At 71.8% G+C, this 57671-nt stretch carries 46 protein-coding genes (1 of these 46 running past the window's edge); 34 read left to right on the top strand and 12 right to left on the bottom strand.

All coding sequences use genetic code 11. The annotated features are described in order from the left end of the window. Positions 1 to 890, top strand: partial view of a hypothetical protein gene (locus ACZ7LE_RS00230; RefSeq protein WP_470401417.1) — the end only. It extends 1474 nt beyond the left edge of the window; 890 of the gene's 2364 nt are visible here — the last part of the coding sequence; the start codon falls outside the window, past its left edge; it ends in the stop codon at positions 888 to 890. Between the two features lie 202 nt (positions 891 to 1092). Continuing rightward, positions 1093 to 3342 carry a hypothetical protein gene (locus ACZ7LE_RS00225; protein WP_470401416.1) on the top strand — a complete coding sequence of 750 codons (2250 nt, stop codon included), beginning with the start codon at positions 1093 to 1095 and terminating at the stop codon, positions 3340 to 3342. 68 nt (positions 3343 to 3410) lie between these two features. Here the strand turns inward: ACZ7LE_RS00225 and ACZ7LE_RS00220 are convergent, their stop codons facing one another. Together ACZ7LE_RS00220 and ACZ7LE_RS00215 are read right to left on the bottom strand one after the other, a co-directional pair. After that, complete coding sequence (locus ACZ7LE_RS00220) at positions 3411 to 8129, bottom strand: DUF3418 domain-containing protein (protein ID WP_470401415.1); 4719 nt, start codon at positions 8127 to 8129, stop codon at positions 3411 to 3413. A gap of 114 nt (positions 8130 to 8243) precedes the next feature. Further along, positions 8244 to 9827: a glycoside hydrolase family 76 protein gene (locus ACZ7LE_RS00215; protein ID WP_470401414.1), complete on the bottom strand. Its 1584-nt coding sequence runs from the start codon at positions 9825 to 9827 to the stop codon at positions 8244 to 8246. Positions 9828 to 10132: 305 nt separating this feature from the next. On the opposite strand from ACZ7LE_RS00215, the gene ACZ7LE_RS00210 reads away from it, so the two are divergent. After that, complete coding sequence (locus ACZ7LE_RS00210) at positions 10133 to 10579, top strand: hypothetical protein (RefSeq protein ID WP_470401413.1); 447 nt, start codon at positions 10133 to 10135, stop codon at positions 10577 to 10579. Continuing rightward, complete coding sequence (locus ACZ7LE_RS00205) at positions 10576 to 11163, top strand: hypothetical protein (RefSeq protein ID WP_470401412.1); 588 nt, start codon at positions 10576 to 10578, stop codon at positions 11161 to 11163. The genes ACZ7LE_RS00210 and ACZ7LE_RS00205 overlap by 4 nt, the downstream gene beginning before the upstream one ends. A 78-nt stretch (positions 11164 to 11241) precedes the next feature. Here the strand turns inward: ACZ7LE_RS00205 and ACZ7LE_RS00200 are convergent, their stop codons facing one another. The 3 genes from ACZ7LE_RS00200 to ACZ7LE_RS00190 all read right to left on the bottom strand — a co-directional run bounded on the left by ACZ7LE_RS00200 (position 11242) and on the right by ACZ7LE_RS00190 (position 13152). Further along, positions 11242 to 11919: an HNH endonuclease family protein gene (locus ACZ7LE_RS00200; protein ID WP_470401411.1), complete on the bottom strand. Its 678-nt coding sequence runs from the start codon at positions 11917 to 11919 to the stop codon at positions 11242 to 11244. A 236-nt stretch (positions 11920 to 12155) separates the two neighbouring features. After that, positions 12156 to 12683 (bottom strand): hypothetical protein, encoded by a 528-nt coding sequence (locus ACZ7LE_RS00195; RefSeq protein ID WP_470401410.1) that lies wholly within the window; start codon positions 12681 to 12683, stop codon positions 12156 to 12158. A gap of 190 nt (positions 12684 to 12873) precedes the next feature. Continuing rightward, complete coding sequence (locus ACZ7LE_RS00190) at positions 12874 to 13152, bottom strand: hypothetical protein (RefSeq protein WP_397390213.1); 279 nt, start codon at positions 13150 to 13152, stop codon at positions 12874 to 12876. A gap of 317 nt (positions 13153 to 13469) precedes the next feature. Here ACZ7LE_RS00190 and ACZ7LE_RS00185 point away from each other — a divergent pair, with 317 nt between their 5' ends. The 14 genes from ACZ7LE_RS00185 (at position 13470) to ACZ7LE_RS00120 (ending at position 27776) form a co-directional block, all read left to right on the top strand. Continuing rightward, positions 13470 to 15338, top strand: a complete 1869-nt coding sequence (locus tag ACZ7LE_RS00185; protein ID WP_470401409.1) for a M15 family metallopeptidase — start codon at positions 13470 to 13472, stop codon at positions 15336 to 15338. Positions 15339 to 15434: 96 nt separating this feature from the next. Then, on the top strand, positions 15435 to 15662 hold the full coding sequence (locus ACZ7LE_RS00180) for a DUF2087 domain-containing protein (RefSeq protein ID WP_470401408.1): 228 nt from the start codon (positions 15435 to 15437) through the stop codon (positions 15660 to 15662). Positions 15663 to 15736: 74 nt separating this feature from the next. Further along, positions 15737 to 16204 carry an aminoacyl-tRNA deacylase gene (locus tag ACZ7LE_RS00175; protein WP_470401407.1) on the top strand — a complete coding sequence of 156 codons (468 nt, stop codon included), beginning with the start codon at positions 15737 to 15739 and terminating at the stop codon, positions 16202 to 16204. Between the two features lie 353 nt (positions 16205 to 16557). Next, positions 16558 to 16848 carry an STAS domain-containing protein gene (locus tag ACZ7LE_RS00170; RefSeq protein WP_377230302.1) on the top strand — a complete coding sequence of 97 codons (291 nt, stop codon included), beginning with the start codon at positions 16558 to 16560 and terminating at the stop codon, positions 16846 to 16848. 65 nt (positions 16849 to 16913) lie between these two features. After that, the gene (locus tag ACZ7LE_RS00165; protein ID WP_470401406.1) at positions 16914 to 18182 is read left to right on the top strand and encodes an FAD-binding protein; all 1269 of its coding nucleotides are present in this window, start codon (positions 16914 to 16916) and stop codon (positions 18180 to 18182) included. Between the two features lie 125 nt (positions 18183 to 18307). After that, positions 18308 to 19870, top strand: coding sequence for a sodium-dependent transporter (locus ACZ7LE_RS00160; protein ID WP_470401405.1), 1563 nt, complete (start codon positions 18308 to 18310; stop codon positions 19868 to 19870). Beyond that, positions 19867 to 20043: a methionine/alanine import family NSS transporter small subunit gene (locus tag ACZ7LE_RS00155; RefSeq protein ID WP_470401404.1), complete on the top strand. Its 177-nt coding sequence runs from the start codon at positions 19867 to 19869 to the stop codon at positions 20041 to 20043. Before ACZ7LE_RS00160 ends, ACZ7LE_RS00155 begins: the two co-directional genes overlap by 4 nt. Positions 20044 to 20338: 295 nt before the next feature. Then, a complete protein-coding gene (locus tag ACZ7LE_RS00150; RefSeq protein WP_470401403.1) occupies positions 20339 to 21268 on the top strand; it encodes an ABC transporter substrate-binding protein in 930 nt (309 codons plus the stop codon). 90 nt (positions 21269 to 21358) lie between these two features. Then, a complete protein-coding gene (locus ACZ7LE_RS00145; protein ID WP_470401402.1) occupies positions 21359 to 22333 on the top strand; it encodes an amino acid ABC transporter permease in 975 nt (324 codons plus the stop codon). Beyond that, the gene (locus tag ACZ7LE_RS00140) at positions 22330 to 23145 is read left to right on the top strand and encodes an amino acid ABC transporter ATP-binding protein (protein ID WP_470401401.1); all 816 of its coding nucleotides are present in this window, start codon (positions 22330 to 22332) and stop codon (positions 23143 to 23145) included. The genes ACZ7LE_RS00145 and ACZ7LE_RS00140 overlap by 4 nt, the downstream gene beginning before the upstream one ends. A 180-nt stretch (positions 23146 to 23325) precedes the next feature. Then, positions 23326 to 23901, top strand: coding sequence for a SigE family RNA polymerase sigma factor (locus tag ACZ7LE_RS00135; RefSeq protein WP_470401400.1), 576 nt, complete (start codon positions 23326 to 23328; stop codon positions 23899 to 23901). Then, entirely contained in the window at positions 23898 to 25301 is a 1404-nt protein-coding gene (locus tag ACZ7LE_RS00130) for a hypothetical protein (protein ID WP_470401399.1), read from the top strand. The genes ACZ7LE_RS00135 and ACZ7LE_RS00130 overlap by 4 nt, the downstream gene beginning before the upstream one ends. 508 nt (positions 25302 to 25809) lie before the next feature. Further along, on the top strand, positions 25810 to 26427 hold the full coding sequence (locus tag ACZ7LE_RS00125) for a SigE family RNA polymerase sigma factor (protein WP_470403259.1): 618 nt from the start codon (positions 25810 to 25812) through the stop codon (positions 26425 to 26427). A gap of 2 nt (positions 26428 to 26429) precedes the next feature. After that, entirely contained in the window at positions 26430 to 27776 is a 1347-nt protein-coding gene (locus tag ACZ7LE_RS00120) for a hypothetical protein (protein WP_470401398.1), read from the top strand. A gap of 127 nt (positions 27777 to 27903) precedes the next feature. Here the strand turns inward: ACZ7LE_RS00120 and ACZ7LE_RS00115 are convergent, their stop codons facing one another. Then, positions 27904 to 28827, bottom strand: a complete 924-nt coding sequence (locus ACZ7LE_RS00115; RefSeq protein ID WP_470401397.1) for an excalibur calcium-binding domain-containing protein — start codon at positions 28825 to 28827, stop codon at positions 27904 to 27906. A 408-nt stretch (positions 28828 to 29235) separates the two neighbouring features. Between ACZ7LE_RS00115 and ACZ7LE_RS00110 the strand changes: the two genes are divergently transcribed. After that, positions 29236 to 33363, top strand: a complete 4128-nt coding sequence (locus ACZ7LE_RS00110; RefSeq protein WP_470401396.1) for a TM0106 family RecB-like putative nuclease — start codon at positions 29236 to 29238, stop codon at positions 33361 to 33363. 24 nt (positions 33364 to 33387) lie between these two features. Here the strand turns inward: ACZ7LE_RS00110 and ACZ7LE_RS00105 are convergent, their stop codons facing one another. Both ACZ7LE_RS00105 and ACZ7LE_RS00100 read right to left on the bottom strand, forming a co-directional pair. After that, positions 33388 to 34143, bottom strand: coding sequence for a hypothetical protein (locus ACZ7LE_RS00105; RefSeq protein WP_470401395.1), 756 nt, complete (start codon positions 34141 to 34143; stop codon positions 33388 to 33390). Between the two features lie 163 nt (positions 34144 to 34306). Next, on the bottom strand, positions 34307 to 35584 hold the full coding sequence (locus ACZ7LE_RS00100) for an ABC transporter substrate-binding protein (protein WP_470401394.1): 1278 nt from the start codon (positions 35582 to 35584) through the stop codon (positions 34307 to 34309). Positions 35585 to 35921: 337 nt separating this feature from the next. On the opposite strand from ACZ7LE_RS00100, the gene ACZ7LE_RS00095 reads away from it, so the two are divergent. The 3 genes from ACZ7LE_RS00095 (at position 35922) to ACZ7LE_RS00085 (ending at position 38770) form a co-directional block, all read left to right on the top strand. Beyond that, a complete protein-coding gene (locus ACZ7LE_RS00095) occupies positions 35922 to 36125 on the top strand; it encodes a cold-shock protein (protein WP_036971009.1) in 204 nt (67 codons plus the stop codon). A 139-nt stretch (positions 36126 to 36264) separates the two neighbouring features. After that, positions 36265 to 37437 (top strand): threonine aldolase family protein, encoded by a 1173-nt coding sequence (locus ACZ7LE_RS00090; protein ID WP_470401393.1) that lies wholly within the window; start codon positions 36265 to 36267, stop codon positions 37435 to 37437. A gap of 55 nt (positions 37438 to 37492) precedes the next feature. Continuing rightward, on the top strand, positions 37493 to 38770 hold the full coding sequence (locus tag ACZ7LE_RS00085; RefSeq protein WP_470401392.1) for a glycoside hydrolase family 3 N-terminal domain-containing protein: 1278 nt from the start codon (positions 37493 to 37495) through the stop codon (positions 38768 to 38770). A 60-nt stretch (positions 38771 to 38830) separates the two neighbouring features. Here ACZ7LE_RS00085 and ACZ7LE_RS00080 read toward each other — a convergent pair whose 3' ends face one another. After that, positions 38831 to 41047: a S9 family peptidase gene (locus ACZ7LE_RS00080; protein ID WP_470403258.1), complete on the bottom strand. Its 2217-nt coding sequence runs from the start codon at positions 41045 to 41047 to the stop codon at positions 38831 to 38833. 315 nt (positions 41048 to 41362) lie between these two features. Between ACZ7LE_RS00080 and ACZ7LE_RS00075 the strand changes: the two genes are divergently transcribed. From ACZ7LE_RS00075 to ACZ7LE_RS00060, 4 genes are read left to right on the top strand one after another with little or no spacing between them, the layout of a single operon-like run. Then, positions 41363 to 42799 (top strand): branched-chain amino acid ABC transporter permease, encoded by a 1437-nt coding sequence (locus ACZ7LE_RS00075; RefSeq protein ID WP_470401391.1) that lies wholly within the window; start codon positions 41363 to 41365, stop codon positions 42797 to 42799. 13 nt (positions 42800 to 42812) lie between these two features. Then, positions 42813 to 43802 carry a branched-chain amino acid ABC transporter permease gene (locus tag ACZ7LE_RS00070; protein WP_285100480.1) on the top strand — a complete coding sequence of 330 codons (990 nt, stop codon included), beginning with the start codon at positions 42813 to 42815 and terminating at the stop codon, positions 43800 to 43802. Continuing rightward, positions 43792 to 44814, top strand: a complete 1023-nt coding sequence (locus tag ACZ7LE_RS00065; RefSeq protein ID WP_470401390.1) for an ABC transporter ATP-binding protein — start codon at positions 43792 to 43794, stop codon at positions 44812 to 44814. Before ACZ7LE_RS00070 ends, ACZ7LE_RS00065 begins: the two co-directional genes overlap by 11 nt. Then, the gene (locus tag ACZ7LE_RS00060; RefSeq protein ID WP_470401389.1) at positions 44811 to 45575 is read left to right on the top strand and encodes an ABC transporter ATP-binding protein; all 765 of its coding nucleotides are present in this window, start codon (positions 44811 to 44813) and stop codon (positions 45573 to 45575) included. Before ACZ7LE_RS00065 ends, ACZ7LE_RS00060 begins: the two co-directional genes overlap by 4 nt. 106 nt (positions 45576 to 45681) lie before the next feature. Here the strand turns inward: ACZ7LE_RS00060 and ACZ7LE_RS00055 are convergent, their stop codons facing one another. Continuing rightward, positions 45682 to 46995, bottom strand: a complete 1314-nt coding sequence (locus ACZ7LE_RS00055) for an endonuclease/exonuclease/phosphatase family protein (protein WP_470401388.1) — start codon at positions 46993 to 46995, stop codon at positions 45682 to 45684. Positions 46996 to 47257: 262 nt separating this feature from the next. On the opposite strand from ACZ7LE_RS00055, the gene ACZ7LE_RS00050 reads away from it, so the two are divergent. Further along, positions 47258 to 47815, top strand: a complete 558-nt coding sequence (locus tag ACZ7LE_RS00050) for a septum formation family protein (RefSeq protein WP_470401387.1) — start codon at positions 47258 to 47260, stop codon at positions 47813 to 47815. Here ACZ7LE_RS00050 and ACZ7LE_RS00045 read toward each other — a convergent pair. Beyond that, on the bottom strand, positions 47796 to 49043 hold the full coding sequence (locus ACZ7LE_RS00045) for an MFS transporter (RefSeq protein WP_470401386.1): 1248 nt from the start codon (positions 49041 to 49043) through the stop codon (positions 47796 to 47798). The genes ACZ7LE_RS00050 and ACZ7LE_RS00045 overlap by 20 nt on opposite strands. A gap of 257 nt (positions 49044 to 49300) precedes the next feature. Here ACZ7LE_RS00045 and ACZ7LE_RS00040 point away from each other — a divergent pair, with 257 nt between their 5' ends. The 6 genes from ACZ7LE_RS00040 to ACZ7LE_RS00015 all read left to right on the top strand — a co-directional run bounded on the left by ACZ7LE_RS00040 (position 49301) and on the right by ACZ7LE_RS00015 (position 55998). Continuing rightward, positions 49301 to 51607 carry an immune inhibitor A domain-containing protein gene (locus ACZ7LE_RS00040; protein ID WP_470401385.1) on the top strand — a complete coding sequence of 769 codons (2307 nt, stop codon included), beginning with the start codon at positions 49301 to 49303 and terminating at the stop codon, positions 51605 to 51607. Between the two features lie 88 nt (positions 51608 to 51695). Next, a complete protein-coding gene (locus tag ACZ7LE_RS00035) occupies positions 51696 to 52676 on the top strand; it encodes a Gfo/Idh/MocA family protein (RefSeq protein ID WP_377232569.1) in 981 nt (326 codons plus the stop codon). 349 nt (positions 52677 to 53025) lie between these two features. After that, complete coding sequence (locus ACZ7LE_RS00030; protein WP_470401384.1) at positions 53026 to 53319, top strand: thiamine-binding protein; 294 nt, start codon at positions 53026 to 53028, stop codon at positions 53317 to 53319. After that, positions 53316 to 54179, top strand: a complete 864-nt coding sequence (locus tag ACZ7LE_RS00025) for an ABC transporter permease (protein ID WP_470401383.1) — start codon at positions 53316 to 53318, stop codon at positions 54177 to 54179. Before ACZ7LE_RS00030 ends, ACZ7LE_RS00025 begins: the two co-directional genes overlap by 4 nt. Next, a complete protein-coding gene (locus ACZ7LE_RS00020) occupies positions 54176 to 55261 on the top strand; it encodes an ABC transporter substrate-binding protein (RefSeq protein ID WP_470401382.1) in 1086 nt (361 codons plus the stop codon). Before ACZ7LE_RS00025 ends, ACZ7LE_RS00020 begins: the two co-directional genes overlap by 4 nt. After that, positions 55258 to 55998, top strand: coding sequence for an ABC transporter ATP-binding protein (locus tag ACZ7LE_RS00015; RefSeq protein ID WP_470401381.1), 741 nt, complete (start codon positions 55258 to 55260; stop codon positions 55996 to 55998). The genes ACZ7LE_RS00020 and ACZ7LE_RS00015 overlap by 4 nt, the downstream gene beginning before the upstream one ends. A gap of 15 nt (positions 55999 to 56013) precedes the next feature. Here the strand turns inward: ACZ7LE_RS00015 and ACZ7LE_RS00010 are convergent, their stop codons facing one another. After that, positions 56014 to 56319, bottom strand: a complete 306-nt coding sequence (locus tag ACZ7LE_RS00010) for an ArsR/SmtB family transcription factor (RefSeq protein ID WP_470401380.1) — start codon at positions 56317 to 56319, stop codon at positions 56014 to 56016. A gap of 68 nt (positions 56320 to 56387) precedes the next feature. Between ACZ7LE_RS00010 and ACZ7LE_RS00005 the strand changes: the two genes are divergently transcribed. Beyond that, positions 56388 to 57575 (top strand): MFS transporter, encoded by a 1188-nt coding sequence (locus tag ACZ7LE_RS00005; protein WP_470401379.1) that lies wholly within the window; start codon positions 56388 to 56390, stop codon positions 57573 to 57575. Positions 57576 to 57671 lie beyond the last annotated feature (96 nt).

The raw sequence follows: 57671 nt of genomic DNA, 5'->3' as shown, positions 1-57671 counted from the left end.
GCGGCCGGGCGATCGAGATGCTGGTCGCCGCCCCCTGGCTGGCTCCTGGGTACACGTCTTCCGGCCGTGGTGCGACCGATAACCCCCGTGTCGCCTACTGGTTCGACATGGAGGGTTACGTCCAGGGTCGCGGTTGGGAGGGGCTCAAGGCCAAGGACGGCGTCCACTACATCGGCAGTGTCGGGCAGAACCGTCGCCTTGAAGCGTTCCGCATCGACGACGGCGGTCCGATGGCTCCCTATTACGACGTCTGGTACCGCGCCTACGTCCCGAAGTACGGATGGCTGGGCTGGGCCAAGAACGGCGGGGACGCCGGCACCGTGGGCTTCGGCTACCGAATCGAGGCCATCCAGATCAAGCTCATGCCGAAGGGCGAGTCACTGAAGTCCGGGTCGGGCAACGCGGCCTACTACTACGCGCCGATGCAGCAGCAGGTGCACGTCAGGTCTTATCTGAAGACGTCGAACGTGTGGCGCGCACCCGTCATCGGCGGATCGACCGCGGGCCTGACCAGCACGAACCAGCGGTTGAACGCGCTGCGGGTCGACGTCGACGGCACGCAGTACTCGGGGGGCGTCCAGGTAGCGGCCAAGGTCGAGGGCGACGGCTGGCGCGGCTACGTGGCGAATGATCGGGTCGCCGGGACGTACCACAGCACCCACCGGACGTCGGCCTACAAGATGCGGCTCACGGGCCAGATGGCGAGCCAGTACGACATCTACTACCGGACCTACGTTGCCGGGACCGGCTGGCTCGGCTGGGCGAAGAACGGCGCAGGCGCCGGCACCGAGTCGTACAAGTACCGGAACACGGCGGTGCAGGTGGTGCTCGCCAAGAAGGGTGACCCGGCACCGCCCAACGCAAACGGCCGGGCGGCCTACAAGCGCTGAGCCGGCACATCTCGGCAGGGCGCCGCACGTCACTCGTGCGGCGCCTGCACCATTCGTACGACGACCGGAGGTCGCTGTGGTTGCAGTTCCATCTCTGTCCGCGCGGCTTCGGAGCAGAGCGATCCGAGCCGGCGCGGCGCTCGCGGGCGGAGCGCTCGTCGCATCGTTGGTGCTGGTGCCGGCTGCTCCGGCGGTCGCCGACGTGACCGACCTGCCAGCGCCGTCGAGCATCGTGCTCGAGGATCAGGCGTGCGGCGCGGAGCAGATCACGGTCGTCGTCGACCGGAATGCTCCGTGGATGAGGCTGTCCTTCAGTGCGGTGTTCGACGGTTCGGGCATCACGCGTGCCCAGGTCGACGCATACGACGCTACTGGGAAGTTGGCCAGTCAGCTCACGCCGCCGGTGGCTGACGGTTTGCTGAGGTATGCCGTCGAGACCGACAGGCTCACTGACAACGGCGTCAACACCTTGGTGATCCGCGCGCAGACCGAGGACGGCACGCAGGTGGGCCCGGCAGCCAAGTGCTCGTTCCTCCTGAACCGTGCCCCGGGACGTGGGCTCTCCGTTCTTCCGGTCCTGGGCGTCGATGCCGTCTATCCCGAGGGCAACATCAAGCGGGGCGGTGTCGGTGTGGCGGGCGCTTTCGTCATCGACTCCCCGCTGACCGCCGACGCTGTCTCGTTCGCCTACGGCACCTCCACCTCGTATCCCGCCGAGCCCACCGAGTGGACGACGGTGCCTGTAGCCGAGAACGTAGTCGTCCCGTTCGTCCCGACGTCACCCGGGTTCCAATACTTCTGGGTGGCTGAAGTCGACAAGACAGGGCTCTTGGGCCTGGCAACGATCCGGAACGTTGGTGTCGCTGACCCTGGAGCGGCGCTGGAGACACCACCGGCTGTTTCGGTCACGGAGACGGCGGATGCACTGCCCGACGACGGGAAGATTCCGCTCCGACTCACCCTGAGTACGGATCTGAACACGCGGGACTTCGGCTTGGTGACGAGCGGCGAGGCCACGCTGTACGACGGAACGACCGAACTCATCCATGTGGCGTTCGACAAGCGGGTGAAGGACGTCCTCGTGCAGCAGAGCCAGGTCGGGACTGGTTTCCGCGACCTCCGGCTCGAGTACCTGCAGTTCCCGGGTGCCGACACCGCCTCGGAAACCGTGCGGATCTGCGCCGCCGCGTGCTCGTTCACAGGGGGCGCAGGAAAGATCACGACGTGGCACGGGAACCCCACCACGGAACCGCATCTCGACGCACAGGCGTCGGGCTTCTCTCCGGCGCCGCAGTCGTACACCTACCAGTGGTTCCGGGACGGGAAGGCGATCGCCCGGGCCACAGGGGCGCAGTACGTGAGCCCACCCACGGACGAGGGGCACCGCATCAGTGTGCGGGTGACCGCTCACGGACCCCGGATGACGCCGCGCTCGGTGACCTCGCCCGCGGTCCTGATCGGTGATCGGCGACCGCTGCGTGTGGACTACGGCGTCAAGATGACCGAGAGCCGGTGGGTGCCTGACTACACGTACATGCCGGTCTCGGACGGGCAGACCGCTGGGTCCATCGGTCGTGGCGCGTCGGTCGAGGCACTGTTCTCCAGTGTGGGAGGCGTCGGCTATACGGGATCGGTCTTTCCCTCGGCCAATTCAGACATCTGGTTCGAGACGGAAGGGTACGTCCAGGGTCGTGGATGGGTAGGCATCCAGCGGAAGGACTACACCTACTACGTCGGGAGCATCGGCCAGAACCGCCGCCTGGAGGCGTTCCACACCAAGCTGGGTGGCCCGATCGCTCCCTACTACGACGTCTGGTACCGCGCCTACGTGCCGAAGTACGGCTGGCTCGGCTGGGCGAAGAACGGCGAGAACTCGGGAACGACAGGCTTCGGCTATCGCATCGAGGCGGTCGAGATGCGGGTGCTGCCCAAGGGCACGCGGCGGTCGGCGTCCGGCACCGGCAACGCGCCCTTCTACGACAAGGCGACCCAGAACCAGGTGACCGTCCAGCCCTACCTGCGGCCCGCGGGCTGGAAGACGACTGTTCACGGCGGCTCCACCGCCGGGCTCACCGACACCTCGCAGCGCCTGAACGCCGTGCGCGTCGACGTGGACGGCCAGCGGTACTCGGGCGGCGTCCAGGTGTCGGCGAAGGTGGAGGGCGACGGCTGGCGGTCCTACGTGGGTGACACCAAGGTCGCGGGAACGTACCACCGCACCGACCGCACGTCCGCGTACCGGATGCGGCTCACCGGCGAGATGGCCAAGCAGTACGACATCTACTACCGGACCTACCTTGCCGGGACCGGCTGGCTGGGATGGGCCAGGAACGGTGGCGGCGCGGGCACCGAGAGCTACACCAAGCGGGTCACGGCCGTGCAGGTGGTGCTCGTCAAGAAGGGCGAGCGTCCGCTGATGAGCGGTTACGGCCGAACGGCCTACAAGCGCTGAGTGCCGGACGACGGAGGGGCGGGGTGCGGACAGCCGCACCCCGCCCCTCCGTCGTCATCGGCCCGGGCTCACCAACCGCCCGGCGCCAGCACCTTCCGGATCCGCTTCTCGCTGACCGGGCCGTCCGTGCCGAGCTGCTGCGCGAACAACGAGACGCGCAGCTCCTCCAGCATCCAGCGCACCTCGGCGAGCTCGGCGGCGCGCGCGGCGTCGGGGGCGCCCGCGGCGTACGTGGCCTGCGCCTTCTCGTAGGCGGAGGTCACGTCGCCGATCCGCCAGGCGAGGTCCGAGTCGCGCGCGGGGTTCTCCGTCGCCTTGGTCAGCCGGTGCGAGTCCGCCCGCAGGTAGCGCGCCAGGTGCGGCAGCCGCCGCGGCGGCGTCGCCGACACGAACCCGTCGTGGATCAGGCTCGCGCGGTGCTCGCGGATGTCCTGCAGCGTGTTGAGCAGCGCGAGGCTGCCCGACGCGCGGACCTCCGCCTCGAGCGTCCGGCTCGCCGACAGCGCGGCGACGACGTGCCCGACCACGCGGTGCACCTCGTCCTCCAGGTGCTTCCGCACGAACGCGAGCGCGTCCCCGTAAGCCGCCGCCGACCGCACCGAGGCGGCGTTCGGCCCTCCGGCGGGCGTGTCGTATCGCGACTCGTCCGCTCCCGACGTCAGCGAGACGACGGCCGCGAGCTGCAGGTCCGCCACGAGCGCCTCGGTGCTCGGGTACGGCGACGCCGCGAGGGTCAGCGACTGCGTCCCGGTCCACCGCGACGTGATCCGCCCGGTCCCCAGTGCAGCCTCCGACACCAGCAGCCGCCGCACGCCGGCCGCGTGCGCGGCCGCCTGAGCGTTCTCGTCGGCCAGGATCCGCAAGGCGACGCCGACGGTTCGTACCTGCCCCTTCACCTTGGGCGCGACCTCCTCGACGAGCGCCGGGAACCCCCGCACCACGACCCCGGCCCCCACATCGGTCGACACCGACCCGGGCAACACCCCGCCGTCGGGCAACCCACCAGGCCAGGTAGTAAGCCCACTCTGCTCCCCGACGACAACCCCACCACCAACGCCAGCACCAGCAGAACCGCCGACACCGACCCCGTCGACACCCCCGCCACCCACCCCAACACCGGAGCGGCCGCCAACCACAGAAGGCGACGCCCCTACGGAGGGCGCGGAGGGCGAAGACCCCCGCGCGGACGTATTCCTTCCCGAAGTGGAGGGCCCCCTGGGGCCCGTGAACGCGTCCGCGCGGGGGTCTTCGCCTTCCGCGCCCGCCCCGACCGAAGCAGCCCCAGCAACAGCAGCAACCCGAGCCTCAGCCAGAGCACGCCCGACAGCACCCTTCACCGCAGAACGCACAGCCGCTTCAGCACGCCCAGCCAGCTTGCGCTGCAGCAGCACCAGGTCCTTCGACTCGTCCAGCACCACGGCAGACGCCGACCGCCCCCGTCCGCGCTCCTCGACCACACGGAACGTGACCCGGAGGTGCCGCGGCAGCCGCGTGACCCGCTCGTCGTCCCACACCTCGGGCGGCACCACGACGTCGCGCAGCGCGCGCACCGCCCGGGTGAACGCCGCGGTGTACGGCTCGGCCATGTCGCCGGCCCGCGCGATGTCCGCCCAGGCCGGGGTCTCGGCGCGCAGCCAGGCGACGATGTCGCGCGCCACGTCGGGTGCCGGCACCAGCTCGCGGCGCACGGTCTTGGGCAGCGACTTGATCGTGGCGACCGTCAGCTCCTCGAGCAGCCCCGGCACCATCCAGTCGAACCCGTCGGGCACCACGCGGGCGAGCACGGCCACGGGGATGTGCACGGTGACGCCGTCGGCGTCGGACCCGGGCTGGAACTGGTAGGTGAGCGGCAGGGAGAGCTCGCCCTGCGGCCAGGTCTCCGGGAACTCGGCGGTGTCCACGGAGGCGTCGCCGACGAGCTGCTCCATGGTGAAGGTGAGCAGGTCCGGTGTCTCCTTGCGCGCCCGCGACCACCAGCGGTCGAAGTGCGCCGCGGACACGACGGAGTCGGGGACGCGCTCGTCGTAGAAGGCGAAGAGGTCGTCCTCGTCCGCGATCAGGCCGCGTTGCCGGGAGCGAGCCTCCAGCTCGCCGGCCTCCTCCAGGAGGGCGCGGTTGTCGTGGAAGAACCGGTGGTGCGTGGTCCACTCGCCCTGCACGAGCGCGTGCCGCACGAACATCTCGCGTGCCGCCTCGGGGTCCACCTTCGCGTAGAGCACGCGGCGGTCGGACACGATCGGCACCCCGTACAGCAGCACCTTCTCGGTGCACATCGCGGCGCCCTGCTTGCTGGACCAGTGCGGCTCGGAGTAGGTCCGCTTCGCCAGCGGCCCGGCGAGCTCCTCGGCCCACTCCGGCTGGACCCGGGCGACGTCGCGCGCCCACAGGCGGCTGGTCTCCACGAGCTCGCCCGCCATGATCCACACGGGCGGCTTCTTGGACAGCGGCGACCCGGGGAAGATCGCGAACCGCGCCCCCCGGGCGCCGATGTACTCGTTGCGGGCCTGCTTCTTCGCGCGCTTCAGCGCGATCTCGCGCTGGGCCCCACGCAGGTGCGCGACGGCGGACGCCTTGACCTCCCCGGTGTCCTGCATACCGAGCTGCGACAGGAGCCCGGCCAGCAGCGACCGGTGGATCGTGTCGTCGTCCCAGGTCTGCCGGTACGAGATCGCCTCGGGCGCCGTGCCCTCGTCGGGGTTCGACCCGCGGTCGGGGCTCGGCCCGCCGTCCCGGCGGCCGCGCGGCTGGAACGACATCTCGATGCCCAGGGGCTTGGCCATCTCGCGGAGCTGCGCCACCACGTCCTGCCACTCGCGGATACGCAGGAAGTTCAGGTACTCGGCCTTGCACTGCCGGCGGAACGCCGAACCGGAGAGCAGGTGCTGCTGCTCGCGCACGTACTCCCAGAGGTTGAGGTAGGTGAGGAAGTCGGAGCGCGGGTCGGCGAACCGGGCGTGCAGCTGGTCCGCCTGCGCCCGCTGCTCGGCGGGGCGCTCGCGGGGGTCCTGGATCGAGAGCGCGGCCGCGACGATCGCGACCTCGCGGGCGACGCCGTGCTTCGAGCCCTCGATGACCATGCGCGCGAGGCGCGGGTCCATCGGGAGCTGCGCGAGCGTGCGGCCCACCTCGGTGAGCTGTGTGATACCGCTGCCGCCAGGGCCGCCGTCGGCGATCACTTCCAGCGCGCCGAGCTCGGTGAGGAGCTGGACGCCGTCGCGGATCGCGCGCGTGTCCGGCGGCTCGACGAAGGGGAACCGGGCGACGTCGTCGGGCGTGCTGACCACGCCGACCGAGATCATCTGCAGCAGCACCGACGCCAGGGAGGTGCGCAGGATCTCGGGCTCGGTGAACTCGGGCCGCCCGTCGAAGTCCTCCTGCGAGTAGAGGCGGATCGCGATGCCGTCGGCGACACGGCCGGAGCGGCCGCTGCGCTGGTTGGCGGAGGCCTGCGACACCGGCTCGATGGGCAGCCGCTGCACCTTGGTCTGCTTGGAGTAGCGGCTGATGCGCGCGGTGCCGGGATCGACGACGTAGTGGATGCCCGGGACGGTCAGCGACGTCTCGGCGACGTTGGTGGCCAGCACGATGCGCCGCGAGGCGTGCTGCTGGAAGACGCGGTGCTGCTCCGCGCTCGACAGCCGCGCGTACAGCGGCAGGATCTCGACGTGCTGCGGGTGCTTCGGGTCGCGCGCACGTTCCTTGAGGTGGCCGGCGAGGCCGTCGGCGGCGTCGTGGATCTCGCGCTCGCCGGAGAGGAAGACGAGGATGTCCCCGCTGCCCTCCCGCATCAGCTCGTCGCAGGCCTCGATGATGCCGGTGACGAGGTCCTTCTCCTCGTCGCCGCGTGCCTTGCCCTTCTTCGGTCTCGCCGGTCGAGCTTGTCGGGGCCCGCCGGTGGTCTCGACAGGCTCGACCTGTGAGGACCCGTCCTCCGGACCCTCGTCCGGCGAGAGCGGCCGGTACCGGATCTCGACCGGGAACGTGCGGCCGGACACCTCGACGATCGGGGCGAGGTCCGGCAGCACGTCGGTGACGTACTCGGGCGCGCCACCCCGCGCGGCCAGGGCCGCGGGGGAGAAGTGGCCGGCGAACCGCTCGGAGTCGATGGTGGCCGACGTGATGATCAGCTTGAGGTCGGGCCGCTGGGGGAGCAGCCGCGACAGGTAGCCGAGCAGGAAGTCGATGTTGAGGGACCGCTCGTGCGCCTCGTCGATGATGATCGTGTCGTAGGCGAGCAGCTGCGGGTCGCGTTGGATCTGGGCGAGCAGGATGCCGTCGGTCATGACCTTGACCAGCGTCTCGTCGCTGGACTGGTCGGTGAACCGGACCTGATAGCCGACCACGCCGCCGAGCTGGGTGCCGAGCTCCTCGGCGATGCGCTCCGCGACGGTGCGCGCGGCCAGGCGGCGGGGCTGGGTGTGGCCGATCTGGCCCGTCCGGCCGCGCCCCAGCTCCAGCGCGATCTTCGGGATCTGCGTCGTCTTGCCCGAGCCGGTCTCGCCCGCGACGATCACGACCTGGTTGTCCCGGATCGCGGCGGCGATGTCCTCGCGGCGGGCCGAGACGGGCAGCTGCGCCGGGTAGGTGATCGGTGGCATCTCGACGGCGGCGCGCTTGGCGGCCGCCGCCTCGAGCTGCGCGGCGGTGACCCGCTGCGGCCCGGAGCGGCGCGGCCGGCGGCTCTGGTTGTCCGCCCGCCTGCCCGAGCCGCGCCGGCGGTTCCTGCCTCCGCCCGGGCGACCGCTGTCGCCGTCGGACACGGGGGTGGGGGAAGGCTCGGTACTCACAACCCCCCATTCTCCCAGGAACGGCAAGATGATTTGCCGCACGGTCCGTCCTGGGCTGCCGGAGTGTCAGACGCACAGGTCACGGGGGTGGCCTGTGCGTCTGACACGTGCGGACTAGCCGGCCTCCGCCGCGTTGAGCAGGTCCAGCGCGCCCTGCTGGCAGCCGTGCCCGGTCGCGGGCCGCACGAGCGGCCCGGCCCAGTGCGGTCCGTACATGCCGAGCGTGTCGCGGTCGTTGCCGTACGCCGCGTCGGCCTGCCGGTCGAGGTAGGCACCGTACGGGCGGTCGGCGAGGTAGGCGTTGAGCTTGCCCAGGCCGCGCACGTAGGCGCCCTTGAAGGAGGCGCCGTCGCTGTTGCAGTCGTCGCCCTCGTTCACCTCGCGGAGGATCCCGCCGGGGTTGAGGGAGGACGAGCCGGTCGAGGCGTCGGCCAGGTCCCGGGCGGTCTCCAGCAGCGCCGCGTCGCCGGTGGCGCGGTGCAGCTCGGCCAGCGCCCCGAGGATCACGCCCTGGTTGTACGTCCAGGTGGGCTGGCCGTTGTTGGCGCACGAGTCGTTCAGCCCGTCGTTGACCAGGTTGCCCGCGTTGATCATGCCGCTGTCCCGGAACCACTCCCAGCCCTCGACCGCCCGCTGACGGTAGGTGGTGTCGCCGGGGATACGGTTGTGCAGCGCCGCGTTGAGCTGCACGTACAGCTCGTTGGTGATGGCGTTCTTGTACGCGATGCCGGTGTTCCACTGCACTCCGCCGCCGCACTTGCTCGTCCAGTAGGCGCGCATGTGGTCGGCGTCCGCCCGGGCCGTGCTCAGGTAGCGGCTGTCGCCGGTCAGGTCGTAGGCGGCGACCCACGCGAGGCCCCACCAGCCCGTGTCGTCCAGGTACTCGTTGCGGAACTGGCCGTCGCGCGTGTTCACGTTCTTGTCGTAGGTCTGCGCGATCGCGTACCGGTAGCTGTTCATCCCGCTGATCCGGGCGTTGTCGATGACGGCGGTCAGCGCGTTGGCACCCGTCCACCAGCCGTTGGTCTCGAACAGGCCGGTGTTCCGGTCCCAGAGCATCATGAGCGCGGTCGCGGCCTGCGTCGACCGGCTCCACGCGTTGCGGTCGTTGCGGGCCCAGGCCGTGCAGGCGATCTCGGCGCGGTCGCCCGCCTTGCCGCAGGCCCGCAGCGCGCCGACGCCGACGTTGTTCCAGTCGTCGACGTTGTACATCTGCGTGCGCCAGCCCGTGGAGCCGCTCGGCACGGTGGTGGCGCCGAGCCGGCTGCCGGACGCCCAGGTCCTGCCGCCGTCGAACGACCGGTCCAGCCAGACCTCGTCGCCCGGCTGGCCGCCGTCGATCGAGCCCCAGCCCATGACGTCGGCGTCCGAGACGTGCAGCCGGAGGGTCCGGCCGTGGATCGTGGCGGTCACGGGCACCCGGTCGCCGGCTGCGGACGCCGGGTCCCTGGCGTCGCAGTAGAGGTCGCAGATCTCGGCCAGCCGAGCCGCCGGGGCGGCCTGCGCCACGGGCACGGCCGCCGACACCGCCACGGCGTCGGCCTGGGCCGGGGGAGCGGTGGAGAACGGAACGGCCAGGAGGCCGGCGACACCGAGTGCCGCGGCGAGGCCGCGGGCCCGCCGCCCGGCGCGTGCGCCCGGGTGTCTCCAGGTGCGTCGGTGCGTGCGGTGCGAGGGCGTCTCTGACAGCGTTGTCATAGGTTCTCCCTGTGCTCGTACTTCGTCCGTCGATGGAGAGTGGAGCAGTGCGCACGCGGCCCGCGGGCCGGCGGCCCGACCAGACTCACGGCAACGCAGCGATCCGTCAACAGCCCCCGGCCGCCCGACAGCGCCGGCCTGGTGCCGCGCGGCGGCCGGCCGCACGATGGGGATCGCTCCCCATGTTGCCCCGGTCGCCCCGCCGCCTAGGCTGCCGAAAATCCCTGTGACGTGCGGGGACGTCGGAGAGGGAGCTGGATGGCAGAGCAGCGCAGGGCCGACGTCGGCACGGCGGAGGGCGCCCGATGAGCCCGGAGACCATCGCCCGCTCGGTCCAACGGCTGAACGCCGCCGGTGTCGGCTGGCCCACGACGCGGCGCGTCGCCATCACGGTGCGGCTGGCCGGGCTCGCCGACGTCATCGCGCTCGGGGAGGCGGTGGTGCACGGGCCGGCGGCGGTGCGGGCCGCCGTCGGTGACGTGCTGCGCACGGTGGGCCTGGAGGCCGACCCGGCCGCCGCGCTCCGCGAGATCGCCAAGATCCAGCGGGTCCTGTCGGTGATGAGGCCGCTCGCGCCGGTCGCCGTCACGGAGCCTGGGCCCGAGTGGCCCGAGCGGCCCGAGGCCGGAGCCGGTCCCGAGGAGCTGGTCGAGTCCCCCACTCCCGACCGGCCCACGGGGCCGCGTCGCCTGCCGGTCCGCCCGGTGCGCACGACCGACCAGGCGCCGTCCTCCGCCGAAGGGCCGGCGTGAGCCTCAGCGACCTCGTTGACCTGTGCGAGAGCCGGATCGACGAGCTGAGCCGCCGCCGCCAGGGTTTCGAGCACCTCGACGTCCCCGAGTACGTCGAGATCCTGGTCGGCGACCTCCGGGCCGCTGCGTCCGACTGGGAGGTGGCCGCCGGCCACCTGCCCGGCGGGAGCCCCGCGGAGGTCCGGGGCCGTGTGCGGGCCGTCCGGGACGCCGCGACGGGCCTGCGGACCATGGGCACCGCCCTGCGCGGGCGCACGGCCGTGGCCGCCGGGACGCGCGGCCTCGACGTCGTGGCCGACACCTTCGACGGGTACGCGGCGGCCCTGGAGTCCGGCCGGACGCTCCACACCACCGGCGTCGCGCGGCTGCGTGTCGCCCGGCACCTGGCCGCCGGGCTCTCCTCGGTGAGCGGGAGCGCCGGGCCCGACGAGGTCGACGCGCTCTCGCGGTCGGCCATCGCCGTCGTCGACGCCGCCTGCGCCGGGTACGCCGCCTGCCGGGACGCCTACCAGGCCGTGCTCGACGCCGAGGAGGTGCTGCGCCGCGCCCTCGCCCACCTGCCGGGCGCCCAGGTCACGCGGTGACGCGGGCGCCCGACGGTACGGACGCGGTCGAACGGGGCGACGCCGTCGAGCCGGGCAGCGCCGTCAGCCCGGACGGCGTCAGTACGAGCAGGAGTCCAGCAGCGGCTGGAGTGCGGCCTTCTCGGCCGCGTCCACGCTCAGGCCCCACCGCGACTTCGTGTGGATCCACATCTTCGAGTAGGCACAGCGCTTGCTCGCGAGCGGCGGGACCCACTCGGCGGGGTCCTTGTCGCTCTTCGAGCTGTTCACCTCGGCCGTCACCGCGATGAGCTGCGGCCCGGTGAGGTCGTTCGCGAAGTCCTGCCGCCGGGCCGTCGTCCACGTGCTCGCGCCCGAGTACCAGGCCTCGGCCAGCGCCACGACGTGGTCGATCGAGATGTCGGCCGGCGCGGTGCGGGTCTGGCCGTCGTACTCGCTGTACCAGCTGCCTGACGTCGGGTAGCAGTCGCTGCCCACCACGACGCCGTCGCCGTCCCGCTTCAGGACGGTCTCGCGGGTGGTGCACCCGTTCACGGTGATCCAGTGCGGAAAGAGGTCCCGGTCGTACGGGGCGGACGCGCTCTCGGCGCGCACCGTCAGCGCATCGAGCTCCGACTGCGCCACCGCCTTGGACGGGAGGCCGGGCGGGTAGGCGCTCGCGGCCTGGGGCTGCACGGTCACGAGGAGCGCGACGAGTGCCAGGGCCGTGACCGACGCGATCAGGTGGCGGGTGCGAGCCCCGCGGCGGGGTTCCGGGTGGACGACGAGCTGCGACATGGGACAGACCTTCCTCGAGACCGACCTGGGCCCGTTCATGGTCGAGGCGTCCGATGACCCCTAAATGACCACCATGTGTAGGTTAGCGAAATTTCACCCGTTCTGGTCGGTTCCGGGGGCTGGTCCGGTGAACGGCACGAGGTCCGCCCCCGCCGGCCTGCCCGGCGTGGCGTCCGGGGAGAGGCCGTGCGGGGAAGGACTGGGTGGGAGCGGACCTCGGCGGGGCCGCGAGCGGCTCAGACGGCGCCGGCGGTGAGCAGGCCGAAGTAGTAGCCGATGCCGACGAGGATCAGGGCGCCGACCGTCTCGACGATGGCGAGCGCGAGGCCCCAGCGGGCGAGCCACAGGTCGAAGCCCTCCTTGCCGGCACGGGCGACCGCGATGGCGTTCAGGATGACGCCGATGATCGGGAGGGCCGCGAGGAAGAAGGTGACGAGGCTGAAGACGGTGGTCTGCGGGTCCTCCTCCTCCTCGACGACGGCGGGTGCGGGCGCGACGACGGCGGTCGCGGCGGCCGGGGCGACGACCTCGGTCGCGGTGGCGACCGGAGCCTCGGCGGCGGGAGCTGCGGGGGCGGTCTCCGCGACGACGGCCTCGGCGGCGGGCGCCTCGGTGGCCGGCTCGGCGGCGGGGGCCGCGGTGTCTGCCTTCGCCTCGGACGTCGCCGCCGGCTCGGCAGGCTCGGTCTCCACGACCTCCGTGGCAGCCGCGGCCGCGCTCTCTTCGGTCGTGGCCTCGGGGGTCGTGGTGTCGGGCGTGGTCATGGTGGAAGTGCTCCCCTGGTTGCAGGTATTTGGAAATGTCAGGCCATATTGTGGAGTATCCCAATGGTCTTGGATAGACCGATATCAGGCCTCAGAAGCGACAGAGGCTGCCGCCCCCGCGGGAGCGACAGCCTCTGTGCTGCGGACGGTGCTGCCGGGCGCGCACGCGGGCGCCCGAGGCGACCTCAGGTCACATGGACGCGCCGGCCGGGAGCGACAGGGCCGCGACGACGCCGAGGGTGACGAAGATCAGGTACAGCACGGTGAAGATGATCGAGAGGGCCAGACCCCACTTCGCGAGCTTGCTGTCGATACCCGTCTTGCCGGCCTTCGACACGGCGATCGCCGAGAGGATGATCCCGATCGGGGGCGCGACGAACGCGAGGATGAAGCCGACGATCGCGAGGACGTTCGCCTGCGGGTCCTGGACGGTGCCCTCGACTGCGGGTGCGTTGGGAGTCTCGGTCATGGGGGACTTCCTTTCACGGCCACACTTCCGGCCGCTCGGTTGCGGGCGCGAGCGCGCCCGTACGGACCCGGGTCAGTGTGAAGCATCCGGAGATGTACCAGGAAGACTTCATTGCGTTGTACGCCCGAATCGTTACTCTTGTCGATCGTGGGTCGTCATCGGCGTCCGCGTAGGGCGTCTTCCCTCGGAGAGGGTGGTTCACCTGCGCGCCGATAATTACTCCACCTGAGTTCACCAGATCGTGATACTGCTGTGTAAGGATCCGAACGGCATGCACTGTGCACGATGAGGCAGCGCACCGACCGAGGGGGAGACGCGTGAACCCAGCGAAGGCGCTCGTTCCGCACCTACCCCGTGCGGCGCTGCGCAAGTACCTCCGCACCGCGTGGACCGGCGCGGTCGCGACCGTGCTCGCCGCGGGCGTGCTGGTCACGGCAGCGGCGAGCGTCCCTGGTGCGCAGGAGGCACGCGACGGCGGCGACCTGCCGATCCGGCTCTACGGGCTGCTCCAGAGCGTGACCGTCGGCGAGACCGAGACCGCCCCCGAAGGCGTGACGCTCAGCCAGATCGTCGCGGTCCTCGAACGTGCCGAGCAGGAGGCGCGTGACCAGGGCCCGGACTTCAGCCCGACGGTCGCCCAGGCCGCGGCCGAGCTCGGCATGCTCTACACGACCTACCAGATGCAGCAGCTCGCGTTCGGTGAGAACAACGAGGGTCTCCGCGTCGAGGACGCACCGGTCGCGCGCGGCTCGCAGGACGCCGACGTCCCGCCGTCGGGTTCCGGCCAGGACGGTGCGGACGGCGGCGCCGACGGTGCGGACGAGGACGGCGCCGGCAAGAACGGCACCGCAGACCAGGACGGCGACCAGAGCGACGACCCCGGCCGGGACGACACCCGGACGCCGTCCGACGAGGACACCCCACCCGCCCTCCAGGTGTCGAACGACCGCACCTCCGTGATCGAGCCGGACGCCGCCGACCCGCAGGCTGGTTATGTCACCTACGACCAGGTGGTCATCGCCGCGGTCCGGCTCGCGAACATGCTGGACCCGTCGGTGCCTAACGCGCTGGTGGAGGTCGAGGGCATCGGCGAGCGCGCCGGGGTCTCGCTCCGGGAGAGCCTGCTCGACGTCGTGACGATGTTCGGTGGCTCCACCCTGGGCTACGCCAACGGGCGCATCCCGGCCGACGTGCTGTGCCCGCTGGAGTTCGCGCCCGGCCACATGCTGCGCTGCGACGCCGCCGAGCGGTTCACGGCGCTGAATGCCGAGTTCGAGCAGGAGTTCGGCTACCCGATCCCGATCACGGACTCCTACCGGTCCTACGAGCTGCAGGTCGCGGTGGCCCACACCAAGCCGCACCTCGCGGCGATCCCGGGCACGTCGAACCACGGCTGGGGTCTCGCCGTCGACCTGGGCAACCCGATCGCCGGCGGGGGCTCCCCCGAGTACGTCTGGCTCCGCCTGCACGGCCCCGACTACGGCTGGGACAACCCGTCGTGGGCGCAGCTCGGCGGCGCCAAGCCCGAGCCGTGGCACTTCGAGTTCTTCGCGGCGGGCTCCATCCCGAACCGCGCCATCGACGCGTCCGACGTCGGCACCTGGACCCCCACCGACTCCACGAGCCCGCGCTACAAGCCGTCGCTCGACCCGAAGCCGAGCGACGGCAAGGACAAGCCGTCCACGAAGCCGTCGGACGGCCCGAGCGACAACCCGCCGTCGCAGAAGCCGCCCAAGGCGACCCCGAAGCCGTCGCCCGACGAGCCGACGCCCAGGCCGACGAGCCCGACGACGAAGCCCACGCCGAGCCCCGACCCGACGGAGCCGAGCGAGGAGCCGTCGGAGGAGCCGAGCGAGGAACCGTCGCAGGAGCCGACCGAGGAACCGACCCCCGACCCCTCGCCGAGCCCGTCGCCCGACCCGGACCCGTCCGAGGAGTGCCCGGAGGCCGACCCGGAGACGGGCGAGTCGGCCGCACCGAGCTCCGAGGCGACGACGACGGAGGAGACCACCTCCGCCGACGACGGTGCGGACGACGGCGCCACCGACGAGGACCCCTGCGCCACGCCGGACGAGAACCCGGACGAGACGGGCTCGACCACGACGTCGTCCAGCCTGCTCGGGACGCTCTCGAAGTCGACCGTGGTCAGGTCGAGCCGCCGCCCCCGTCGGCCGGAGCTGAGCTGACGGATGGCGGCAGAGCCGACTGAGCGGGGAGCGGCACCGGGCGCTGAGACGGCCGGCGATCCGCGACGGTTCCTGCGCTCGGGGCGACTGGAGACCATGCCGCGCCGCTGGCGGGACAAGGTCGCGGTGACGCGGTACCTGGCGGTCCAGGCGCTGCCGACGCTCCTGGAACCGGTGACGGAACGTGAGCTGACGGACCGGCTGCGGGAGCTCTCCCACGACCCCGCGGGCGTCCGTCGTGCGATGGTTGACCACGGGCTGGTGCAGCGCACGCGGGACGGGGCCGAGTACTGGCGTACGGAGCGCACTGAGTACGACGTCTGAGCAGGCGCCTCGCAGGAGAACCTTGACCATATTGCGAGACAAAGAAGACTCGCGTTTTCAGGATAGGAAATTTCATGAGCGAAGAACGTGCTGTCACCGCACTCGAGGCGGCGGGCATCCCGTTCGAGATCACCCGGCACGGCCAGGTGGCGAGCCTCGCCGAGGCCGCGGCCGCGCGCGGGGTGGATCCCGCGAAGCTGATCAAGACGATCGTCGTGCGCCGTGCCGACGACGACTTCCTGTTCGTGCTCGTCCCGGGCGACCGGCAGATCTCCTGGCCCAAGCTGCGCGCGCTGCTCGGCGTCTCGCGGCTCTCGATGCCGAACAAGGACGTGGCTTTCGAGGTCACGGGCTATGAGCGGGGAACCATCACCCCGTTCGGGTCGTTCCACAGGTGGCCCGTCGTCGCGGACTCCCGGCTCGCAGAGCCGGGACCCGTGTCGATCGGCGGAGGTGCCCACGGTGTGGGTGCCACGGTCGATGCCGTCGACCTCACGTCGGCGCTCGACGCCACGGTCGCGGACGTGACCGACCCCGCCTGAGGCACGTCTCGGGCGGTGCCGAACGGGCCCGCACCACGGGAAGCACGGTAATTCTCCTCCGTGCAACGTGACCGTAACGCCTGGGGGGTGGACGTAAGCCGGGTGTCGGGTGAACACTCGCCCTAGGTAATTCTTGCCCTGCTGGGGCAAGTACCGGTCAGACAGCACCAAGAAGTGTCCAAGTTGACGTCCGCGTCAGTAGTACCGAAGCAAGTGTCAACGAAGTCGAGGCCCGACCAATGCAGGACGGAGCGAATGACCCCATGGACCCTCTCCCGTCAGACTCAGCGCAGGACGTGGTTCCCGGACGGCTGGGATCCGGTATCGCCTGCCGGAACACCTACGAGGGCACGGTGCTGACCCTCTGGGGTGACATCGACGCGCTGCTGCGCGAGAACGCGAGCGAGGCCATGGCCATGCTCGCCGCACGACCCGATCCCGATCCCGTCATCGTCGACGCCCGGGATGTCACGTTCATCGACTCCTCCGGGGTCGCCTTCATCCTCCAGGTGTTCGTGCTCGGCGAGGAGACGGGTTCGCCCGTCCAGCTCCGCGAGCCGTCGTCGGTCGTGATGGAGGTCCTGGACATGGTCGGTATCAGCCAGCGGATCCCGGTGGTCCGCAACGCCGGCGCCAGCGCCTGAGTCCTGTACCGAACGCCATGTGAACGACCGCGTCCGATCGGACGCGGGGGTGGCACCCTGGTCCGGTGAAGAACTGGGCAGCGAACCTCACGTACTCCTCCGCGCGCACCGAGCGCCCCCGGACTCTCGCGGAGCTTGCCGGCATCGTCGCCGGCGAGCCCCGCGTCCGGGCCCTCGGCTCGCGCCACTCATTCTCGGACGTCGCCGACACCACGGGCGTGCACGTCCAGCTCGACCAGCTCGACGACGGCCGCCCGGCCCTCGAGGTCGACCCTGCCACGGGCGTGGCGTCCGTCCGCGCCGGCCTGCGCTACGGCGATGTCGTCGCCGACCTGCACGCGAACGGCCGCGCCCTCCCCGCCATGGCCTCCCTCCCGCACATCTCGGTCGCCGGTGCGGTCGCCACGGGCACCCACGGCTCCGGTGACGGGACGCGCTCGCTCGCCGGCGACGTCGTCGGGCTGGAGCTGGTGACCGCCTCCGGCGAGTCGCTGACCCTGCGCCGCGGCGACGCCGACTTCCCCGGGTCCGTGGTGGCGCTCGGCGCCCTCGGCGTCGTGACCCGGGTCGAGCTCGCGACCGTGCCCACCTTCGACGTGCGCCAGGACGTCTTCACCGGACTGCCCTGGGACGCGCTCACCGAGAACCTCGACGCGGTGCTGGGCAGCGCGTACTCCGTCAGCGTGTTCACGAGCTGGTTCGAGCCCGACGTCCGCCTGGTCTGGTGCAAGTCCCGGGTGGACGAGGCCGGCGCGTCCGGGCCCGCCCCCGCGGCGGACCTGCTGACCGGCCTGGGCGCCGCGCCCGCCACCCGCGCGATGCACCCGCTGCCCGACGTCGCCGCCGTCGCCTGCACCGAGCAGGGCGGGGTGCCCGGGCCGTGGTTCGAGCGGCTGCCGCACTTCCGTCTGGACTTCACGCCGTCCCTGGGCGAGGAGCTCCAGTCGGAGTACCTGCTGCCGCGCGCGGCGGGGCCTGACGCCGTCCGCGCCGTGCGGGCCCTCGGGGACCGGCTGGGCCCGCTGCTGCTCACGTCCGAGATCCGCACCGTCGCGGGCGACGACCTGTGGCTGAGCACCGCGCCCGGGGACAGCCTGGCGCTCCACTTCACGTGGAAGCAGGACTGGCCCGCGGTGCGCGCCGCGCTGCCCAAGCTGGAGGCGGCCCTGCTGCCGCTCGGCGCCCGCCCGCACTGGGGCAAGCTGTTCGCCGTGCCGGTCGCCGACCTGCCGGCCCTGTACCCGCGGTTCGACGACTTCGCCGCGCTGACCGCGCGCCTCGACCCGGCCGGGAAGTTCCGCGGCGGCTACGTGGAGGCGCTGCTCGGCCGGTGAGCCGCCGGTGGGCCCGCCCGGCGCGCTCCTCCCAGGAGCGCGCCGGCGCCCGTTCGGACCCGGGTGAAATGTTGCCCGGAGCGTCTTATTTCGCGCTCACGCCGTTTGTCTCGCAAGATCGGGGTATGAGCGACGCGCAGAGCACGGCCGCGGCGCCCGAGAAGCGCGAGGAGTTCAGCGGGCAGCTGGGCTTCATCCTGTCCGCGATCGGGTCCGCCGTCGGGCTGGGGAACATCTGGCGGTTCCCGGGAGTGGCCTACGAGAACGGTGGTGGCGCCTTCCTGGTGCCCTACCTGATCGCGCTGTTGACGGCGGGCATCCCGATCCTCTTCCTGGACTACGCGATCGGGCACCGGTTCCGCGGCTCGGCGCCGCTGGCCTTTCGCCGGGTCAAGCACTGGCTCGAGGGCCTCGGCTGGTTCCAGGTGGCCATCTGCTTCGTCATCGCCGTCTACTACGCGGTGATCATCGCGTGGGCGCTCAGCTACTTCGTGTACTCCTTCGACCTGGGCTGGGGCGACGACACCGCGGGCTTCTTCACGGGCACGTACCTCCAGCTCGCGGACGTCGGCGGCGCCGACCCGTGGTTCACGCTCGACTTCGTGCCCGCGGTGCTCATCCCGCTGGTGATCGTGTGGGTGGCGACGATCGTGGTGCTGGCCGCCGGGGTCGCCAAGGGCCTGGAGAAGGTCAACTTCGTCTTCATGCCGCTGCTGCTGCTGGCCTTCGGCACGCTCGTGGTGCGCGCTCTGTTCCTGCCGGGCGCGGCCGACGGGCTCAACGCGTTGTTCACCCCGGACTGGGGCGCGATGGCCGACCCGAACGTCTGGATCGCCGCGTACAGCCAGATCTTCTTCTCGCTGTCCATCGCGTTCGGCATCATGATCACGTACGCCTCCTACCGGAAGCGCCGGGCCAACCTGACGTCGCCCGGGTTCGTGGTGGCGTTCGCCAACTCGGGCTTCGAGGTGTTCGCCGGCATCGGCGTGTTCGCCGCTCTCGGTTTCCTCGCGCACGAGCAGGGGGTGGCCGTGGCCGAGCTCGAGGGCCTCACGGGGCCGATCCTGGCGTTCGTGACCTTCCCCGCCCTGGTCTCCCAGATGCCCGCCGGCGGACTCTTCGGGGCCCTGTTCTTCGGCTCGCTGGTGATGGCGGGGTACACCTCGCTCCTGTCGATCCTGCAGGTCGTCTCGGCGTCGTTCCAGGAGAAGTTCGGCTGGACGAGGACGCAGGCGTCCGTCCGCATCGGCGTGGTGGCGGCGGCGCTCTCGGTCCTGGCGTTCTCCACCACCACCGGGCTCGTCGCGCTCGACACCGTCGACCAGTGGGCGAACAACATCGGCATCGTGGCCTCCGCGGTGGTGACCACCGTGGTCATCGGGTGGGTGCTGCGGCGCACCGAGGAGATGCGGTTCCATCTCAACGGGGTGTCCACGATCCAGGTGGGGCGATGGTGGAGCTTCTGCATCGTCGTGCTCGGCCCGGTGGTGCTCACCTCCATGCTGGTCTCGCGGATCGTCACCCTGGTGACGGAGGGTTACGAGGGGTACGCCGGCTGGTACCTCAACCTGATGGGCTGGGGCGTCGTGGCCCTGTTCCTCGTGGCCGCCCTCGTGCTCACCCGGATGCGGTGGCGGGTGGAGCCCGACCGCTTCGATGCCTGGCCCACGTACGGAGGTAAGTCATGAGCGGCGCAGCGATCGCACTGCTGGTCGTCTCGCTCGTCGTCGTCTGGGGTGGGCTGGCCGTGAGCATCGTGGCCCTCGCCAGGCGCCCGGAGCGGACCGAGTACCCGCACGGCTGGGAGCACGAGGGCGGTCCCGAGGACCGGCCCGACGAGCCCGTCGAGCACGACACCTGACCGGACGCATCTCGCGCGGGCGGACGACGGTCAGGATGGCGAACGGCGTCGAACAAGCGTCTTTGCAGGTCAGGCACTGTGAGGTGGGCGAAATGTAGCAGAAACATGCTCTTCATCACAGTGTGACAATGGTCTCTAAGTTGCGGGTTTACGCCAGGGACCAGTCACGGTTGGGTGAGACTCGAGTCGAGGCGCCACGTGCGCCGTCGGGTTCTCTGCTCCCCTGATGACAGAGATCTGTCGGGTCGCCGGGGGCCTCGCGAGACGATCAAAAAACCCGACCAGGAGACCCCTGATGCGCAGGCTTCCCGCCCTGACCGCCGCGGCCGCACTTGCCGCCGCCACCCTCGTGCTGACTGCATGCACCGACGCGTCGCAGCAGCCCGCCGGCTCCGACGGAGCCTCCGACGAGGCCAGCGCCGAGGCGTCGTTCGACCCGTCGTCCGTCGAGGTCGACGAGGAGATCGCCGCGCTCCTCCCGAAGGAGATCGCGGACAAGGGCACCCTGACCGTGGGTTCCGACACCGCGTACGCGCCCGCGGAGTTCATCGACGTCGACGGCAAGACGCCGGTCGGCTTCGACATCGACACCATCACCGCCGTCGGGGCGGTGCTCGGCCTGGACGTCGAGGTCCAGTCGGCCGCGTTCGACGGCATCATCCCCGCCATCGGCTCCAAGTACGACGCGGGCATCTCGGCGTTCACCATCACGGACGAGCGCACCGCCGAGGCGAACATGATCAGCTACGCCACGGCCGGCTCGCAGTACGGCGTCGCCGCGGGCAACCCCGAGGAGTTCGACCCCGAGGCGCTGTGCGGCACCACCATCGGCGTGCAGACGTCGACCATCCAGGACGACGAGCTCACCGCCGCCACCGAGCAGTGCGAGAAGGACGGCGAGGACCCGATCGACGTCGTGCGCTACGAGTCGCAGGCCGACGTCACGACCAACCTCGTGGGCGGCAAGCTCCAGGCCATGTACGCCGACTCGCCGATCACCGCGTACGCGGTCGAGCAGACCTCCGGCGAGATCGAGACCATCGGCGACGTGCTGGACGCGGCGCCCTACGGCATCGTCGTCTCCCAGGACGACGAGGACCTGACCGAGGCCGTGCAGACCGCGGTGCAGAAGCTCATCGACGACGGCACCCTCGGCGAGATCTTCGCCTCCTGGGGCAGCGCGGACGCCGTGGTGGACGAGGCGGAGCTCAACCCCGCCGAGTGACCCGTCCGCCGGTGCACGGCACCCGTGGTCCGCGCCCGGCGCGGACCACGGGTACCGTGCACTCAACTTTTCGAGGGAAGGAAGGGTGACGTGACGACGCAGACATCCGCGTCGGGCAGCGACCCTGTGCCCAACCGCATCCACGCGCGGCCCGTGCCGCGTCCCGGCCGCCTCGTCGCAGCGGTGGCCGTGCTGATCCTGGCCGCCATGGCGGCCAACGCCCTGATCACGAACGAGAACTTCCGCTGGGACGTGGTCTGGCTCTACCTGCGTGACATCGTGGTGATCCGCGGCGTGCTGTGGACCCTGGTGCTCACGTTCGGTTCCATGGCCATCGCCGTGGTGCTCGCCGTTGCGCTCGCGATGATGCGGCGGTCGGACAACCCGGTCATGCGCTCGGTGAGCTGGGCCTGGATCTGGTTCTTCCGCGGCACGCCGATCTACACGCAGCTCATCTTCTGGGGCCTGCTCGCCGTGCTGTACCCGCGCCTGTCGCTGGGCATCCCCTTCGGGCCGGAGTTCTTCTCCTTCCGTACCGACGAGGTGCTCACCGCGTTCTGGCTGGCGCTGTTCGGCCTGGCGTTCAACGAGTCGGCCTACCTCGCGGAGATCGTGCGCGCGGGCCTGACCTCCGTGGACCCGGGGCAGACCGAGGCCGCCAAGGCCCTCGGCATGAAGGACGGCAAGATCATGCGCCGCGTGATCCTGCCGCAGGCCATGCGCGTGATCGTGCCGCCGACGGGCAACGAGACCATCTCGATGCTCAAGACCACCTCCCTGGTGGTCGCCGTGCCGCTCACGTTCGAGCTGACCTACGCCACGAGCGCGATCGGCAACCGCACCTTCCTGCCCATCCCGCTGCTGGTCATCGCAGCACTCTGGTACCTGCTCATCACCTCGATCCTGATGGTGGGCCAGCACTACCTGGAGCAGTACTACGGGCGCGGGTTCGGCACGACCACGCGGCGCCGCGGCCGGGGCAAGGGCCCGGCCGGTGGCAAGCAGGCGGCGATCGCCGCGGCCGGGACCGTGCAGCAAGACGTGAACAAGGACGTGACACCATGAGCGCCCCCACCGACGCCGCGGCCGTCCCGGCGGGCTCCACGGACATGGTGTCCGTCCGCGCCGTGCACAAGGTCTTCGGCCACGGGCACGACGCCGTGCACGTGCTGAAGGGCGTGGACCTCGACGTCGCGCGCGGCGAGGTCACCGTGATCCTCGGGCCGTCCGGCTCCGGCAAGTCCACCCTCCTGCGCTGCATCAACGAGCTGGAGGAGATCACCGGCGGCTCCGTCGTCGTGGGCGGCGACCTCATGGGCTACCGCGAGGACGCCAAGGGCGTGCTGCACCGGCTCCACCCCAAGGTGGTCGCGAAGCAGCGCTCGCGCATCGGCATGGTGTTCCAGCGGTTCCACCTGTTCCCGCACATGACGGCGATCGAGAACATCATGGAGGCGCCCGTGCAGGTGCGGGGGCTCTCCAAGAAGGCGGCGCGGCAGCGCGCGGTCGAGCTGATCCACCGCGTGGGGCTGTCCGACCGGATGGACCACTACCCGGCGCAGCTCTCCGGCGGCCAGCAGCAGCGCGTGGCCATCGCCCGGGCGCTCGCCATGGACCCCGAGCTCATGCTGTTCGACGAGCCGACGTCGGCCCTCGACCCCGAGCTCGTGGGCGAGGTGCTGGCGGTGATGCAGGACCTGGCGCGGTCCGGCATGACGATGATCGTGGTGACGCACGAGATCGGGTTCGCCCGGGAGGTCGCCGACCACGTCGTGTTCATGGACGACGGCGTCATCGTCGAGTCGGGGCCGCCGAGCAAGGTGCTGGACGACCCGCAGGAGCAGCGCACCAAGGACTTCCTGGCGCACGTGCTCTGACCGTGTCAGACGTACAGGTCACCCGGGTGACCTGTACGTCTGACACATATCCGTTCGGAAAGGACGGAACCCCGACGGGCACCGGCTGCGTCTAAGGTGCATGACGCACACGATGCGGCGCGCTGGGCGCCGTGAACGAACGCCGGGGCAGTCCGGCCGCACCACGCGGTGGTGCACCGGATGAGCGAGGTGGCGGTGACCCTGGAACCCGAGCAGGGCACCGGCGAGATCCCCGTCGTCCGGAGCAGCCTCGACCCGGTCGCCGACTTCACGGCGTTCGCGCAGGAGAGCACCCCCGCGCTGTACCGCATCGCGTACCTGCTGAGCGGCGACGAGCACCGGGCGAAGGACCTGGTGCAGCTCGCCCTCGAACGCACGTTCAGGGCCTGGAAGAAGGTGGGTGACGGCGACCCGTTCGCCTACGCGCGCCGCGTCCTGGCGACGGCCCGCATCGACACCTGGCGCCGCACCCGCCGCGAGGTGCTCACCGACGAACCGGCGCTCGGCCTGCGCGAAAGGAGCGCCCCGGCGTCGGACGCCGGGCTGGCCGACCGTGATCGCCTGGTCCGCGCCCTCCTGGCGCTCTCCGTCAAGCAGCGCCGGGTGGTTGTGCTGCGCTACCTGCTCGACCGGTCCGAGGCGGAGACGGCCGCGGAGCTCGGCATCTCCACCGGGACGGTCAAGTCCACCGCCTCACGCGCCCTGGAGCGCCTCCGCACCCTCGTGGTGCCCGGTCGCGAAGGGAGCCGATCGTGAACGTGCACGACATCCACGCCAAGAAGGACGCCGCGGTGCTCGCCTACCTGCGGGCCGCCAGCTCGACCGTCGAGCCGCCCGAGAGCCTCGACCCGGTGGCCATGGCGACCCGGGCCGTGCGGACGGTGCGCCGACGCCGGGTCGTGACCACGGTGACGGCCGGTGTCGTCGCGGTGGTGCTGGCGGGCGCCGGCGTCGGCGTGGCCGGGGCGATCTACGCCGACCGGCAGGGGCCACTGCCGGGCACGGTCAAGACGACCAGCGAGTCGGCCCCGTCCACGGAGTCGCCGTCGACGGACCCGACGGCCGAGCCGACGCCGGAACCGAGCGACGTGCCCACCACCTACCTGGAGACCGGCGGCGGGACGCTGCCCGTGCTCCCCGGCGTCGAGCGCGGCGTGGTCGAGGGCCCGGGCGCAGCCCCCTACATCCTCGGCGGTCTCTGGTACGAGGTCCCGCCGGGCGGCTGGATCGCCGTCGGCGACGTGAACGCGGGCGGGGTGGCCGGCTGGCTCGCCCCGGACCACCCGGAGGCCTACGGCATGGGCGAGAACGGCACCATCGACGACATGGACGCCACGATCGAGCTGCGCAACGTGTTCGACGTCGCGGGCTGGACGGCTCCGGCAAAGGACTCGGGGGCGACGACGCTCGACATCGAGGGTGCCGACCTCGTGGTCATCGAGCAGCACGCCCGCGAGGGCAAGGTGCGGCCCGCGACCATCACGATCCGCAGCGGCGACGAGGGCTGGATCATCGACACCCGGTTCGCGGCGAACGCCGAGGGCGACGAGATGCTGCGCAACTTCGTCGGGAACCTCTGGCTCAAGGAGGCGGGCGAGCCCGACTGGTACCTGCCGGAGTTCTCGGCCCCGGTGCTCGACGCCATCGAGCGGGGGGTCCCGGCCGACTGGGTCCCGACCGAGCACAACGGCCTGCGGTTCGCGGTGCCGGAGGGCTGGACCTCGAAGGAGACGGAGGGCGAGTTCTCGCCGGGCGTGGAGTGGACCGGGACCAGGGTCACGCACGTGGATCCCGGCATCGACCAGGAGACGCTGAAGCGGTGGACCGACGCCACCGCCGAGGAGAAGGCACGTGCCGCCGAGGACATGGAGGCCCCCGAGCGGGTCTACGTCCAGGGCGGCAAGCCCGGCGGCAACTGGTGGACGCCGTCCGGCACCCCGGGGTCGCAGATGATCGACGTCCCCGGCGCCGACTACGCCGAGGTGATCCCGACCGCGCACAACGTCGACGGGGAGACCGACTACTACTGGGTCGACATCTACATCCACCAGGAGGACCGGGGCGAGAACCTGTTCCTCGTGGTCGAGTTCGACGGCGACGAGCAGGGTCTGCGGGATCTCCACACCTTCCTGGGGACGTTGGACTTCCGCCGCTGACGGCGCCCGACGAAGCACGTGTCAGACACTCAGGTCACCCCCGTGACCTGTCCGTCTGACACGTGCTTCGTCGTGTGGCGGACGGCGCGGCGGTGCGGGCTGCGCACGGCCCGGAAAATTTCTCTGAACCAAAATGGAACCTTCGTCCCGGTGCGGCCGTGTTCCGTTCGTGACAGTCACGAGTCCGCGTGTTCGAGCGCCAGAGTCCCGGGCCCCCAAGCCCGTGGTCCTGCGCGTCGTGCGCGCCGACTCCAGCTCTGCGGACGACCTGGAGACCGTGACCACCCAGCAGAACACCCCAGATTCCTCATCCACCTCGACGCCGAGGTCGGCGGCGGAGCTCGCGATCGTGCCGGTCGCGGGCGACGGAGAAACCGACCTGGCAGCCACGACCGAGCGCGACCCGGAGCCCGGGTCCGCGGCCCCGTCGAACGGCACCCTCGGCAGGACCAAGGACAGACCACGCAAGGGCTCGGCCGAACCGGTCCCCGCCACCCGACCGCTCACGGTGGTTCGAGGTGGGTCGGAGGAGCCGGATGACGTACCCTCCATCCCCGTGCGTACAGACCGGCCGAGGGCCACTCACGCGCGCAGGAACGCACAGATCTCGAAGAACGAAGAGTTCACCGCGTTCATGCGAGAGGCCAAGGATCCACTGCACCGGATGGCCTTCCTCCTCAGCGGTGACGCCCACCGCGCGGAGGAGCTCACGCAGCAGACCTTCGAGCGCTGCTACCGGCACTGGCACAAGGCCCGCCAGGGCGACCCGCTGGTGTACGCGCGCCGGGTCCTGGCGAACCTGCGCATCGACGCCTGGCGCCGTACGCGGCGCGAGGTGCTGACCGGACCCGACGAGCTGCCGCAGGACGACGTCCGCGTGGCCCGCGCGTCGAGCCGGATGCCGACGCGCACCGTGGACGACCGAGACACCGTCGTGCGCGCCCTCCTCCGCCTCCCGCTCAAGCAGCGCCGCGTCGTGGTGCTGCGCCATCTCCTGGACCTCTCGGAGTCCGAGGTCTCGACCGAGCTCGGCATCCCTCTCGGCACCGTGAAGTCCACGGCCTCGCGCGGCCTCGCCCACCTGCGCGCGATCCTCGATCTCGACTCGCTGGGCGGAACGCGATGAACATGAACCTCTCCCACGGCGCTCCCGACGACGAATTCGTCGCCCGGCTCCGCGAGTCGGCGCACGCGTCGGTGCCCAGGTCGACGCTCGACCTGGACGGCGTCCTGCGGTCGAGCCGGCGCAAGCACGCCGTGCGCCGGGCGGGCGTCTCGCTGGCCTCGACGCTGGTGCTGGCCACGGCCGGCGCCGGTGCGGCGGGCGCGCTCCCGGGGATCCCGGGACTCTGGAGCAGCGCCCCGGTAGAGGTCCAAACCGTCGAGTCCGCGGAGCCGATGGCGACGGTCGAGGTCGACCCCGCGCCGCCGTCGGCCACCGCGACACCGGCGCCCGACCCGGTGACGAAGCTCGCGGAGCTCGCGCCCGGAGTGACCTCCGTGGCGCGGCCTGCCGCATACCGCGTCGACGCGGACACCGCTGTGCTCGACCTCGGCCTCCCCGCCGGAGGGGGCGACCGCTACCTCGCGGTCGTGACCCTGGCGAAGATCGACGGCCGGCACAGCGCCACAGACCTGGAGGTCCTCGCGGGCGGCGACACCGCCCTGCAGAACCTCCGCGCGGGGAACCTCGGTGGAACCCTGCTCTGGCGCGGCGTCACGTCCGACGCGATGGTCCTGCCGTCCGACGGCGGCCCGGCCCTCGTGTTCGGCTTCTCCTCCGGCGCGGAGGAGGGAGACCAGTTCCTGGTCTTCGACGACCCGCAGACCGATGGTGCCGCGGACGCGCAGGGGGCGTCCGCGTCACCGGGGTCCGAGAACGGCGGCGGGGCGGGTGCGCCCCAGGCGGGGGCGTCGCTCCCGGTCACGCCGTTCGACGTGCTCGGCGACGGCAGCGTGTGGATGCGCGTGCTGCAGGTGGAGCGCTCGACGGCGGAGCCGCGCGGCTTCGTCTACGCGAGCCAGGACACCTGGAGCGCGTCCTGGTGCCGCAGCACGTCGCCCGAGTGCGCGGTGATCCACGACGTCGCGGGCAAGGATGTCGCCACACCCCAGGCCGGGGAACCCACGCCGCTCGTCGCGGAGCTCGCCCCGCTGCTGGTCGAGGACCCGCAGGCGAACGAGGTGCCCGCGATGGAGTCCTGCGTGGCGCAGCGCACGGGCACGCCCTGGACCGCCCCGGCGGGCCTCACCGGCAAGGCGTTCTGGCAGGCGCCGAAGGGCGTGGACGCCGACGTCTGGCGGCTGTGCCTGATCGACATCAGCGAGGCGTCGCAGCTCGCCGCGACGGGCGAGGTCCTGCCCGACGGCGGTGTGTCGCCCACCCCGGCTCCGAGCGAGGAGCCGACCCAAGCTCCCGAGAACGAGGATCCCCTCGGTCTCGGTGAACTCCTGGAGGGACTCTTCGGGGGATAAGACTTCCCGGTCCGCGTCTCGTCTGGGGAGATGGCGTGGGCCGGGAACAACCGAGCGGGCCGAGGCAGAATCTGGGGATCTGCCTCGGCCCGTTCACTCTTGCTCCGACCCGGTCGGGCGGTCCGGCCTACTCGCCGTCCTCGCAGGCGACGCCGTTGCCGTTCCGGTCGAGGTGCGGCAGGTAGCCCGGCGCCGTGTTGGGCAGGGGCGCGGCGCCCGCGGCACGGACGGCGTCACAGTTCCAGTAGAAGACGGTCCCGTTGCCGTTCCCGTTGCTGTTCTCCTCCTCCTGCTGCTCCTGTTGTTGCTGCTCCTGTTGTTGCTGCTGCTGTTCCTGCTGCTGCTTGAGCGCGGCCTCCTGCTCCTTGACCTGCGCCTCGCGGTCGCCCAGCGCCTTCTCGCGCTCGGCCACCTCGTCACGTCGCTTGTCGACCTGCGCCTGGGCGGCCTCGATCTCGGCGCGGGCCTCGTCCATCTCCGACCGGATGTTCTGGGCGTCGGAGATCGCCTGGTTCGCGTCGGCCTGCTGGCCGGCCGTGACGACCACGCCGATGATCACGCCGAGCGCGAGCCCGGCCACGCCGATGGCGACCATGAGCCCGGCACCCGGGGGGCGCGAGCCGCTCTGGCGGGACGGGCCGCCGGGACGCTGGCCGGCCCTCTGCGGTCCGGGCGCCAGGGTGCCGACGGGGACGGAGCCGCCCGGGCGCCGGTTCACGTCGTCGATGCTGAGCGGACCGGGGCCGTTGGCGCCCTGGTGGGGCTCGGAACCCGCGTCGGCAGGCGTCGTCGCCTTCCGGCCGCCGAGCCCCTTGAGGGCGGCGAGCATGCCCGACGCCGGCCCCTTGGCCTCGGGCGGCGGGGGCGGCGGCGCCATCCCGGACTGCGGCGGGTAGACGGCCTGTGGCCCGGAGCCAGGCCGGGGCGGTCCCGCGGCGGGCGGGGCGCCGATGGGCGCCATCGTCATGGTCGAGCCCATCGCGTCCGCGGGGACCATGGCGGGCGGCGCGGACGGCGCGGGCGCCGGACGGCGACCGGGAGCGTCGATCACCTGGATCGCGACGGTCCTCGTGTCGGCGCCCCCGTCCGGGCCGCCGACGGGAGCCGGCGGTGCCGGTGGAGCTGGTGGTGCGGGGGGTGCCGGCGGTGCGGCACCCGTGGGTCCGGAATCGGGCTGGGGGGCGTCGGGGCGGTCGACCCAGTAGTCCCAACCGGGCGGGGCCGGAGGCCACGACGGGTCGGGAGCCCAGGTGGAGTCGGGTCGGAATCCCGGGGGCACCTGCCAACCCGGAGGCGGGTTGAAGCGCACGGGCATGGTTGCTCCTTCGATACGGTCGGCCCCACTATCGGCCATGCAGGCGGGTCGGCGCCAGAAGCACTGGCCATGCCGGACATTTCCCCCGCGTGTGGGAGCGACAGTAGCGCGCTCGTGTCAGAGGTCACTGGTAGACCTGGGGGCATGTTCCTCCTGGAGCGCGACGACGCCAGCACGCTCGTGCACTCGGCCAGCGACCTCGTGGTCGCGGGCGAGTGCGAGTTCCGCCTGCTGCGCCGCCTCGACGAGCTCCTGGGCCGCAGCCCGCGCCGGGCGCGGGAGGAGGACGAGATGCTCGCGCGCACGGCGGCTCTCGGTGAGGACCACGAACGCCGCGTGCTCGCCGGGTACCTGCGTACCTTCGGCCCGGCCGACGACGAGCGGCCCGGCGGGGTGCTCGAGGTCGCGCCCGCCCGCCGCATGGCGCGGGACGAGCTGGTCGACGCGCACGACCGCACCCTGGCCGCCCTGGAGCAGGGTGCGGACGTCGTCTACCAGGGTTCGTTCTTCGACGGGCGGTTCCACGGCCGGGCCGACTTCCTGGTGCGCGACCTGCTGGGGGAGACGGTCCGCCTGGGCGGCGCCGAGGGGGTCGTGCCGCCGGAGCGGTGGCCCCGGCACGCCGAGGCGCACGTCGCCCGACCGCGGTACGCCGTGCACGACTCCAAGCTCGCCCGCCGCACCAAGGTGCGGGCGCTGCTGCAGCTCGCGGCGTACGCGGACCAGCTCATGGCCGCGCGGATCGACCCGACCGACGAGGTGCACCTCGTGCTCGGCACCGGCGAGACCACGTCGCACCGGCTCGCCGACCTGCTGCCGGTCTTCCGCAAGCGGCGCGCCCGGCTGATCGAGGTCCTGGACGAGCACGTCGCCGACGCGGGTCCCGTGCGCTGGCACGACGAGCGCTACCTGGCCTGCGGCCGGCTGCGTGACTGCCCGGACTGCGCCGAGGCCGCCGAGGAGAGCCGGGACGTCCTGCTCGTCGGCGGGGTGTACGGGGCGCAGCGGGCCAGGCTGTCCGCGGCGGGCCTCACCACGATCGACGCGCTCGCGACCGCCGAGGCCCCGCCGGACGGCATGGCAGCGGGTCGGTTCGAGGGCCTGCGCGCCCAGGCGCGCCTCCAGCTCGGGCTGGACGACGGCGACGGCTCGGTCGCGCTCGACCACCTGTCCGACGGCGTCGACCCGGACGGCCCCGACGCGCGGCTGCGCTGGCAGCTCGTGGCGACCGAGGCGATCGACCGCCTCCCGCCGCCGAGCCCGGGCGACGTGTTCTTCGACTTCGAGGGGGACCCCCTGTGGGAGGAGGCGCGGCTGCCCGGCGACGACCAGGCGCCGGCCATGGGCCTCGACTACCTCTTCGGCTGGGTCGAGCGCCCCGGGCCGGACGGCGGCACCCCGCCCTTCCACGGGCTGTGGGCGGATGACCTGACCGGTGAGCGCGACGCCCTCGTGCGGTTCGTGGACCATCTCCACGCACGGCTCGCGGAACATCCCGACCTGCACGTCTATCACTACGCCGCCTACGAGCGGACGCACCTGCTCTCGATCGCGGCACGCCACGGCGTCTACGAGGACGAGGTGGACCAGCTCCTGCGCGACGGCGTGCTCGTCGACCTCTACGCCGTGGTCCGGTCGTGCCTGCGCATCTCCAACCGGTCCAAGTCGATCAAGAAGCTCGAACCGCTCTACATGCAGGACGACCCGGCGCGGGAAGGCGTCACGAGCGCCACGGCGTCGGTCACGGAGTACGCGGAGTACGCGAAGTTGGTGGGTGAGGGGGACGCGCGGGCTACGGAGCTGCGGCAGCGGATCCTGGACTACAACGAGTACGACTGTCGGTCGACGTTGCGGTTGTTGGACTGGTTGCGTTGGGCTCGGGGTTCGGTCGGGTCTGTGTCCGGTGACGTGGCCGGGGCGGCCGCGGGAAGCGAGACCCCGCGCGCGGATGCGTTCACGGGCCCCAGGGGGCCCTCCACTTCGGGAAGGAATACATCCGCGCGCGGGGTCTCGCTTCCCACGGCCTTCGCTGTCGGGTCGCCCTCCGAGGGGGGTGGGTCCTCGGCTGGTGGTGGGGTCGGGGTGCCCGAGTCCCCGGGTGGGGGGTACGGGGGTGGTGCTGTTGAGCGAGGGGGGCTCGGATCGGGATCGGCCCGTGATGTCGGGGGCGCGGACGGGACCGGTGGGGCCCGAGGTGTGTCAGGCGTTGGTGGCGGTGGCGGGGTCGACGGTGCTGGTGGAGGGAACGGGGAGGCCCGGGCCGGGCGGGGTGGGCTGCGGCGGGAGGGGCGGGAGCGGCGGTTGGCTCTGGCGGGGGAGGTCGCCGAGCGGGTCGGGGAGAACCGGGGGGAGCGGTCGCTGGAGGTGCAGGCGCTCGCGCTGCTGGGCGCGGCCGTCGGGTACTACCAGCGGGAGGAGAAGCCGTTCTGGCAGGAGCACTTCGCACGGCTCGAGCTGCCCCTGGACGAGTGGCCCGGCCGGCGGTCGACGTTCCACGTGGAACGTTCGCGCGTGCTGCGGGACTGGAGCGTCGTGGGGCGGGACCGGCTTCCCTCGCGCGAGGTCGAGCTGGTGGGTCGCATGCTCGACGGGTCCCGCATCGACGGGTCCGACCTGGGCGTCGGCGACCCCGTGCACGTGCTGTACGACCAGCCCGTGCCCCCGGTGGTCGGCGAGCTGGAGGCGCGGGCCGTGCGCGGCGAGCACTCCGGCGGCGTGATCCTCGAGCTCCGCGAGGAGCCCGCGAGCGACGACGCACCCCGGGGCCGCGACGTCGTGGTCCTGCGCGAGCGGCTCTCCGGGGGAGCGGACCCGCACGACCAGGCGCCCGTCGCGCTCGCCCCGCAGCGCGGGCCAGCGCACGACGCGCAGGAGCGCGCGACCGAGGACGCCGCCCGCGCGGCGCTCGCCGCGTGGGACGCGGACCGCACCCTGCCCGACGGCGCCGCCGTGGACCTGTTGTGCCGCCGTCCGCCCCGGCTCGTCGATCCCGCCACGGGGCAGCGCGGCGGGGACCTGCCGGAGCTCACCGGCACGACCAGCGGGGGAGACGTCGGCGGGCTCCACCTCGAGGCCGCCGTGCTCGCCGCCGTCGAGCGGCTCGACCACTCCTACCTCGCGGTGCAGGGTCCGCCCGGAACCGGCAAGACGCACGTCGGCTCGCACGTGGTCGCCCGGCTCGTCGACGCCGGCTGGCGGGTGGGTGTCGTCGCGCAGTCGCACTCGGCGGTCGAGAACCTGCTGAGCTGCCTCGTCGACAAGGCGGGCGTGCCCGTCGACGTGGTCGCCAAGAAGCAGCGTGCGAAGGGCGTCGAGCGGGAACCGGCCGGACCGTGGCAGGAGCTGACGGGCAGCCAGCTCGCCGAGTTCGCCGCCGGCGGCTCCGGCGGCTGCGTGGTGGGCGGCACCGCCTGGGACTTCGCGCACGAGCGCTGGCCCGACGAGGGGCTGGACCTGCTCGTGATCGACGAGGCGGGGCAGTTCTCGCTCGCCGACACCGTCGCCGTCGGCCGGGCCGCCCAGCGGCTCCTGCTGCTGGGCGACCCGCAGCAGCTACCGCAGGTGAGCCAGGGCCGGCACCCTGAGCCGGTGGACGAGTCGGCGCTCGCCTGGCTCGCGGCCGGCAGCTCCGTGCTGCCCGACGGCCTCGGCTACCTGCTGCCCGAGTCGTGGCGCATGCACCCCGAGGTCTGCGCGGCCGTGTCCCAGCTCTCCTACGCCGGGCGGCTCTCGGCGCACCCCGTCACGACGGAACGCTCGCTCGACGGCGTGGACCCCGGCGTGGTGCACGTCCCGGTGGCCCATGAAGGGCGCTCGACGTCTTCCCGGGAGGAGGCCGACGAGGTGGTGCGCCAGGTGCAGGGCGTCGTCGGCCGCACGTGGGACCCAGGGGCCGGGCGGCCGACCCGGCCCCTGGGTCCCGACGACGTCGTGGTGGTCGCGGCGTACAACGCTCAGGTGCACACCGTGCGCCAGGCCCTGCACGCCGCGGGCCTCGGCGGGGTGCCCGTCGGGACCGTCGACATGTTCCAGGGTCGGGAGGCGCCGGTCGCGATCCTGACGCTCGCCGCGTCGGCCCCCGAGAACGTCTCCCGGGGGATGGGCTTCCTGCTCTCGCGCAACCGGATCAACGTGGGGGTGTCGCGCGCGCAGTGGCGGGCCGTCGTCATCTCGTCGCCCCGCCTCACCGACTACCTGCCCGGCGACCTGGAGGCCGACGGCGTGCGCCACCTCATGGAGCTGGGCGGCTTCCTCCGCCTCATCGGCGCCTGAGCCGCCGGGCCCCGGCGGGACGGGTCAGAACTCGCCGCCGCCGAAGTCGCCCCCGAAGTCGCCGCCGCCGTCCCCACCGCCGAACATGTCGCCGAAGAACCCGCCGCCGCCGCCGCCGTCGCCACCGGCGTCCGCCCCGGCATCGGCTCCCGCGTCGCCGCCCTCGGCACCGGCCGCCTCGACGGGCTCGCCGCCGGCCTCCTCACCGCCGCCCTCGCCGCCACCCTCCTCGCCGGCGAAGTCCTGCGCCGGGTCGCCGAAGGAGCTGCCGAACATCATGTCCGCCACGGCCGAGCCGATGACCATGCCGCCGATGGTGCCGAGCATGCTCGCGCCGAGCATCGAGCCGAAGCCCGGGCCGCGGCTCGCGCCGAAGTTCCGCTCCAGGGTGCCGGGGTTGCGCATCTCGGCGCGGGTGGCCATGCGGGCCAGGTCGCGCGGGTCGTCCGACGTCGCGCGCTCGTTCGGCGGTACGGTCTCGCTGAGCTGGGCCAGCACCTGGTTGCGCTGCTCGGGCGTGAGCTGGGCGAACGCCTCGGCGTGCGCCTCCTCGACCCGGTCCGGCGGTGCGGTGCGCAGCAGGTAGCGGTAGCGCTCGATGGCCACCTCGTCCTCGCTGCGTCCCGTGCTCGCGGCGGATCCGTAGACCGGAGCGGTGCCGTAGGCCGGGGTCTGACCCGGAGCCTGCTGGTACTGCGGCCGCGGCGTGCCGCCGCCCTGGTACATGCCGGGTGTCTGCTCGCGCGGCTCGCGGCCGAGCAGTCGGTCGAGGAAGCCCATTGATCTCAGTCCTTCGTGAGGTTCGGTCCTGACGGTCCAACCCGGTCAACGGCGCGCCGTGGTCCAGGGTTCCCGGCCATCGTCCCTCCCGGACACGAACGGGACATGACGAAGGCCCGGCCACCGAGGTGACCGGGCCTTCGTGCTGTGTCAGCCGGGAGCGTCAGCCCTCGACGGAGCCCTCGATCGCACGGTCGAACTCGAGCGTGTTGTCGTCGGCGTAGTTGTAGACACCGATGAACGCGGACGACGGGTCGTTGTCCTCGTTGATCGGGCCGATGCCCGAGACACCCGTGTAGTGGATGTCGTCGCCGGCCTCGAGCGCGGCGACGCCCTCCTCGAAGGTGGACACCTCGGTGCCGCCGTCCGCGCCGGACACGGAACGGATCTGGGCGGCGATGTCGGTACCGGTGGTCGACTCGGCCTTCACCGCGGCGAGCGCGGCGAGGATCACGGCGTCGTACGACTCCGCGGCGTAGGCGTAGTCGGTCAGCGGCTCGCCCTCGTTCTCCTCGTACCAGGCGCTCGCCTCGTCCTTGAACTCCTGCGCGGGGTCGGCGCCGGGGATGGTGCCGACGACGCCCTTGAGCGTCCCCGGGTCGAAGTCCTTGGAGTAGTCGGCGGTGTTGCCGTCGCAGAGGTACGTGGTGCCGTCGAAGTCCCAGCCCTGCGAGACGAGCTCGGCGATGGCGGCCTTGGTCTCCTCGAACGCGAGGATGACGATGGCGTCCGGCTTGGCGGCCAGGGCGTCGGTGACGATCGACGAGAAGTTGGTCTCGCCCGGGGCGAACTCCTCGCCGGAGCCCGTGGCACCGTAGACGGCCTCGGCACCGCCGGCCTCGATCGACTTCTGCACGTTGTCGCGCAGACCGGTGCCGTAGGTCTCGTTCTGCACGAGGAAGGCGACCTTCTGGTGGCCGCCGTCGAGCACGAGCGAGCCGAGCGCGGCGCCCTGGACGGTGTCCGGCGGAGCGGTACGGGTGAACAGGTCGCTCACGCCGGAGAGCTCGGTGGCGGTGTTCGCGGGCGAGATCTGGAGAACCCCGGCCTCGGTGAACTGGTCCACCACGTTCTGCGAGACGGACGAGGACGCGGCGCCGATGGCGACCTGGACGCCCTTCCCGATGAGGTCGGTGGCGGTGTTCGTCGACACGCTCATGTCGGTCGAGTCACCGGAGTCACCGCCCTCGAGGGTCACGTCGTTGCCGAGCACGCCCCCGGCCGCGTTGATGTCGTCGATCGCAAGTCCGACGCCCGCGACCTCGGGCGGACCGAGGTAGGCAAGAGAGCCGGTGATCGGGAGGATGGTGCCGACGACGAGCGGCTCGGCAGAGCCCCCGCCCTCTTCATCGCCAGAACCCGAGGTGGAGCAGGCTGCCAAGCCCACGCTGAGGACTGCCGCTAGCGCGAGCCCGCGCGCAGCCGTGGAACGTCGAATCATGTCTGCTGTTCCCCTTCAAGCGGGAGTGGATCTGACGGCGCACTTTGCTCCGTCGTGGTCGCTGAAAGTAGTCACCTTGTGTGACGCCTGTGTCACGAATCCCCCACCCCGACCGAGATTGTTACGAGGACGTGACCCACATCACCCTAGACCCAAGGAAAGTTCATCCAGTCACCCGCCGGACGCACCTCACGGAGATTGATCGGGCTTTCCTGGGCACGGGCAGGTACGCTTGCCGTGTTGCAGTGCCTCGATCGTTCTTCCAAGAGATGACGACGACACCGTGATTACAGCGATCCCGAAGGCCGGGGTCGTCGCATCTTGCAAGGAGCAGTACATGGCATTCGGAACCGTCAAGTGGTTCAACGCCGAGAAGGGCTTCGGGTTCATCGCACCCGAGGACGGTGGGCAGGACGTGTTCGCCCACTTCAGCGCGATCCAGTCGAGCGGCTACCGCTCGCTCGAGGAGAACCAGCGCGTCGAGTTCGACGTGAAGCAGGGCCCGAAGGGCCTCCAGGCGGAGAACATCCGCCCGATCTGATCTCTGACAGCCGGCATGGCGGGCTCCTGAGCTCGCCCGGTTGTACCGCGGAGGCCCGGTCACCTTTCGAGGTGGCCGGGCCTTCGCCCTGCCCGGCACCGGGACGGGCCGCCGGGCACCGGGGCGGGAGAATGGGCGGGTGCAGCACTTCGCCTCCGACAACTACGCTCCCGTCCACCCCGAGGTCATGGCCGCGGTCGCCGCGGCGAACGACGGCGCGGCCGTCGCGTACGGCGACGACCCCGTCTCGGCCCGCCTCCAGCACCGCGCCGAGGAGGTGTTCGGCGAGCAGGCCCGCATCTTCCCCGTCCTGAACGGCACGGGCGCGAACGTCATCAGCCTCATGGCCGCCGCCCCGCGCTGGGGCGCGGTGATCACCAGCGACGTCGCGCACGTCCACACCGACGAGAACGGGGCGCCCGAGCGGGTGGGCGGCCTCAAGATCCTCGCCGTCCCGAGCAGGCACGGCCGCATCGGGCCCGACGCCGTGGACCGCTACGCCGGCGACCTCGGCGACGTGCACCGCGCGCAGCCCGCGGTGCTGAGCCTCACCCAGGTGACGGAGCTCGGCACGGTCTACTCCGTGGCCGACCTCAAGCTGCTCGCGGACACCGCCCACGCGGCCGGGCTGCGCGTGCACGTCGACGGCTCCCGCCTCGCGAACGCGGCGGCGACCCTCGGCGTGGGGCTGCGGGAGATCACCACCGACGTCGGCGTGGACATCGTCTCGCTCGGCGCGGCGAAGAACGGCGGCATGCTGGGCGAGGCCGTGGTGGTCCTGCCCGGCGGCGACGCGGCTGGTCCGGCGGGGGCGGCGGCGCTGTCCGAGGCGGTGCCGTACCTGCGCAAGGCGACGATGCAGCTCGCGTCCAAGACCCGGTTCGTGTCGGCCCAGCTCCTGGCGCTGCTCGGCGAGCCGGGCACGCCGACGTCCGGCACGCCGACGTCCGGCACGACCACATCCGGCGCGACCACGCCCGGCACCACGGCCCCTACCGACGGTGGCGGGCCGCTGTGGCTCCGCAACGCGGCGCACTCGAACGCGATGGCCGCGCGCCTGCGGGCGGGTATCGAGGCGGCGGGACTGCTGCAGCACGGCGCCGGGATCGTCCTGCGGCACCCGACCGAGGCGAACGTCGTGTTCGTCACGCTGCCCCGCGCGGCGGCAGACCGGGTGCGTGAGCACGCCCGGTTCTACGACTGGGCGCCGGGGGAGACCGCCGACCGTGTCGAGGTGCGCTGGATGTGCGCGTGGGACACCACGGAGGCCGACGTCGACGAGTTCGTGCGGGTGGTCGGCGCGGCGCTCTGATCCCGCTGGTGAGCCGATTGCACGTCGGGGCCACGATGGGGTGACACTGATGGTCATGACCCGTTTTCGCCCCGTCGGCCTGCTCGCCGCGACCGTGCTCACGGTCGCCGCGCTGGCCGCGGGTTGTTCCGCGCCGGCCGGCGAACCCGGTCCGACCTCGCTGCCCGGACCCTCGCAGTCGAGCGCTCGGCCGAGCACCCCGCCCAGCAGCCCGTCGCCGAGCGGCTCGCCGTCCGGCGCCCCCCCGCCGTCGGACGTCCCCGCGCAGCCCGCACCCAGCGCGACGTCGTCCACCCCGCCCACGCCGGAGCCCGGCGAGCCCGACCTGTCGCTCGTGGCCGGCTGGAGCCTGGAGCAGAAGGTGGGCCAGGTCGTGATGGTCGGCCTGCCGGTCAAGGGCCCGTTCCAGCCCACGTTCGACATGCTGCGCGACCGGAAGATCGGCGGCGTGTTCCTGCACGGCCGCACCCACGCCGGCCGGCAGCCGGTGAAGAACCTGGTGGACGCCGCGGTGGCCGCGTCCACCTCGCCGGTGCCCCTCTTCGTCGCCACCGACCAGGAGGGCGGCGAGGTGCAGGTCCTGCGGGGGCAGGGCTTCAGCGACATGCCCAGCGCGCTCGACCAGGCGCAGCTCTCCCCGTCCGACCTGCGCGCCCGGTCGTTGACCTGGGGTCAGGAGCTGGCCGCCGCCGGCGTGAACCTCAATCTCGCGCCGGTCATGGACCTCGTACCGCAGCAGAGCGCGGCGTCGAACGCGCCGATCGGCGTCTTCGGGCGCAACTACGGCTACACGGCGGAGTCCGTGATCGCGCACGGCAACGCGTTCGCAGAGGGGCAGCGGGACGCGGGCGTGCAGACGTCGGTCAAGCACTTCCCGGGGCTGGGCCGGGTCACCGGGAACACGGACACCACCGCCGGCGTCACCGACACCGTGACCGGGCCCGACGACCCGTCGGTGGCGGTGTTCGACGCCGGCATCAAGGACGGCTCCGGCCTGGTCATGATGTCGTCCGCGATCTACTCCCGGATCGACCCCGACGCGCCCGCGGTGTTCAGCCCCACCGTGGTGGGGCTGGTCCGCGAGCACGGGTTCGACGGCGTGATCATCACCGACGACCTGTCGGCGGCGGTCCAGGTCGAGAGCGTGCCCCCGGGGGAGCGGGCGGTCCGCGCCGTCGACGCCGGGGTGGACGTGGTGCTCGCGTCCGCGCGGCCGTCCGTGGCCCCGGCGATGGTGGACGCGCTGGTCCAGGCGGCGAAGGCCGACCCGGCGTTCGCCGCCAAGATCGACGCCGCCGCGGCCCGGGTGGTCGCGGCCAAGGCCGGCCTCTGACGTCCTGCTGGTCGAGCTGGTCGAGACCCGGGTCTCGACCAGCTCGACCAGCGGCACCGGTCAGCGGTCCGCGAGCCCCAGCACGTCCAGCGTCCAGGCGTGCTCGAACGCCACCTGCTCCCACGCGGAGTAGCGCCCCGAGACGCCGCCGTGCCCCGCCGACATCTCGATCTTGAGCATCGCCGGCGCCCCCGCGGCCTGCAGCCGGGCCACCCACTTGGCCGGCTCCACGTACAGCACGCGGGTGTCGTTGAAGCTCGTGGTGGCGAGCACGCGCGGGTAGTGCGCAGCGTCGTCGGCCACGTTCTCGTACGGCGTGTACGAGCGCATGTACGCGTACACCTCGGGGTCGTTCAGCGGGTCGCCCCACTCGTCCCGCTCGGTGACGGTCAGGGGCAGCGTCGGGTCGAGCATCGACGTCAGCGCGTCGACGAACGGCACCCCGGCCAGCACCCCGGTGAACAGCTCGGGCGCCAGGTTGGTGGCGGCGCCGACGAGCAGCCCGCCGGCGCTGCCGCCGTCGGCCACCATGCGGTCGGACGCCGTCCAGCCGGTCGCGACGAGGTGGCGGCCGCAGGCCACGAAGTCGGTGAACGTGTTGCGCTTGGCGGCCAGCTTGCCGTCGTCGTACCAGGAGCGGCCCATCTCGCCGCCGCCCCGGACGTGCGCGACGGCGAAGACGACGCCGCGGTCGAGCAGACTCAGGCGGGCGATCGAGAAGTACGGGTCGATCGAGTACTCGTATGCGCCGTACCCGTACAGGAGCACGGGAGCGGGCTCGGCGGGAGCGTCGCCTGCGCCGGTCGGGTCGGACGACACCCCGAACCGCACCTTGTCCTTGCGCCAGACGAGCGAGATCGGCACGCGCGTGCCGTCCTCGGCCACGGCCCACTCCCGGCGCTGGTCGTAGTCGCCGGCGTCGTAGCCGCCGAGCACAGGCTGCTGCTTGAGCAGGGTGCGCTCGCCGGAGGCGACGTCGTACAGGTAGAGCGACGACGGCGTGACGAACGACGTGTAGCCCACCTTCAGGTTGGGCTGCTCCCAGACGCCCACGCCCGCGCCGACGGACTCCAGCGGCTGGCCGAACGAGATCTCCTGGAAGTCCCAGGTGACCGGGCCGCTCGCGGGGAGCTGGAGCACGGCCGAGCGGGAGATCGCCCCGCGGCGGTAGTAGAGCACCGCGTAGCGCTCGCTCGCGCTGACGCCCTCCAGCCGCACCTCGGGGTCGTGCGGCACGACGACGGTCGCCGACTCCGGGGCGACCCTCTCGCCGGGCGCCGGGACGGGGGAGGCGACCAGCTCGAAGTTCAGCGCGTCCTGGTTGTGCAGGATCAGCAGCACGTCGCCGGCCGAGCCAGGGGTCGCGACCGGCTCGACCTCCGACGGCGGCAGCACGGCGTGCTCCACCGAGTACTCGACGCCCTCGCGGCGCGGCCAGACGACGCGGAACTCGCCCGTCGGGTCGTCGGCCTCCAGCAGCCACGACTCGCTCGTCACCTTGGAGCCGAGCTCGATCTGCAGGTACTTCTTGGACCGGGACAGGCCCACGCCCACCCAGTACCGCTCGTCGGGCTCCTCGAAGACCAGCACGTCGTCGGATCCGGCAGCGCCGAGCTGGTGCCGCCAGACGCGCCAGGGCCGCCAGGCGTCGTCCACGGTCAGGTAGAAGACGTGCTCGCCGTCGGGGGTGAACATGGCGCCCGGCGCGGTGTCGCGCACCTCGTCGCGAAGGTCCTCGCCCGTGGCGAGGTCGCGGACGCGCAGCGTGTAGCGCTCGTCGCCCGCGGTGTCGGTCGCGTACAGCAGGCGGGTGCCGTCGTCGGAGACGTCGAGCGAGCCCAGGGCGAAGAACTCGTGCCCCTCGGCCTCGGCGTTCTGGTCCAGCATGACCTGCTCGCCCGGCACGGGCTGCCCGGGTTCGAGCACACGGGGCGTCCAGTCGTCCGGGCCGGCCACGGGGTACCGCGCGTGGATCGGGTACTGCTGGCCCTCGACCGTGCGGGCGTAGTACCACCAGTCGCCGTCGCGCGCGGGGACCGAGAGGTCGGTCTCCAGGGTGCGGCCCTTGATCTCGTCGAACAGCGTCTGCCGCAGCGGCGCGAGGTGCTCCTGACGGTCGAGGGTCCAGGCGTTCTGCGCCTCCAGGTGTGCGACGACCTCGGGGTCCTCCTTGTCGCGGAGCCACTCGTAGTCGTCGGTGAAGGTGTCGCCGTGGAAGGTGCGCTCCCGCGGGCGGCGCACGGTGAACGGTGGTTCGGTGGACGGGAGGACCCGCACGGAACCGGTCGGTCGATCGGCCGCGGGGGCGGCCGCTGGGGGAGTCAGGGCGTCGTCGGACACCGCGTCAGCCTAACCGTGACGACGCCCGGGCGAGGGGGCGTTCCGCGCCCTCCCCCTGCCCTCGACCATGGCACTCCGTGACCAGGGTGTGACCCACGGGTGTAACGAGTGACACATGGCACGGCTACACTCGCCGCACGCCGATGGCATCAGTTTGATGCAGGCCTGGTTAAGCAGGACTGAATCATGCTGGCGTCGTAGGCACCGAGACCTCGGAGCACCACACACCAGAACCGACGGAGGACCCGGCAGATGACAGCCGACCGACCGAACCTCGCGACGGCCGCGCGCAGGCTGCTGGCCACGCTCGCGGCCGCGGCCATCCCGGCCGTGATCGCCGCGGCACCTGCGATGGCTGCCGCTGCGCCCGCCGACTGCACACCCGACGACACGACCGCCTGCGTCGTGGCGATCGTCCTGGACGCGGAGAACAACCCCGTCCCCGACGTGGGCGTGACCATCTCCGGCGCGGGGTTCGAGACAGATGTGACCAGCACCCAGGAGGGGCCGGCGTCCGTGGAGGTGCCGCAGGTCGGTACCTACACGCTGACCCTCGACGAGGAGACCGTCCCGGACGGGCTCTTCCCGGACGCCACCGAGCTGCAGGTCACGGCACAGACCGGTAGCTCCGCGCGCGCGGCCTTCCGGCTGGGCACCACGCCCCCCGAGAGCGCCGAACCCAGCGGGGAGGCCACCACCGCCCCGAGCGAGGGCGAGCCCACGGACGCGGCGTCCGCCCCGGCCGCCGGGGACGAGGGCCTCGGCGGAGCAGGCACCGCCGCCACCGGTGGCGGCGGCCCGTCCCTCCAGCAGATCTGGCAGCAGTTCGGCTCCGGCATCCGGTTCGGCCTGCTGCTCGCCCTGGCCTCGGTGGGCATCAGCCTGATCTACGGCACGACCGGCCTGTCGAGCTTCTCGCACGGCGAGCAGGTGACGCTGGGCGCCATGTTCGGCTTCATCGGCATCAACTGGCTGCACATGCCGGTCTGGCTCACCGTGATCGGCGTGATCGTGATCTGCGCCGCCACCGGCTGGCTGCAGGACGCCGCCATCTGGGGCCCGTTGCGCCGACGCGGCACCCCGGTCACGCAGATGATGATCGTGACCATCGGCCTGTCGCTCGCGCTGCAGTACGCCATCCAGATGGTCATCGGCGGCCGGTCGCACCGCGTCCTGCCGCAGAACCCGAAGCCCCTGGAGATCGCGGGCATCACGCTCAGCACCGCCTCGTGGATCTCGATGATCGTCGCGGTCGTGGTGATCTTCTTCATCGCCTGGTTCCTCACCCGCACCCGGACCGGCCGGGCCACCCGCGCCGTCTCGGACAACACGGCGCTCGCCGCGGCCACCGGCATCAACCCGGACCGCATCATCCGCATCGTCTGGACCATGTCCACGGGCTTCGCCGGCCTGGCAGGCATGCTGCTGGCCATCTCGTTCGGCTCGTTCAACTGGTCGCTCGGCATGCTGCTGCTGCTCCTGATGTTCGCCGCCGTCACCCTCGGTGGCCTGGGCACGGCCTACGGCGCCCTGCTCGGCTCCCTCGTGATCGGCCTCGTCGTCGAGATGTCCACCCTCATCCCCGGAATGCCGAGCGACCTGCGCTACGCCTCGGCACTCGTGATCCTCATCCTCGTGCTGCTGTTCAGGCCGCAGGGCCTGCTCGGCCGCGCCGAGCGGATCGGCTGAAAGGAGAACCATCATGGAACTGAGCCGCATCCTCACCCAGGCGCTCGCCGAGCTCATCGCTCCGACCACGGCCGCCATCGCGCTGGCCGCCATCGGCCTCAACCTGCACTTCGGGTTCACCGGCCTTCTCAACATGGGGCAGGCAGGCTTCATGCTGCTGGGCGCCTACGGCTTCGGCATCGCCACGATCTCGGGCGCGCCGTTCTGGCTGGCCCTGCTCATCTCGCTCGCCGCGGGAGCCTTGTTCGCGCTCATCCTCGGCGCACCCACGCTGCAGCTGCGTGGCGACTACCTCGCGATCGTGACCATCTCGGCCGCGGAGATCATCCGAATGCTCGGCCGTGCCACCGTCTTCCAGGAATGGACCGGCGGCGCGGCGGGGCTCACGGGTGGCTCGTTCAAGGCGACGTTCCAGGAGCTGTCGTTCCTGCCCGCGGCGCCCGAGCGGGGTGCGTTCGGCCCGCTCGAGTACGTGTTCACGGGATCCGACTCGTGGTGGACCCGCCTGTTCTCGTGGGCCGTGGTGCTCATCGCCGTCCTCTTCGTCTGGCTCCTCACCCGCAGCCCGTGGGGCCGCGTGCTCAAGGGCATCCGTGAGGACGAGGACGCCGTCCGCGCACTGGGCAAGAACGTCTTCTCCTACAAGATGCAGGCGCTGGTGCTCGGCGGCATGTGCGGGTCGCTCGCCGGCATGCTGTACGTGCTGCCCAGGTCGGTCGCGCCCGACGCCATGGGACGTTCGCTGACGTTCTTCGCGTGGACGGTCCTGCTGCTCGGCGGCGCCGCCACCTTGTTCGGTCCCGTCCTGGGGTCCATGCTCTTTTATGCGGTCTACATGTTGCTCCGCGCGGGTATGCGCGAGGGTCTGGAAGGCGTGGTGACGGCCACGATGGTGGAGCAGATCGGTGGTCTGCTCGTCGGCGTGACCCTCATGCTGCTCGTCATCTTCCGCCCACAAGGAATCCTGGGGAACAAGAAGGAGCTCGCCTTCGATGTCCGATGAGACGACAGAGAACAAGGTGGCCGAGGTGACCGACCTGCCCGAGGCGACCGAGGCGACCGACGTGCCGGCGAGCACCGTCGAGGCGCTCGACACCGTCGAGCGCAGCGACACCGAGGCCGCGAAGGCCGCGGAGCACGTCCTGGCCGCGGTCGAGCCGAAGGTCGGCGTGAGCAAGCCGGACCCGATCCTGCTCGTCGACGACGTGCAGCGCCGGTTCGGCGGCATGACCGCCGTCGACGTCGACCACCTGGAGGTCCAGCGCGGGGTCATCACGGCCCTCATCGGCCCGAACGGCGCCGGCAAGACGACCTTCTTCAACCTGCTCACGGGCTTCGACAAGCCCAACCAGGGCTCGTGGTCCTTCGAGGGCAAGTCGCTGGGCGGCGTCAGCGCCGCCAAGGTGGCGCGCAACGGCATGGTTCGTACGTTCCAGCTCACCAAGGCGCTCTCCCGCCTGACGGTGCTGCAGAACATGCTCCTCGCCGCGATGGACAACCCGGGCGAGAACCTGTTCGGCTCGCTGGTGAAGCCGCTGTGGGCGGGCACCGAGAAGCGCAACACCGAGAAGGCGCTCGAGATCCTGGCGCGGTTCAAGCTCGACGCCAAGAAGGACGACTTCGCGGGCTCGCTGTCCGGCGGTCAGCGCAAGCTCCTGGAGATGGCGCGGGCCCTGATGACGGACCCGACCATGATCATGCTCGACGAGCCCATGGCCGGCGTGAACCCGGCGCTGGTGCAGTCGCTGCTGCACCACATCCAGGCGCTGCGCGACGACGGCATGACCGTGCTGTTCGTGGAGCACGACATGCACGCGGTGCGGCACATCTCCGACTGGGTGGTGGTCATGGCCGAGGGCAGGATCGTCGCCGAGGGGCCGCCCAAGTCCGTCATGCAGGACCAGGCCGTCGTCGACGCCTACCTGGGTGCGCACCACGACACCGACCTCGGGGACGACTCGCTGCTCGACCCCGCAGTGCTGGCCCGGCTCGAGGCCGAGGAGGAGAAGCGATGAACGACGCGGCCAAGACCGAGAAGCGGGAGATCCTGCTCAAGGCGACCGACATCGTGGCCGGGTACCTGCCGGGCGTGAACATCCTGAACGGGTGCAACCTGGAGGTCGCCAAGGGTGAGCTCGTGGGCATCATCGGCCCGAACGGCGCCGGCAAGTCGACGCTGCTGAAGTCCCTGTTCGGCCTGGTCCACGTGCGTTCCGGCAGCGTGACCCTGGGCGGCGAGGACATCACCAACCAGAAGGCGAACACCCTCGTGTCGCAGGGTGTCGGGTTCGTGCCGCAGAACAACAACGTGTTCCCCTCGCTCACCGTCGAGGAGAACATGCGGATGGGCGTGTACCTGCGGCCCAAGGCGTTCGCCGAGCGGTTCGAGTTCATCACCGACCTGTTCCCCACCCTGGGGGAGCGGCGCGCGCAGCGGGCGGGCGCCATGTCGGGCGGTGAGCGGCAGATGGTGGCCATGGCTCGCGCCCTGATGATGAACCCGTCGGTGCTGCTCCTCGACGAGCCGTCCGCCGGGCTGTCGCCGGTGCGGCAGGACGAGACGTTCCTGCGCACCCGGATGATCAACAAGGCGGGCGTGTCCGTCGTGATGGTCGAGCAGAACGCCCGGCGCTGCCTGCAGATCTGCGACCGGGGCTACGTGCTGGACCAGGGCAGGGACGCGTACACGGGGACGGGCAAGGAGCTGCAGTCCGACCCCAAGGTCATCTCGCTCTACCTGGGCACCCTCGCGGAGGACGTCGACAAGGCCTCCTGACCCACCCTGCCGAGGTAGAACCCTGGCGAGATAGAACTCTGGCGTACCCCCTGATCAGGGGGTACGCCAGAGTTCTATCTCGCTGCAGTTCTATCTCGCCGGGGTTCTACCTCGGCAGCCTGACGTCGGTCCAGGTGAGGCGGTGGTCGCTGCTCGGGAACGGGTAGACGCCCGTGAGCCGGGACAGCGGGTCGGCGGCGGCCGGCCAGAAGACGCCGGCGCCCTTCACGCGCAGGTCGCGCGACGGGAGCACGTAGTCGACGCGGAGGTTGCCCGGCGTCGTGTCGGCGAAGTCGGCCGTGTCGAGGGCCGGGTCGCCGTCGTGGGTCAGATTGGCGCCGGCCTGGAGCGCCGAGGCCTCGGGTGCGCCCGCCGACGTGGGCTGCGGGTCCGTGATGCGGGGGTGCCGCAGGAGCTGGTCGATCGCCGGGACGCCGTCGTCGCCCGTGGCGGAGTCGCCGTCGAGCGGGTCGGCGTTGTAGTCGCCCACGATCACGAACGACGACCCGGGCCGCAGCCCGCCGCGCCGGCCGTCGTCGTCGTAGATGTACCGGGCAGTACGGCCGCCGCGCACGTAGTCCGCCCAGAACCTGATCTCGTCGTGGTTGCGCAGGCCGTTCCGGTCCTCGGCGCCGTCGAACGACGGCGGGGTCGGGTGCGCCGCCAGCACGTGCACCGTCTCGCGACCCACGCGGACCGGCACGTCCCAGTGCGACTTGGACGACAGCGGCAGCACCGCCAGCTCCTCGGCGGAGTACCAGTCGGCCGGGGCAGCGGTGGCGGGGTCGTCCGGCAGGAGCGCACCCGGCATGTCCTGCCACGTGAAGTCCTGGAAGGTGCGGACGTCGCGGTGCCGGATCGGGTACTTGGACAGCACGACCATGCCGTACTGCCCCGGGAACAGGCCGAAGCCGAGCGCGTCGTCGCCGCCCCCGACGGTTCCGTCGTTGTTCAGGTCGAACCCGCTCGGGATCCCGGTGTTCGACGGTGCGACGAACGCGTACGGGTACTCCACCGGCCGGCCCGTGCCCTGCGCCACCTCCAGGTAGTTCTCGCGGAACAGGTCGGCCGCGGCGTACGGGTCGGCGTCGCCCGAGTAGTCGAACTCGTTGAGCAGCACGACGTCCGGGTTCGCGTGCTGGATCACCTCGGCCACCGTCGCTGCCTGGACGTCGTCGCCCGTGGACAGGTCGGCGACGAGCTCGCCCTCGGTCGCGCGGTTGAGCGACAGGTTGTAGGTCGCGGCGCGCAGGGTCCGGGGCGTGGTGTGGTCCCGGCCGTGCCCGGCCGACGTCGCCGCCGGGCCGCCGTCCGGCGTCGTACCTGCCGAGGCCGTGCTCGCCGAGGCGAGGAAGGCCCCGGCCAGCAGGGCCGCCGCCGCGGCCGCGCCGGTCAGGCGCGAGGGGGTGCTGGCTCGCATGACTGCTCCTTCGTCGGGGTGTCGTGCGCGGGTGGTCCGCATCGACACCGTAGGACGGCGCCCGCTCGTGCGGGTGAACGGCGCGTGAACAGCCCCGCCGACGGGGCGCTTCGTGCCGCGGCGCAGGTCGTCCGGCGGGCCGTGATCGAATCGTTGTGCGCTCGCCACCAGTACGGACGTTCGAGACGGTAGTTTTCCGGGGCGGCCGGAGGTGGCCGCGGCGAGGGCATCCGCCGTCGTGCCGAACCAAAGGAAGAACTTGATGATCCGCACCCTCCGTCCCGTCCGCCGTCCGGCCCGGCTGCTGGCCGCCGCGGCCGCAGCGACCGTCTCGCTGACCCTGCTCTCCGGCTGCTCGGTCCTCGACGGCATCCTGTCGAGCGGCGAGGCCCCGCGTGACGAGCCGGGCGGCGAGATCACCGCCTCCGCCGACGCGGACGCGTTCGAGATCCTGAAGGGCGACTGCATCGACCTGGAGGCCCTCGACGGCTACGGCGAGTCCGCGGAGGGCGAGGACTTCGAGGTCGAGTCGGTGCCCGTGGTGCCGTGCGCGGAGGAGCACACCGGCGAGGTCTACGCCGAGCTCATCATGGACGACGCCAAGTACCCGGGCGACGAGGCCATGTCGAAGAAGTTCGACGAGTGGTGCTACGACGAGTTCGAGAAGTTCGTGGGCGTCTCCTACGACGAGTCCGTCTACGGCTACACCGGCTTCTACCCGACCCAGGCCACCTGGGACCAGCTGAACGACCGCTCGCTGCAGTGCATCATCAGCTCCGAGGAGCCGTTCACGGGCAGCCTCAAGGGCGTCGCGGAGTAACTCCCGGCACGTCGGCGTGCGGCGTCGCGGTCCGGCGGGCCGCGACCCGCACGTCGACCGCGACGACCACGAGCGCGACGAGCACGAAGAACGCCCCGACCAGGGGCACCGTGTCGATGCCGACCGTGGCCACCACCAGCGCCCCGAGCGCCGCCCCGCCGCCGATCCCGATGTTGAACACCGAGCTCGAGATCGCGGTCGCCGACTCGGTGGCGCCCGGGGCGACCTGCATGGACAGGAACGACAGCGCCGGTGGGATCGCGCTGAACGCGAGGCCGAACAGGGCCAAGCCGGCCAGGGCGACGGCCGGGACGTGGCCCAGCGCCCACAGCAGCACCAGCGCGCCGGTGAGCAGGCCGAGCGCCACGAGCACCGTCTGCCACGGCCGGCGGTCGAGCACCTGGCCGATCAGCAGGGTCCCCGCCAGGCCCGCGGCACCCTGGCCCAGCAGCAGCGCGCTGAGCCAGCGGTCGGGGAACCCCGCCGTCTCCAGCAGGAACTGGGTGACGAACGTGATCATCATGAAGCCGCCCGTCACGAGCAGCACGGTGACCACCATGAGCACCACGAAGCGGCGCATGCTGGGGTGGGTGCCGGTGGCGGTGCCGCTCTGCTCGGCGTCGACGTCCGGCATGGCGATGGCCATCGCGAGGCACGCGAGCAGGCTCACCACGGAGAACACGAGGAACGCGGTGCGCCAGCCCGCCTGCTGGCCCACCCAGGTGCCGAGCGGCACGCCGAGCAGCGGGGCGAGCGAGTTGCCGATGGCGAGGCGCGCGATCATCTTGCCGCGGACGGCGGGGGCGAACAGGCTCGCGGCGGCCGGCGTGACGACCGACCAGAACAGCGCCTGACCCAGCGCCGTGACCATGCGCGCGGCCATCAGGTCCACGTAGCCGGCGGCGACCGCCGACCACAGCGTCCCGACGGTGCACACCGCGGTGGTCGCCGCCAGCACCCAGCGGCGCGGGAACCGCCGGGTCAGTCGCGAGAGCGGCAGCGACGCGAGCACGACGACGGCGGCGTACGCCGTGACCAGCAGCCCCACCTCGGACGTGCTGCGGCCCAGGTCGGGCGCGATGAGGGTGAGCAGCCCGCCCGGCAGGTTCTCCGCCGTCACGAAGGTGAAGGCGCTCACCGAGAGCGCGATCAGCGCGATGGCCGCGCGGCGCTGGTCCACCGGGGGCGCGGCAAAGGCCGCCGCTGGGGCAGGGGTGTTCGCGGTCATGGGATCTCCGGCGGGTCGACGGGCGCGGGCTCACCCGGACGACGAGCCGGCCCGGCGGACATCGACCAAAATACGCGGCCTCGAACCGATTCTACGAGCCCATTCCCGGCATACGTCCTGAACCAGAACTGTGTCCTAGGCAACATTGTCGTAATATTTCCCTGGTTTCCTCCTCCGTGGACAAAGGTGTCCAGCAGGTTCGGGGCCCGTACGCACCACCTCCTCGTCCCGGACGCAGCTCTCTTCACGGAGGAAACATGAACTCACGTCTCTGTGCGGTTGGTGCGGGAGCAGCGCTGCTGCTCTCGGCCGCCGTCGTGCCGATCACTGCTTCCGCGGCGCCGCCGGTCGAGGAGCCGCCGCAGCAGGCGGCGCCCGCCAAGGAGGACAACCGCCCCGACGCCCTCGCCGAGAAGCAGACCGAGAAGCGGCAGCTCGCCGTCGACATGGTCGCGACCGGTCAGGCGAAGGTCGAGACGCGCGGGTCGGGCAAGCACAAGTCCAAGGTCGTGGAGATCTCGCCGCGCGAGTACGTCGAGTACGGCGTCGAGGAGACCGCGCAGCTCTTCAGCATCCTGGTCGACTTCGGCGACCAGACCGACGAGCGCTTCCCGGACGCGGCCGCCGGCCCGGCGCACAACGAGATCCCGGAGCCCGTGCGCAGCGACAACTCCACCTACTGGGAGTCGGACTTCTCGCGCGAGCACTACCAGGAGATGTTCTTCACCGGCCTGGAGGACCAGGACGGCGAGTCGTTCGCCGGCGTCTACGACGAGATGTCGTCGGGCCGGTTCGACCTCCAGGGCGACGTGTCCGACTGGGTCACCGTGCCCTACAGCACGGCCTCGTACGGCACCACGGAGTCCGGCGCGGACATGACGCGGTTCATCCAGGACTCCGCCGACGCCTGGTACGACCAGCAGGTCGCGGCGGGCAAGTCCGCCGCGGAGATCGACGCGTACCTGAAGTCGTTCGACGTCTGGGACCGCTACGACCTGGACGGTGACGGCATCACGGCCGAGCCCGACGGCTACATCGACCACTTCCAGGCGATCCACGCCGGGGAGGGCGAGGAGGCCGGCGCGCCCGAGGAGGCCATCTGGTCGCACCGCTGGTCGGTCAACCAGGGCGGCTTCGGCACCGACGGCCCGGCCGGGTTCCCGAAGGTCGGCGGCATCAAGATCGGTGACTCCGACATCTGGATCCGCGACTACACCACGGAGCCGGAGAACGGCGGCCTGGGTGTGTTCGCCCACGAGTTCGGCCACGACCTCGGCCTGCCGGACTACTACGACACCGCGGGTGGCGAGAACGGCACCGGCTACTGGAACCTCATGAGCTCCGGCTCGTGGATGGGCCACGGCGACGGCACCATCGGCACCACGCCGAACCACATGGGCGCCACCGAGAAGCTGTTCCTGGGCTGGCTCGACTACGAGGTCGTGGAGCCGGGCGAGACCGAGCGCATCAAGCTCGGCCCGTCGTTCCATGCCACGACGCGCGCGCAGGCGGCGATCGTGAACCTGCCGGACGGCGTCGCGCGGGAGGACGTGGGGATCGCGCCGTTCGACGGCGAGTTCGTCTACTCCGGTACCGGCAACGACCTGAACAACACGATCGCCTCGCCGTCGTTCACCGTGCCGGCCGGCGCCTCGCTGACCGCCAAGGTGCAGTACGACATCGAGGTGGACTTCGACTACGCGTTCGCCGAGATCTCGACGGACGGCGGCTCCACCTGGACCGCCCTGCCGAACAACCTGTCGACGGACGAGGACCCGAACGGCACCAACCCGGGCTCCGGCATCACCGGCACCTCGGACGGCGCGTGGGTCGACCTGACCGCCGACCTGGCCGACTACGCCGGTCAGACGGCTTCGGTGCGCTTCCGCTACTCCAGCGACGGTGGCACCAACGAGACCGGCATCGTCGTCGACGACGTCGCCGTGGGCGACGCCCTGACCGAGGACTTCTCGGACGCGACCGACTGGTCGGCCGACGGGTTCACCACGGTGGGCGCCGACGGTACGTACGAGGTCACCTTCCAGCACTACTACGTGGCCGAGAACCGCGTGTACGGCGGGTACGACGCCACGCTGAAGACCGGCCCGTACAACTTCGGCTGGAGCTTCACCAACGGCAACAAGGTGGAGCACTACCCGTACCAGGACGGCCTGCTGGTCTGGTACGTGAACAGCCGGTACGGCGACAACAACACGTCGCAGCACGCGGGTGGCGGCCAGGCCCTGCCGATCGACGCCCGCGCCAAGGCGCTGAAGTGGTCGGACGGCACGATCGCCCGCAACCGCATCCAGTCCTTCGACGCCACGTTCGGCCTGCAGAAGACCGACGTGCTCTCGCTGCACCGTGAGGTGTCGGCCACGTCGCTGACCTCGCTCAACCTCTGGAAGCAGAAGGCCGTCCCGACGTTCGACGACACCAACCCGCTCGCCTACTACGACGCCGACAACCCCGGCCACTCGGTCAAGGTCGGCGGCACCGGCACCACCATCAAGGTGCTCACGGAGGACAGCAAGAACGGTCACATGACCATCCAGGTCAACTGATCTCCTCCCCGCACTGACGGGTCAGACGCTCAGGTCCCTCGGGTGACCTGAGCGTCTGACTCGTTCTGCGGGCACTACGCTCGAACGCATGACACACCTGCGATGGGGCATCCTGGCGGCCGGCGGGATCGCCGCGAGCTTCACATCAGACCTGAACGACAACGGCTTCACCGTGCAGGCGGTGGGGTCCCGATCCCTGGAGAAGGCCCGCGAGTTCGCCGACCGGTTCGGCATCCCGACGGCGCACGGCTCCTACGAGAACCTGGTGGCCGACCCCGAGGTCGACATCGTCTACGTGGCCACGCCGCACCCGTTCCACGCCGAGGCGGCGAAGCTGGTGCTGGAGGCCGGCAAGCACGTGCTGGTCGAGAAGCCGTTCACGCTCAACGCCGCCGAGGCGCGCGAGATCGTGGACCTGGCGGAGTCGAAGGGGCTCGTGGTCCTGGAGGCCATGTGGACCCGGTTCCTGCCGCACATGGCGCGCGTGCGCGAGATCATCGCGTCGGGCGCGCTGGGCGAGGTGCGCACCCTGATGGTGGACCACACCCAGGACCTGCCCGACGACCCGGCCCACCGCATCAACGACCTCGCTCTGGGCGGCGGCTCCCTGCTGGACCTGGGCATCTACCCGGTCTCGTTCGCCTGGGACCTGTTCGGCGAGCCGCTCACGGTGCAGTCGCACGCGACGTTCAAGGAGACGGGCGCGGACGCCACCGTCGCCACGATCTTCGGGTACGACGGCGCCCGGGTCGCCACGACCGTGTCGGCGTCCGACACCCGCGGGCCCAACCGGGCCTCGATCCTGGGCACCGAGGGCCGCATCGAGATCGACGCGACCTGGTACAACCCGTCGACCGTGCACGTCTACGACGCCTCGGGCACCGAGACCGAGACGTTCCGCGCCGAGGTGACGGGCCGCGGCATGCACTTCCAGGCGGCCGAGGCCGAGCGCCTGGTGGCGGCCGGCGAGCTGGACAGCCCGCTGCTCCCGCGCGAGGAGTCGGTGGCGATCATGGCCACGCTGGACACGATCCGCGAGCAGATCGGCCTGGTCTACCCGGGCGAGTGACCTGACCCGCCTTCCGCCGTCACCTTTGAGGCCCGGCTTTCTTCGCTTTCAGCAGCCTGAAAGCGAAGAAACCCGGGCCTCAAAGGTGAGCAGGCTTCCGGACCTGCTGCGACTAGCGGTACCGTGGCCCCGCCAACGCGGGGAGCTCGGGGTAGCCGGGCTGAGAGGAAGGCCTGGGCACCACGCCCGACGCCGTCGACCCGATCACTTGAACTGGGTAATGCCAGCGGAAGGACGTGCCTGACGGCACGGGCGTTCGGTCGAGGCCGTCCCCTGCGCGGGGGCGTGGTCGCGCGCCCTCTGTCGGGAACCGGCGACCTCTGGCCTGCCCGTGCACCGGAGGTCGCACATGCTCGCCGAGATCCAGGTCTCTCCCCGCCCCAGCGGCACGCCCGACGCGAAGTACGCATACGTGGACGCCGCCATCGCCGTCATCCAGGCGTCCGGGCTCACCTACGAGGTGGGCGCCATGGGCACGTTCGTCCAGGGCAGCCCCGACGAGGTGTGGGCGCTGCTGCGCGCCGTCCACGAGGCGACGCTCGCCGCCGGCGCGGACGGCGTCCAGTCCAACATCAAGGTCAGCCAGGGTGCCGACGACGCCGGCCCCACCATCTCTGACCTCGTCACCAAGTTCCGGGCGTGAGCACGCGCGCCGTCGTGCCCGACGGCGGACGCCGGGCCGGGCGGGAGCGTCGCCCGGCCGGGCAGGAGCGGGGCGTCGCCCGCGATGCCGGTCGTCGCGATGCCGGACGGCGGGCCAGACGCGTGCTCGCCCCGCTCCTGACCGTCGCGGCGCTGCTCACGGTGTGGGAGGCCTGGGTGCGCCTCGCGGACGTGCCCGAGTTCGTGCTGCCCGCACCGTCCCGGGTGGCCCGCACCGCCGTCGAGGTGGCGCCGCTGCTCGGGCCGCACGTCGCGACCACGCTGACCGAGGCCGCGGCCGGGCTCGCGCTCGGCGCGGTCGCCGGACTGCTGCTGAGCATCGTGGTCACGGCCTCCCGCGTGACCGGCGACGCCGTCTACCCGCTGGTCGTGCTCACGCAGACGGTGCCGGTCGTCGTGCTCGCGCCGCTGATGATCCTGTGGGCGGGCTTCGGCCTGCTGCCCAAGGTGATCCTCGTGTCGCTCACCGTCTTCTTTCCCGTCCTGGTCTCGGCGGTGGGCGCGATGCGTGCCGTCGACGCCGAGCACGCCGACATGGTCGCCGGCCTCGGCGGCACCCGCCTGGACCAGTTCCTGCTGGTCCGGCTGCCGGCGTCGGTCCCCGGCGCGCTCGCGGGCCTCCGGGTCGCCGCCACCTACGCGGTGGGCGCGGCGGTGGTCGCCGAGTACCTCGCCGGGCAGTCCGGCCTCGGCGTGTTCGTGCAGCGGTCCCGCAAGGCGTACGCCGTGGACCAGATCTTCGTGGGCGTCGTGCTGATCGCCCTCCTGTCCGGCCTGTTCTTCGCCCTCGTCGCGGCGCTCACGCGCGTCGCGACGCCGTGGCAGAGAGGAAAATCATGAAGTTCTCCCGTACCCCCGTCCTGGCTCTCGCCGCGCTGGCGCCCCTGGCGCTCGCGGGCTGCGGCGCCGCCGCGGGCACCCCGGGCACGGCGTCCGACGGCGGCCTGCGCGAGGTCACCGTCGTGCTCGACTGGACGCCCAACACCAACCACGCCGGCCTCTACCTGGCCCAGGCCGAGGGCTGGTTCGAGGAGGAGGGGCTCGACGTCGAGATCGTCGAGCCGGGCGAGACCTCCGGCCTGCAGCTCGTCGCGGCGGGTCAGGCCGACTTCGCGTACTCCGTGGCCGAGGGCCTGGTCCCGGCGCGGGCGGCGGGCGCCGACGTCGTCTCCGTCGCGACCGTGATCGAGCACAACACCTCGTCCCTGATCAGCCTCGCGGACGACGGGATCACGCGGCCCAGGGACCTGGAGGGCAAGCGGTACGGGTCGTACGAGTCCGACCTCGAGAAGGCGCTGATCAGCAAGCTCGTGGAGTGCGACGGCGGCGACCCGGCGCGGGTCGAGTTCACGCCGCTGGTCAGCGACGACTTCCGCATCGGCCTGACCGAGGACCAGTTCGACACCGCCTGGGTGTTCGACGCCTGGGACACGATCCGGCTCGGCGAGGTCGACGGGCTCGACGTCGACACCCTCGCGTTCCGCGACCACCTCGACTGCATCCCGGACTGGTACACGCCGCTCGTGGCGACGTCCCGGTCGCTGCTGGACGAGGAGCCGGACGTCGCCCGCGGGTTCCTGGCCGCGCTCTCGCGCGGGTACGAGGAGGCCGCCGCCGACCCCGACCAGGCGGCCCAGGTGCTGCTGGCGGCCGCGCCCGAGCTCGACCCGGAGCTGGTCGGGGCGAGCGCGCGGTGGATCGGCCCGCGGTACGCGTCCGGCGAGTGGGGCGTGCAGCGCGCGGAGGTGTGGGACGGGTTCGTCGGGTTCCTCGAGGAGGAGGGGCTGACCGAGCCGGGGTTCGACACGGACGCCGCCTGGACCGACGACTACCTGCCGGGCGCGGGCGCCTCCGAGGATGCGGGCGCCTCCGAGGATGCGGCCGGCGCCGCGGGCGACACCGACGCCGTCGACCAGCCGTGAGCGTGCTCGCGGCGCACGGGCTGAGCGTCCGGTTCGGCGACGTCCTGGCACTGGACGGCGTGGACCTCGCGGTCGCGGACGGCGAGTTCGTCGCCGTCGTCGGACCCTCGGGGTGCGGCAAGTCGACGCTGCTGCGCGCGCTCGGCGGCATGCTGCCGCCGGGCGCGGCGGTGTCGGGGGAGCTCGCGCTGCCCACGCTGCCGGACGGCGCGGCCGCCACCGCCTGGATGCCGCAGCGGGACGGGCTGCTGCCGTGGCGCCGGGCGTGGTCCAACGCCCTGCTCGGCGCCCGGATCGCGCGGGTGCCGCGGGCCGAGGCCGAGGCCCGTGCCGCCGAGCTGTTCGAGACGTTCGGCCTGGCGGGCTTCGAGCGGGCATGGCCCCACGAGCTGTCGGGCGGGATGCGGCAGCGGCTCGCGCTGCTCCGCACCTGTCTGGCCGGGCGGCCCGTGCTGCTGCTCGACGAGCCGTTCGGCGCGCTGGACCCGATCACGCGGCGGCGGATGAACGAGTGGCTGGCGGGGGTCGGGCTCGCCGACGCCGGTCGATCGGACGGGTCCGCCGGCGTCGGGCAGCGGGCCGTGGTGCTCGTGACGCACGACGTGGACGAGGCTCTCGCCCTGGCCGACCGCGTGGTGGTGCTCGGCGCCCGGCCGGGCCGGGCGGTGCTGGACGCCGCCGCCCCGGGCCGGGACGAGGTGCTCGCCGCGCTCGAACCGCTGCCGCGCCGGTCGTGACCGTCGTAGCGGCGGTCAGCTCTCGGCGAGCACGGCGGCGATCAGGCCCGGGAACTTGTCGTCGAGCTCGTAGCGGCGGAGCTGGATGGCGTGCGTGCGGCCGTGCACGATCGTGCGCGTGAGGCCCGCCTCGCGCAGCGTGCGGAAGTGGTGCGACATGGTCGACTTCGTGAGGTCCAGGCCCCAGCCGTCGAGGGTCTTGGGCTTGGGCTCGCCGTCGGCCAGGTGGCGCAGGATCTGCAGGCGCACCGGATCGCCGAGGGCCTTGAGCACGTCGACGAGCTCGACCTCGGCCATGTCCGGGCTGGGATAGTCACCCATGACTCACCTCGACATCGGTCCGCGCGAATAGTTCGACAACCATCGAACTGTCGCGTACGCTCGATGGTATGACGTTCATCGAACAATCATACTCGCTGCGGGGTGCCTATCTCCGGATCTCGGCGATCGCCGCGGCGCTGTTCGTGGTCGGCACGAACGCCTTCGTCATCGCGGGCGTGCTGCCGCAGATCGCCGACGGGATCGGTGCGAGCACCAGCGCCGTCAGCTACTCCATCTCCTGGTACGCGATCATCGTCGCGGTCGTCGCGCCGGTCGTCTCCGTGGTGTTCGCCCGTGCGTCCCGCGCCGCCCTGATGGGCGCCGGCATGGGCCTCATCGCCGCAGGCATCGCCCTCTCGGCCATCGCCGGCGACCTCACCGTCTTCACCGCCGGGCGCGTCGTCGCCGCGTTCGGCGGAGCCGCGCTCATGCCCGCCGCGATGGCGGCCGCCCCCACGCTCGTACCCCCGGAACAGCGGGGACGCGCGCTCGGCGTCGTCGGCCTCGGGTTCATGCTCGCGACCGCCGTCGGCTCCCCGCTGGGCACGGCGTTGGCGGCCCTCGGGAGCTGGCGGCTCGCCCTCGGCATCCTGGCTGCGCTCGCGGCGGTGCTCGCCGTCGTCGTCGCGGTGCTCGCACGCACCGTGCCGACCGGGTCGGTGCCCGGCCTCGCCGCCCGGTTCGCGGTGCTGCGCGACGTCCGGATCGGCCTGGCCCTGATGACGGCCCTGCTCTTCACGGCCGCGTTCAACATGGTCTACATCTTCAGCTCGGCCGTGACGCGTGGCGTGACCGGTGGCAGCGGGACGGCGCTCGCGACGCTCCTGCTGGTCTTCGGCGCCGCCGGGCTCGTCGGCAACTGGCTGGGCGGCTCCCTCACCGACCGGATCGGGGCGCGGCCCACCGCGGTCGGCGCCCTCGCCGTGGTCGTCGTCTCCCTCGGCGCGCTGTTCGCGGCGGAGGACTCGTACCTGGGCACCGCCGTGCTGTTCGGGGTCTGGGGCCTGGGTACCGCCACGGCTCTCGTGCCCATCCAGCACCGCCTGGTCGACGTCGACCCTGCCGTCGCCGGGGTGTCGCTGTCCTGGTACTCGACGGCGATGTACGTCGGGATCGCGGTCGCGCCCGTCGTCGGCGCGTCGGTGCTGCCGTTCGGCGCGGCGTGGCTGGACCTGCTCGGTGCCGGTGCGGCCGCGGCGGCGCTCGCCGTCTTCGCCCTGGGCTACGCGCTGCCCCGCCGGGCCACCCTCGCCTAGATGTAGTTCCCCGGAAGGTTGTGAACGGCGTGGCGTGATCGGAAAGTAGCGAGGACCTCCGGTATCGAAGGGGTTACCACACCAACCTTCAGCCCG

It is taken from the genome of Promicromonospora sp. NPDC110617 (assembly GCF_055598465.1).
Note: the sequence above shows the minus strand (reverse complement) of the source record. Positions and strands in the feature narration are given on the sequence as shown.

What these genes read in the sequence shown, in the direction of transcription:
- ACZ7LE_RS00215 (WP_470401414.1), bottom strand. Translation starts at nt 9,827, where the DNA reads ATGACAACGCTGTCAGAGACGCCCTCGCACCGCACGCACCGACGCACC.
- ACZ7LE_RS00210 (WP_470401413.1), top strand. Translation starts at nt 10,133, where the DNA reads ATGAGCCCGGAGACCATCGCCCGCTCGGTCCAACGGCTGAACGCCGCC.
- ACZ7LE_RS00200 (WP_470401411.1), bottom strand. Translation starts at nt 11,919, where the DNA reads ATGTCGCAGCTCGTCGTCCACCCGGAACCCCGCCGCGGGGCTCGCACC.
- ACZ7LE_RS00195 (WP_470401410.1), bottom strand. Translation starts at nt 12,683, where the DNA reads ATGACCACGCCCGACACCACGACCCCCGAGGCCACGACCGAAGAGAGC.
- ACZ7LE_RS00190 (WP_397390213.1), bottom strand. Translation starts at nt 13,152, where the DNA reads ATGACCGAGACTCCCAACGCACCCGCAGTCGAGGGCACCGTCCAGGAC.
- ACZ7LE_RS00180 (WP_470401408.1), top strand. Translation starts at nt 15,435, where the DNA reads ATGCCGCGCCGCTGGCGGGACAAGGTCGCGGTGACGCGGTACCTGGCG.
- ACZ7LE_RS00175 (WP_470401407.1), top strand. Translation starts at nt 15,737, where the DNA reads ATGAGCGAAGAACGTGCTGTCACCGCACTCGAGGCGGCGGGCATCCCG.
- ACZ7LE_RS00160 (WP_470401405.1), top strand. Translation starts at nt 18,308, where the DNA reads ATGAGCGACGCGCAGAGCACGGCCGCGGCGCCCGAGAAGCGCGAGGAG.
- ACZ7LE_RS00155 (WP_470401404.1), top strand. Translation starts at nt 19,867, where the DNA reads ATGAGCGGCGCAGCGATCGCACTGCTGGTCGTCTCGCTCGTCGTCGTC.
- ACZ7LE_RS00150 (WP_470401403.1), top strand. Translation starts at nt 20,339, where the DNA reads ATGCGCAGGCTTCCCGCCCTGACCGCCGCGGCCGCACTTGCCGCCGCC.
- ACZ7LE_RS00140 (WP_470401401.1), top strand. Translation starts at nt 22,330, where the DNA reads ATGAGCGCCCCCACCGACGCCGCGGCCGTCCCGGCGGGCTCCACGGAC.
- ACZ7LE_RS00135 (WP_470401400.1), top strand. Translation starts at nt 23,326, where the DNA reads ATGAGCGAGGTGGCGGTGACCCTGGAACCCGAGCAGGGCACCGGCGAG.
- ACZ7LE_RS00120 (WP_470401398.1), top strand. Translation starts at nt 26,430, where the DNA reads ATGAACCTCTCCCACGGCGCTCCCGACGACGAATTCGTCGCCCGGCTC.
- ACZ7LE_RS00110 (WP_470401396.1), top strand. Translation starts at nt 29,236, where the DNA reads ATGTTCCTCCTGGAGCGCGACGACGCCAGCACGCTCGTGCACTCGGCC.
- ACZ7LE_RS00105 (WP_470401395.1), bottom strand. Translation starts at nt 34,143, where the DNA reads ATGGGCTTCCTCGACCGACTGCTCGGCCGCGAGCCGCGCGAGCAGACA.
- ACZ7LE_RS00100 (WP_470401394.1), bottom strand. Translation starts at nt 35,584, where the DNA reads ATGATTCGACGTTCCACGGCTGCGCGCGGGCTCGCGCTAGCGGCAGTC.
- ACZ7LE_RS00095 (WP_036971009.1), top strand. Translation starts at nt 35,922, where the DNA reads ATGGCATTCGGAACCGTCAAGTGGTTCAACGCCGAGAAGGGCTTCGGG.
- ACZ7LE_RS00085 (WP_470401392.1), top strand. Translation starts at nt 37,493, where the DNA reads ATGACCCGTTTTCGCCCCGTCGGCCTGCTCGCCGCGACCGTGCTCACG.
- ACZ7LE_RS00075 (WP_470401391.1), top strand. Translation starts at nt 41,363, where the DNA reads ATGACAGCCGACCGACCGAACCTCGCGACGGCCGCGCGCAGGCTGCTG.
- ACZ7LE_RS00070 (WP_285100480.1), top strand. Translation starts at nt 42,813, where the DNA reads ATGGAACTGAGCCGCATCCTCACCCAGGCGCTCGCCGAGCTCATCGCT.
- ACZ7LE_RS00065 (WP_470401390.1), top strand. Translation starts at nt 43,792, where the DNA reads ATGTCCGATGAGACGACAGAGAACAAGGTGGCCGAGGTGACCGACCTG.
- ACZ7LE_RS00060 (WP_470401389.1), top strand. Translation starts at nt 44,811, where the DNA reads ATGAACGACGCGGCCAAGACCGAGAAGCGGGAGATCCTGCTCAAGGCG.
- ACZ7LE_RS00055 (WP_470401388.1), bottom strand. Translation starts at nt 46,995, where the DNA reads ATGCGAGCCAGCACCCCCTCGCGCCTGACCGGCGCGGCCGCGGCGGCG.
- ACZ7LE_RS00050 (WP_470401387.1), top strand. Translation starts at nt 47,258, where the DNA reads ATGATCCGCACCCTCCGTCCCGTCCGCCGTCCGGCCCGGCTGCTGGCC.
- ACZ7LE_RS00045 (WP_470401386.1), bottom strand. Translation starts at nt 49,043, where the DNA reads ATGACCGCGAACACCCCTGCCCCAGCGGCGGCCTTTGCCGCGCCCCCG.
- ACZ7LE_RS00040 (WP_470401385.1), top strand. Translation starts at nt 49,301, where the DNA reads ATGAACTCACGTCTCTGTGCGGTTGGTGCGGGAGCAGCGCTGCTGCTC.
- ACZ7LE_RS00035 (WP_377232569.1), top strand. Translation starts at nt 51,696, where the DNA reads ATGACACACCTGCGATGGGGCATCCTGGCGGCCGGCGGGATCGCCGCG.
- ACZ7LE_RS00030 (WP_470401384.1), top strand. Translation starts at nt 53,026, where the DNA reads ATGCTCGCCGAGATCCAGGTCTCTCCCCGCCCCAGCGGCACGCCCGAC.
- ACZ7LE_RS00020 (WP_470401382.1), top strand. Translation starts at nt 54,176, where the DNA reads ATGAAGTTCTCCCGTACCCCCGTCCTGGCTCTCGCCGCGCTGGCGCCC.
- ACZ7LE_RS00010 (WP_470401380.1), bottom strand. Translation starts at nt 56,319, where the DNA reads ATGGGTGACTATCCCAGCCCGGACATGGCCGAGGTCGAGCTCGTCGAC.
- ACZ7LE_RS00005 (WP_470401379.1), top strand. Translation starts at nt 56,388, where the DNA reads ATGACGTTCATCGAACAATCATACTCGCTGCGGGGTGCCTATCTCCGG.